Below are 57,671 nucleotides of genomic sequence, written 5' to 3' on the forward strand. Positions count from 1 at the left end.
CGATTGTTAAGCTCAATTTGTTTGCTAGCATATTGCTTGCTTGTTAAAAATGTTTGTTGTCTTGAATTGAATCAAGACGCCCTACACATTTGGTTTGTCTTACTTTGTTCAGTTTTCAAAGGTCTACGTGATAATTGAAACACAACTGTCTCAATTCATCATTTGTGATTGCCGTAGCAACTTTTATATCTTAGCAAACTCTCGGATGATTGTCAACTATTTTTTAAAAGTTTTTTGAACTCGTTTTTCACGAGGCTGTCTCAGCAACTCACTTATCATAACTCATCGTTTGTTATTTGTCAATAGTTAATTTTGTTTTTTTCTTTGCGAAATCAACGTTTATCTATTGTCGTTCACAAGCGACTTGGTTATCTTATCATGTGTTGTCCCACACGTCAAGAACTTTTTTATGATCATTCAGAAGTTATGAAACTTAACTTTTGAACAAATAATAATATACCAACTAAAATCTTATTGGTCAACGAATTTTTTTGTGTTTTTTCAAGTTTTTTACTTATACGATTAATATACTAAAAAACGATATAAACGTTCGCATTTTGCACGGCATAAAGATGTTGAAAACCTTTATCTATTACAAATCATTCGCCATTGCAATTATGGTGAAACTTCTATAAAGTAGACCCATTTCTAATGGTTCCGTTTTCTTTTTTTATATCTATCTTCCCCCTTGCTATAACTTTCTCTGAAAAGGTTCATTGATACGCATTTACTTAGAAATTAGTTTCAATAAAATCTTAAATATAGAACCAGATTCCAAGCAAAGTTATCTCATTTTTTCTCTAAAAAATAAATCGACAACAGCTAGAAATAAAAATCATTTCTGGCTATTGTCGGTTTGGTTCCCTGAACAGGTTGTTTCTAGTTATGTTTCAGATTTAACGCATGGTTGGGAATAGTAATACGTCACGGATTGATTGAGCATCGGTCAATAGCATGACTAGACGGTCGATTCCGATACCTAGTCCGCCAGTTGGTGGCATACCATATTCTAGTGCTTCTAAGAAGTCTTCGTCTAAGCCATGTGCTTCATCGTTTCCAAGCTCGCGTTCTTTTTCTTGCGCTTCAAAACGTTCTCTTTGATCGATTGGATCATTCAGCTCAGTAAAGGCATTAGCAAATTCTTTTCCTGTGATGAACAATTCGAAACGGTCAGTAAAACGGGGGTCTTCAGGATTTTTCTTCGCCAATGGAGAAACTTCTACTGGATGTCCATAGACAAACGTAGGTTGCACTAAGGTTTCTTCCACAAACGCTTCAAAGAATTCATTGATGACGTGACCAACCCCCATTGCTTCTGTCACTTCAACTTGGTGTTCTTTTGCAATCGCTAATGCTTCTTCTAAGGTCATTTCTTTCCAGAAATCAACACCTGTATGCTCTTTGATTGCATCGACCATATGCACACGTTTGAAATCACTCTCTAAGTCAACTGCTTGACCTGCATAAGTGATTTTAGCTGTTCCTAATACTTTTTCAGCTGCATTCCGGATGATACCTTCTGTCAAGTTCATCACATCTTGAAAATCAGTATATGCAGTGTATGCTTCAAGCATCGTGAACTCTGGGTTGTGGGTCGTATCGATTCCTTCATTGCGGAATACACGGCCGATCTCATAAACTTTTTCCATACCGCCAACAATCAGACGTTTCAAATGAAGTTCTAACGCAATACGTAGATATAAATCCATATCTAACGCATTGTGATGTGTGATAAACGGACGTGCTGCTGCTCCGCCGGCTTCATTATGCAAGACTGGTGTTTCCACTTCGATATAGCCGTTCCCATCTAAATAACGACGGATCTCACTAATGATTTGACTGCGTTTCATGAAGCGGTCAAAACTATCTCTATTACTTACTAAATCAAGGTAACGCTGTCTGTATCGTTGTTCGATGTTCGTTAATCCATGATATTTATCTGGTAATGGACGAAGTGCTTTTGATAAGATGACGATTTCAGAGGCTTTGATCGATACCTCACCTGTATCAGTTTTCATGATTTCTCCAGTTACGCCAAAGAAATCTCCTAAGTCAGCATGTTTGAATACTTCATAAGCTTCTTCACCTACTCGGTCTTTGCGTACGTAGATTTGGATTTGGCCTTCTCTGTCTTGCAGATGGGCAAATCCAGCTTTACCTTTTCCACGGCGTGTCATCATACGGCCAGCAACACTCGCTGTCAATGCCATCTCCGCCAATTCTTCTTTTGTACGTGGATCAAATAATTCGTGCAATTCTTGGGAATTATGTGTACGCTCAAATCGCTTACCAAATGGATCAATCCCATTTTCTCTCAATTGCTCCATTTTTTCACGACGAACAATCATTTGATCGTTTAAATCTTCTAATTGATTTTGTTGTTCCTCAGTCACAAAAGTTCCTCCATTCTCATCTTATTCTCTTCCTTATAATGCCAATGAAACGCAAAAAAAGCAAGCCGAACTTAGTGTTTCGGCTTGAATTTCGCAAAAAACTTACAATAACTTTCTAAGATTGAAGTGATAATTTTTCACTTTTTTCAATCAATTGGTCAAGAAGTTCATTGATTTCATACTGTTTCTCAGTCTTATTGATCGCTAATTTGATCTTGGCTGCACGTGAGATACCTTTTAGATAGTAGGAAGCGTGTGTCCGAAACTCACGACAGGCGATGGTTTCTCCTTTTAAATCAACTAAACGTTCTAGATGTAATTTTGCAGTAGTGATTTTTTCGCGTGCGGTTGGTTCCGGAATCAGCTCTCCAGTTTCTAAATAATGTTGTGTCCGATGGATCATCCAAGGATTTCCTAGAGCAGCACGGCCGATCATAACGCCATCGGCACCCACGTATTCCAACATGCGTTTTGCATCCTCTGGTGTTTTGACGTCTCCGTTACCCATAAAAGGGATCGTTAGATGTTTTTTGACTTCCTTTAACACTTCCCAATTGGCTTTCCCTTCATACATTTGCACACGTGTTCGTCCGTGCATGGCTACGGCACCGGCACCGGCTGCTTGAGCGGCTAATGCGTTTTCGACAGCAAAAACGTGTTCTTCGTCCCAACCAATACGCATTTTCACAGTAACTGGCACATCAACTGCCGATGCAACTGCATGAACCATTTCATAGACTTTATCAGGATCTAATAACCATTTTGCACCTGCTTCAGCTTTGATGATTTTATTGACTGGGCATCCCATATTGATATCAATGATATCTGCTGTAGTATGTTTCTCAACAAACTGTGCTGCTTCTACTAGTGTGTCTTTGTTCCCACCAAATATTTGCAAGCTTAACGGATGTTCAGTTTCGTCGATATGCAGCATTTCCAATGTTTTTTTGTTGCGGAAATGGATACCTTGGTCACTGATCATCTCGCAAACGACCATTCCTGCACCAAATTCTTTAACGGTTACACGAAATGCGGCATTCGTGATCCCTGCCATTGGTGCTACAACAACGCGATTCGGTATTTCAACGTTCCCGATTTTCCATGTGTGATCCACTTATAATCCTCCCAAGGCTTCTGTCTTCAATGCTGCTAGGTCACCTTCTGTGTAGGTATACTTACTATTACAAAATGAGCAAACTGCCTCTGCGCCATGGTCTTCATCGATCATTGCTTGGATTTCTGCTGCGCCTAAAGCAATGATTGCTGCGCCAAACTTTTCTTTCGAACAATCACATTTAAATTGCACAGGCATTTTTTCTAGTACTTGCAATTCGTCTGTTCCTAACAATCCTTGCAAGATTTCTTCAGGTGTCAACCCTTCATCTAAGAGTGTAGAAATACGTGGTGTTGTTTTCAGTTGCTCTTCGATTTTCGCAATCGTTTCTTCGTCTGCCCCTGGCATGACCTGGATCATAAAACCGCCCGCTGTTTTGATGGTATCATCCGTATTGACTAAGACGCTTAGCCCTACAGCTGAAGGGATTTGTTCTGAAATCGCTAAATAGTACGTGAAATCTTCAGCTAGTTCACCAGATACAATCGGTGTTTGTCCTGAAAAAGGTTCTTTTAAACCTAGATCTTTTGTCACACTGAACATCCCTTGTGTCCCTACTGCTCCACGTACATCGATTTTTCCTTCTGCGTTCAGCGGTAAACTCAGGTGTGGATTTTTGATATACCCTTTGACATCACCTTTACCATTCGCATCAACAACGATCCCACCTGCAGGGCCATCTCCTTGGATGCGTACTGTTAATTTATCTTCTCCTTTAACTGTCGCACCTAGAAGCAGACTGCCAACTAATGCACGGCCTAATGCTGCTGATGATGTATGCCAAGTATCATGGCGTTGCTGCGCTTCTGCGACAGTATTGGTTGCACGAACAGCATATGCTCGAACAAACCCGTCATTGGCTAATGCCTTCACTAAATAATCTTCCATTTGTATGTACCTCATTTCCCGATTTTAAAACTCATAGTGAATCATACTAGTAACTTCCAAATTTTTCAACTTTTGAATTTGTAAATTCTACGTTTCTATTTTAATTGTCAGACACAAAAAAAGAGCTGCGACTTTCGTCACAGCTTCTTTCTTTATCTATTTTGATCATCTGAATGATTTTGTTCATCCGTTGAAGTCGATTGATTGTCATCATTCAACTCTTTTTTCGCTTCATCAAACTCATGTTTTTCTTCTGCTTGTTTTTCCGCATCTTTTTCTTCTAGTGCACGTTTTGCTTCTTCAAACGTTTGTGCTTCTTTTTCACTAGGGAAGTCTGCCGATTCTGCTCCTTCAGGCATTACACCTTTTTCAAAGAGAGATTTGATTGCTTTGGCATCCAATGTTTCAAATTCAAGCAGTTTTTCTGCGATCAGTTTGTGTTGCGCACGGTGTGCTTCGATGATTTCATGTGCTTTTTGATGTGCTTCCATCAAGATCTTGCGTACTTCTTGGTCGATTTCAAAAGCAACTTGTTCTGAGTATGCTTTCGTTTGACCATAGTCACGGCCTACGAATACTTGGTGGTTTCCTTCATATTGGACAGGACCTAAGCGATCACTCATCCCATACTCTGTAACCATACTTCTTGCTAGTGCTGTTGCTTGTTCAAAGTCATTTGATGCACCAGTAGATTGAACGTTGAAGATGATTTCTTCTGCGGTACGTCCACCTAGTAGTCCAACGATTTGTTCAAACATATCTTCTTTTGTCATTAAGAATTGATCTTCTTTTGGCAAAGCGATCATATATCCACCAGCACGTCCACGCGGGATGATCGTTACTTTGTGAACGACACGGGCACGACTCAAGACAAGCCCAACGATCGTATGACCTGCTTCATGGTATGCGACCATTTCGCGTTCGCGTTTGCTGATGACACGGTCTTTCTTCGCTGGTCCAGCAATCACGCGGTCTTCTGCTTCATCGATATCAGAAGCATCGATTTTTTTCTTATTTCGACGAGCAGCTACTAATGCTGCTTCATTTAAGACGTTTTCTAAATCAGCACCAGCAAAACCTGGTGTTTGTTGTGCTACGACTTTTAAATCAACATCGTCAGCAATTGGTTTGTTTCTTGCGTGAACTCGTAAAATCGCTTCACGGCCTTTGACATCTGGACGACCAACTAAAATTTGACGGTCAAAACGTCCTGGACGAAGTAAGGCTGGATCTAATACGTCTGAACGGTTTGTCGCTGCAATCACGATCACGCCTTCATTTCCATCGAATCCATCCATTTCAACAAGCAATTGGTTCAGTGTTTGTTCACGTTCATCGTGTCCGCCACCCATACCAGCGCCACGTTGACGACCGACAGCATCGATTTCATCAATAAAGATGATTGCTGGAGCATTCTTTTTCGCAGTTTCAAATAAGTCACGAACTCGGCTTGCACCGACCCCAACAAACATTTCAACAAAGTCTGAACCCGAAATAGAGTAGAATGGTACGCCAGCTTCACCAGCAACTGCTTTAGCAAGCAACGTTTTACCTGTTCCTGGAGGTCCTTCTAAGAGAACTCCGGCTGGGATACGTGCGCCTAATTCAATGAAGCGTCTTGGATCTTTTAGAAACTCAACGACTTCGACAAGTTCTTGTTTTTCTTCTTCCGCACCCGCTACATCAGAGAAACGAACGCGATTTGCTTTTTTGTCGGCTTCTTTTGCTTTGGATTTCCCAAAGTTCATCACACGGCCTCCGCCGCCTCCGCCGCCTCCTTGTTGTCCCATCATCATATAGAAGAAGAAGACGATGATCACGATTGGCAAGAAGCTTAATAGGAGTGATACCCACACGCCACTACTTGATTCTTCTCTGATCGTAGTTGCTACGTTGTTGTCTTTTGCCAAATCTGTGACTTGGCTCAATGTTGTATCGTTTGGCAAAATAATCGTAGTGAAGTGCGTAGTTGATGTCTCAGTAGTACCTAGAATCGATAGACCGCCACTATTTGCAACTGTCTGTTGTTCTTTGTATTCACCTGAGATCTTATACACACCATTAGCAGGTTGCACCTCAAAGCTTTTGATTTTGCCTTCTTGTAATTGTTCAGTGAATTTTGAGTACTCGATATCTGACGATCGTTGGCCATTGTTACCAAAAATAAAGTAGACGACCATTACCATCGCTAAGATTACGAGGACATAATACAAGGCATTTTTCATCATGCCATTGTTTTTTTTGTTCATAGTTGTCCTCCCTATGCGTTATTTTTACTTGATAAATCTTTTATCAATCCTGACCATACTATTGTAACATAATTTATGAAAGATAGATGATTAATTTGATTGATAAACGCTCGGTTTTAGTACACCGATGTATGGAAGATTTCGATAGGCTTCTGCATAATCTAATCCGTAACCTACCACAAACTCGTTTGGCACATTGAAACCAATGTAATCCGCTTCGATATCTACGACTCTGCCTTCGGGCTTATCAAGGAGTGTCACGATTTTGACTGAGTTTGCTTTACGGTATTTAAATAGATCGACTAAATAAGCAAGTGTTCTTCCGCTATCAATGATGTCTTCGACGATCAATAAATCACGGCCTTCCACATTCGTATCCAAGTCTTTTACGATTTTTACTTCACCTGATGAAACAGTTGCGTTACCGTAACTTGAAACATCCATAAAATCCAATTCTAGGTAAGCATCGATTGAACGGATAATGTCTGCCATGAATGGCACAGCACCTTTCAATACACCAACAACCAAGGGATTTTTATCTTGATAATTTTCAGTTAACTCTTTTCCTAGTTCTTTACAACGAACTTGTATCTCTTCTTGCGTGATCAATACTCTCTCGATATCTTTTTCTAACATCAGGTTCTCCTTCCAATTGCTTCTTTTTGATATTTGTAAAGAAGTATGTAGTGTATTTTATCAGTTTCTACACCAATACTCAAATAAGAATGGACAAAAGGGACTAAACTCCATAGATTTCTCCCCTCATCTATAATAACCCATGAATTTGTTCGTTGTGCAACAGATATTTTTTTATCGATAAAATATCTTGACACTTTTTTGTTCAATGTCTCCGTCAATTGGATGCGATCTCCCGGTTTTCGCCGATCGACCCAAAGCGATTGTTCGGCTGATAACCATAGATCATGAGTGAAGATTTCACCTGTTTCATCCAATTTCCAATCTGGCAGTTGGTCGGGTGTGTAGATCCCTAACCATTCCGACTCTCCTAACTGAATGGATTGATTCGGTATGATTTTTAACGGAGTATTTTGGTGATTAGTTGATCGTTCCTTTTTTCTTTCATAAAGATAAAGTACTTCATAGGAACGTTCGATCACCCAGCGTTTACCCAGATCAATCTGCCATTGTCCTGCGGCTTGTTCACATTGTTGTAACAACGTATCAATTTGTTTTTCTTTGATCGTCACTTTCGTAACTGGAAAAACGTAATCAAAGAACGTGTAAAAGAAGAAGTAACGTTCAAATGATTCCAAACTTTCGATCACCTTCCACGGAATAGATAAGCGCTCTTCTCCATACGTAAGATATTCCGTGATCATCTGATGAGTATTTTTTCGGATAAATTGTTCTGCCCATTGGATTTGTTGCGAGAATTTTTGGAAATGAGCCATCGCCTGGTTATTTTCTTTTTTCAATTGTGGTACGACTAAATGACGAAGTCGATTACGTTGGACAGTTAGTTCCTGATTGGTATGGTCTTCAAAAAAAGGTAAATCTTCTGCTTCCGCATACGCATACAATTGTTCCTTACTAAATGACAACAACGGTCGAATAAGTCGTCCACCAGCAAAAGGTTGCGTTTCCTTGATTCCCGCATACGTACCTAGCTGCCCACCCCGAATGATTTTCATCAAAATTGTTTCCATTTGATCATCCCCATGGTGCGCTGTCATCAATGTATCATAATGATAATGTCGTACGATCTCATCAAATTTCTCATACCGAAAAGCTCGAGCAGCCGTTTCAATTCCTTGTTCCACTGGATCCTCCCATACTTCTAAGTGGAAAGTAAGATTGTTTTTATCGCAAAAGTCAGCAAGATGGGCTGCTTCATCCGCAGAAACGCTCCGTAAGCGATGATCGATATGGACAACCCCTAACCGAAAGCCAATTTGTTTTCGGGCGGTCATTAAGCAATCGAGTAAAACCATCGAGTCTACACCACCGGAAACAGCAACTAGTATTTTCGCATGTTCAGACAGATAGCCTCGGCGTAAGCCTCTTTTTATAAATGCTTGTTTAAACTGACTTGCTCTTCTATCCATTGGTGTCACATCCTTTTACAAAATAAAAAGAGCGGACAAAAGTCTGTGACAATTGCCTGCCCTTCAATTTCGCTTAGCTTAGCTACGGCGACCGCCACGGCCTCCGCGTTTTCCTTCTGTGTTGCGTTTTAAGGAAGTCAATCGATCATCGCTATCTTTTAAAAATGAGCTCATCAATGAATCGAAGTCTTCTTTTGTATTGGAAGGTTGGCTGCGAGAAAAAGATTTTTTCTGCGGTGCGCGTCCTCGATTATCTCGAGTTTCTTTTTGTGGATATCTCTTTTGACGATTTTCATCATTGGTTTCTACTGGTTGCTCTTGTGCTTTGCGGATAGATAAACCGATTTTACCATCATCATTGACTGTAATGACTTTGACTGTTACCTCATCACCAACGCTCAATACATCATGAATATCCTTGATATAACCGTTTGATACTTCACTGATATGAACTAACCCTGTTTTGCCAGCTCCTAAATCAATAAATGCGCCAAAATTTGTGATTCCTGAAACTTTTCCTTGCAGTTTTGCTCCTACCTCGATTGACATAAAAAAAATGTTCCTCCTAATTATTTCCCTTTTTTTATATTACTGCTTATTGGGCAGTTGTTGAACTCGTTGTTTGTTCATCGGTGTCTGCTGAATTATCTGTCGTAGATTCAAGTATCGGGTAGACTTGCTCCCCTTCTTTTGAATAGAAAAATTTGCTTCTAGCAAGTTTTGCTACATAATCTTCATCTTTAAGCAATTTCACGTCTTCTGTGAGTTGGTCTACATCTTTATTGATTAGTTGTAACTCTGTATCTGCTTCGACTTTTAATTCATTTAAATGATTCATTCGTTGCATATCATTAAAAATTTGGAAACCTATTACAGCGAAAATGACCAAAGCACCTAAAAAGATGGCTGCTAACCTGCGTCTACGAAAAATCAATTGGCGTTGTTGTTGTTGAAATTCGACATATTTTTTCTTTGCATACTCTGTGTCTAGTGCAGCGATTTTATTGCTTTTGTTTGCCACCTGTATTCGCTCCAATCTTTTTTGATTGTCATTCTTTATTATACCAACATCCTGAATGCTTGTCTAATCTATTTCGCTTGTGTTTTGTACTCGTGTTTCTGACAAGACTTCATACATTTTTTGTGCATCTTCTTTTTTTGTTGACTCATGTAACTCTGCTACCTTGATTTCCATCGTCTTGTTGCCAAATTGGATGTCCAATTGGTCTCCAACTTTGACATCACTGGAAGATTTCGCTAGTTTGCCATTGATTTTGATTCGTCCTTTATCCGCCACTTCCTTAGCGACAGATCGGCGCTTGATGATTCGCGAGATTTTTAAAAATTTATCTAGTCGCATCTCATGTCCTCACTTTTCTTTTTTTATTTTCTTCAAACGTAAGATTTTCTTACCAAATGGCAGTAACAGCCATTCACGGATCGTAAATAATTTTGTCCAGATCACTGCATATACAAATGTGACTACACCTATAATGACACCACCTAGGCTGGCAAAAAGAGCAGTCGAGCGATGGTTCACTGGACCAAACAATAAGTTTAAGAAGCCATAATACACAAATAATGCTAAGACCATACAACCTAAACATTGGATCAATTTCTTACCAAATTTTCGTTCGTGCCAAAAACTATTGATTGCTGGAGTTTCAGTACGGACAAAATACCATAAAGTCACTGATAGTCCAAGTAATGTCGATAAACTAGCACCGACTGTTCCTAAATAACTCGTGAGAAGGGGGGTAGCTAAAGCTTTAGCAAGCAAGCCCCAACCAGCACCCTTTAGTGAGGGGCGGAAAGAGTTTTTACTTTGAGCAATGCTTTGGTACGCTTGAATAATTGCAGTTAGTCCAATGGAAAAAACAAATAGAACTAGTGTCATATTCCCAGCATAATCTTTAAACAATGCGTAATTGATATAAGGCAACAATACAGCTAATCCTACTGAAGCTGCCAACGCCAATGCAGTCGTCAGACGCAAGTAAATTTTTGCTGTGGAATAAAATTGTCCTTTGACTGCACTCGTTAGGTAGCGGGTCAACGCGGGTAAGAACGTAGCACTTAAAGCTGTAGCAATAACTAATCCTAATTGAACTAACGGTTGCCCACGATCATATACTCCTTTAGCTATTTTAGATGCTTGCTCGGATAAACCATAGATTTGTAACGCATTCTTAACAAAAAAAGAATCAATCAATTGGAAGAAGATCAATAGACCACTATAAATGGATACTAATCCCCCTTCAACCAAGAAACGGCGCACGAGTGATTTCGCTGGCCTTCTTAAAATTGGAAAGTGGCGGAAGCTCAATGCACCACCATGGATTTTTTGTTCATAATAATACAGTACACCATATGCACATACGCCACCAAATACTGCGCCACTCATTGCCGCTGTGCCTGTTTGATAGACTGTCCAGCCTAATTGCTTAAAGGCAATCGCGCTAAAAACAATGATTGCTACACGAACAATTTGTTCCACGACTTGTGAAACTGCTGTGGGCTCCATTAAAAATCGACCTTGAAAATTCCCACGATAATAAGATAGTCCTGGCATCAACAAAAACGTGAAGGAGACGATCCGAATCAACGGCATCAATTGTTGATCCCCCATCATGAGAGCGATCCAGTGACTAAATGAAAATACGAAGAGCCAGAGTAAAAAGCCTGACCAAAAAACAAGAGGATAAAGATTTTTCAATGCTTGTCTTTGTTCGAAAGGGTCTTTTTTTTCTGCTACATATTTAGAGATAAACTGGGGTAGCCCCGACAAAGCGAGTGTCATCGCAATACCATAAATAGGATAAACTTGTTGATAAACATAAAAACCTTCATCGCCCACTAAGTTTTGCAATGGAATCCGATATAGTGCGCTGAGTACTTTTGCTATAAAAGAGGCAAGCGTCAACACAAAGGCACCATGCATCACTTGACGCATTTCTTTATGATCCAAAGGTTCAGCCCCTTCCTATGCAGTCGCATATTTCTGTTCGCGCAATGCTTTGACAAATTGTTGGATTTCTTGCAGCCAAACAGCAGTCGTTGTTTGAGGTGGCAAGGTCAAACGAATCATCATTTGTTCTTTTTCCACACCAAGTCCTGCTTTTAATTTTGTGGCAGTCAGCGCTTCAAATAATTGTTCAACCGTGTAGCGTTTTGTTCCCACTTTGCTCAACTTGAACACGATGGTTTGTTGTTGCTTACGAATCATCTCTAGCAATGCACGATCGCCATCCATTTTGATTTGTCCAATCGTCAACAAATGCGCGACTTCTTCAGGATATTCACCAAAACGATCCAGTAGATCTGCTTCTAATTCTTCCAACATCTCTTGTGAATCCAATTCGCGAATCCGTTTATAGATTTCGATTTTTTGGCGTTGATCTGACACATAACTTTCTGGTAGATAGGCATCGACGCCTAGATCGAGCTCCACAGAAGTTTTTTCTGTTTGCTGATTTTTACCTTGTTTACGAGCGACTGCCTCACTCAACATTTGAGAGTACATATCAAAACCAACAGCATCGATAAATCCATGTTGTTGCGCCCCTAGCAAGTTACCAGCACCACGGATCGATAAATCTCGCATCGCGATTTTAAATCCTGAACCCAATTCCGTAAAGTCTTTGATTGCTTGAAGACGCTTTTCACTGACTTCATTAAGGATTTTTTGCTGTTCGTACATAAAATAAGCATAAGCGACACGATTGCTTCGTCCGACACGTCCTCGTAATTGGTAAAGCGTAGATAGTCCCATATAATCGGCATTTTCTACGAAGAGTGTGTTTGCATTCGGGATATCCACTCCAGTTTCGATGATCGTCGTCGTCACTAAGACATCATACTGTCCTTCGATAAAGTCGAATAGTGTGTTTTCCAGTTGGACTTCCGTCATCTGTCCATGGGCATAAGCGATTCTCGCTTCTGGAACTAATGCTTGAATTTCTTCTACTTTACGCTCAATCGTTTCTACACGATTATATAAGTAGAAAACTTGTCCTCCACGTCCCATCTCTCGCTGAATCGCTTCTCGGATCGCACCTGGATTTTTTTCCATCACATATGTTTGGATCGGATACCGATTCGCCGGTGGCGTTTCAATCACTGATAGATCCCGTACGCCTAGCATCGACATATGCAGCGTTCGTGGAATAGGTGTCGCTGTCAAAGTCAGCACATCCACTTGCGCACGCAATTGTTTCAAACGTTCTTTGTGTTTTACACCGAAACGTTGTTCTTCATCAACGATCAATAGACCTAAATCACTAAATTCAATATCTTTTGACAATACACGATGAGTACCCACAACAATATCTAGTTGTCCTGTGCGTAATTCTTCGATTGTTTCTTTTTGTTGTTTCTTTGTTCGGAAACGACTCAGCAAACCAACATTCACTGGGAATCCCTCAAAACGTTCCAACATCGTTTCGTAATGTTGTTGCGCCAAGATTGTTGTCGGCACAAGGAAGGCCACTTGTTTGCTTTCCTTGACTGCTTTAAAAGCAGCTCTTAACGCCACTTCGGTTTTCCCGTAACCAACATCCCCCACTAATAAGCGGTCCATTGGTTTTTCTTTTTCCATATCTCGTTTGATTTCCGCTGCACTTCGGAGTTGGTCATCTGTTTCCGAATATGGAAAAGCATTCTCAAATTCTTTTTGATACGAGTCATCCGGACCAAATGCGTATCCTTTTTCTGCTTCTCTGACTGCATACAATTGGATCAAGTCATCCGCAATATCTTCAATTTTTGAGGAGATCTTGCGTTTCGTTTTCGTCCATTCACTACCACCAAGTTTGTTGATTCGTGGTGTTTTGGATTCCGAAGCTACATATTTTTGGATCAAATTCAACTGCGTGACAGGAATAAATAGCTTATCATCATTTTGATAAATGATCGTCATATAATCTTGGTGGACACCGTCGACTTCTAAGGTTTCCATACCGATATATTTCCCGATCCCATGATTCGCATGGACAACGTAATCTCCAGCTTTTAATTCGTTGTAGCTTTTTAGTCGTTCTGCATTCGTTACCGTTTGACGACGTGTCTGTTTTTTTGTTGTCTTTTGAAAAATCTCTTTTTCCGTGATCGTTACGATTTTTTCTTGTGGCAACTCAAAACCTGTCATCAATGCGCCTTCGACTAATTGGACTTGTCCTTTGATCAGTTGGTCTGCTTCTGTTTCTACCACTAATATGTCTTCGTCACGCAACATTTGTTCCGCCTTACGGATACGTTCTTTCGTTGGAATAAAGATGACGACTGTCTGCTCTTGTTTGCGCCAACGATCCATTTCCGTTTTCAGCAATGGCATTTGTCCAAAGAACTGTTGCATCGTGCGATACTGGAACTGGTAAAGTGCTTGGAACCTGAGATTTCCCATTCCTTTTTGGAATAAAGAGAAAAAAGTGGTCGCAAATTTCTCTTTTTGGATGATCCCATGTACATCTGCCACAAATTGTTGTTCAGAGAATACGCGTAACTCACTGATTTTTTGTGTATGCCATTCCGCTGCTTCTCTCTCCATTTCGCGATTCGTTTCCATGATTCTTTGGTAATCGTCCACGATCAGCAAGCTATCTTGGGGAAAATAATCCAAAATCGATAAATGTTCAGGATACAAAAGATCCGCATAGAACTTCGCTTCGTCTGTCGGGACATTTCGTTTCCACTCCGAGATCAACTGACCGAAATAGTCATGCAAAAATTGTCGTTCAGTAGGTTCTGCGGTCGTTGCTAATTTCTTTTCTAAGAGGTTTTCTATTTTGTTGATACCGTCAAGCAGATTCTCTTGAGAATAAATTTGTTCACTTGTTGGTGGCAACCACACTTCTTCGATCTTTTCAATCGATCGTTGCGTATCAGCTTCGAAGTATCTCATGGAATCAATTTCGACATCAAATAATTCCACACGAACAGGGTATTCAAATGTCAAAGGATAGATATCAACAATACTCCCTCGCATACTAAATTCCCCAGGTTTTGCGACCATCTCTGTCCGCTCGTAGCCCATCAAGACGAGTTGTTGCGGTAATGAGTCCACGGCGATCTCGTCGCCAATCTGCCAATGTAATTGGGCATTGCTCCATGTTTCTTTATCAGGAAGACGTTTGTGCAATGCTGCCACTGGAAGAAGATAGATTCCTGGTTCATCTCGTTGCAAACGATTCAACGTCGCTACACGTTCAGCCCGAGCTTCAGGAGAAGAAAAAGCCATTTCTGCGGAAAGCACTTCATCTACTGGAAATAAGTGGATACTTTCAGCCGGCAGAACGTGTTGCAGATCCTCTGCCAATTGGTTGACGTAATATAAATTCGGCATCAGGATAATCAGATTTTTATCCAGTTTTTTAAACGCATGTGCAAACAACAACGTCTTAGCAGATCCAGCTAAACCTGTAATCAACTGTCTAGACATCCGTCGTTCAAGATTCATGGACCATTCAGCCACTTGAGCATCTTTGCCAATCAATTGGATCATATCCATCGTTTCATTCTCCTTTCTTAATTAAATTGATTCATTGTATCTATAAATGAATGGTTATCCAATAGAAATTCAACAGCAGCGACAGATTGATCGATACTTTGTTCGATCAAGGGTTGCGTCTCTTTACTAAAGGGACTGAGAACATGTTGGACGACTGTTCTTTTACCTTCTGGTCGACCAATACCAACTTTAATTCGATCAAAGATCGTACTATCCAAATGAGAGATGATACTCTTGATCCCATTATGTCCGCCTGCACTTCCTTTTTGTCGTAAACGGATTTTCCCGATTGCTAAATCTAGGTCATCATAAACAACCACCAACTCTTCTGGATAGATCCCAAAGTAAGTCATCAAGGGCCCAACCGCTCGACCAGATTCATTCATAAATGTTTGGGGTTTGACTAATAAAATTTTCTCACCTTTATGGAAAAATTCAGCTACTTCTGCTTCAAATGTGTTTTTCTTGAAGGTCGCTTGGTGTTTTTCAGCCAAACGATCCACCACCATAAATCCAACGTTATGCTTTGTATGTTCATATTTCGTTCCTGGGTTTCCAAGCCCTACGATCATTTTCATTTCTGCGCTCATCCAATCTTATAAACAGCACAAAAGGCTGGACTGCTCATAGGCGGTCCAGTCTTTGACTCGATTTTTTTATTATTTTAGCTTCTATTAGTATAACACACAATCCTTTGTTACAGCTAAAAAGTGAAACTTAATAAATGAAAAAATGATTAAAATTATAATTCAAAACTAATGAAATCATTGGTTTTGCTAAATAGTGAAATAACGCACATGTAAGCTTTTACATATGGTACAACCTTGTTATCTGTTATATTTTGTAACCAAATAGCGTGACAGCAAGCTTTTTCCATGTTAGCATAGGCATGGGAAAAACAAATCAATGGAAGGATTGATACAAATGACTGCAAACGCAGAAAAAAAAGATCATCAAAAAGTAATACTTGTTGGAGACGGTGCTGTAGGTTCTAGCTATGCCTTCGCTTTAGTTACACAAAATATCGCTCAAGAAGTTGGTATCATCGATATCAATACAGCAAAAACTGAAGGAGATGCGATCGACTTATCACACGCTCTAGCATTTACTTCACCTAAAAAAATCTACTCAGCATCTTATGCTGATGCACATGATGCAGACTTAGTCGTTATCACAGCTGGTGCACCACAAAAACCAGGTGAAACACGTTTAGATCTAGTAAATAAAAACTTAAAAATCAACCGCGAAGTTGTTACACAAATCGTTGACTCAGGTTTCAATGGTATTTTCTTAGTTGCTGCTAACCCAGTTGATATTTTAACTTACTCCACTTGGAAATTCTCAGGTTTCCCTAAAGAGCGCGTAATCGGTTCAGGAACTTCACTTGACTCTGCTCGTTTCCGTCAAGCACTTGCTGAATTAGTTGACGTTGATGCACGTAACGTCCATGCGTATATTTTAGGTGAACATGGAGATTCTGAGTTCCCAGTTTGGTCACATGCCAATGTTGCTGGTTTACAAATCTATGAATGGGTGAAAAATAATCCAGACGTTGATGAAGAAGCAATGGTCAACTTATTCTTCGGTGTACGTGACGCTGCTTATACGATTATCGAGAAAAAAGGCGCAACATTCTACGGTATCGCTGTAGCTTTAGCACGTATCACTCGCGCGATCTTAGACGATGAAAATGCAGTTCTTCCATTATCTGTTTATATGAATGGTGAATATGGACTAAACGATATCTATATCGGCGCACCTGCTGTCATCAACCGTCAAGGTATCCAAAAAGTCATTGAAATTCCATTAAGCGACAGCGAACAAGATCGTATGGCCGCTTCAGCAAAACAATTAAAAGATATCTTAGATGAAGCTTTTGCTAAATTGGATGCTGAATAATTAATTACTTGAGACGCTATCGTTCTCACTAAAAAAGAATACACGTTGTTCCAGAAGTAATGTCTTCGAAAACAACCTCATCTTCACAGGAAATCCTGAAAATCGACCTTCCATTTTCTAGGATTTCCTGTTTTTTATACATTTCGGATATAAAATCCTTACCTGACTATCGTTATTTTTCTAAGCAGTATGTTAATTTTTATATAAAGAGGGACATCATTTCGTCTTTTACCGTAAATTATGCTATGATAGAGTCGTTACACCCTATAACTATTATTATTAAGGAGTTGCAGATATGACAAGATCTTCTCATCGAAAAAAATCAATGCGTATTGGTTTGCTTTCTGTTCTCGGTGTGATTCTAGTATTAATCGGCTTTTACACCTACCGTAGTACATATTACACGAATCGTTTTCTTCCTAAAACGGAAGTCAATTCGATCAATGTAAGTAACCTGACTATCGACCAAGCAAATGACAAGCTAAAAGAAGCTTATTCCAATAAGACGATTTCAATCAAAGAAAACGGAACGGTTTGGAAAGAGATTGCAAAGTCCGATCTTGGTTATAAAAAGGATTTTTCAACTGATCTAGCTTCCATCTTGAAAAACCAAAATGCTTGGACTTGGGGAATGAACTATGTAGCTGCGGCCGAAAAACAAGAAATCGATCCATTAAGTGCGGAACGGGAACAACTGGATCAAACAATCGAGACATTGTCTACGGAATTGACTGAATTGAATAAAGACCGTACGCCTACTGCCGATGCAACGATTGAAAAGTCTGGTGACTCATTTAAAATCAAGCCTGAAGTAAAAGGGAACACGGTCGATGTCGAAGCCGTTACGAAGGAATTGACAACTGTTGTCAATGATGGAAAAGATACAATTGATCTGACTGAGTTCCAAAAAGAACCAACGGTCACATCTACAGATAAAAAGTTGACTGAGCAGTTAACGACAATGAATAATATCGCTAAAGTAAAAGGAACTTACAGTATCAATGGTGAAACAGTTACGATCCCTTCTTCACTCATCGTTGAATGGCTCACCTATGAAGATGGAAAACCTGTGCTTGATTCAGAAAAAGTTCGTCAATATGTTAGTGAACTTGGCGAAAAATACAATACAAGTACGAATGATACTAAATTCAAAAGTACCAAACGTGGAGAAGTAACTGTTCCTGCTGGCACATTCAGTTGGACGATCCAAACAGATAGCGAAGTAACAGCTTTAACAGAAGCGATTTTAGCAGGACAAGATTTCACACGTTCACCAATTGTTCAAGGTAGTACAACTGCCGATCACCCATTGATTGAGGATACGTATATTGAGGTCGATTTAGAGAATCAACATATGTGGTTCTACAAAGACGGGAAAGTAGCACTTGAAACAGATATCGTTTCAGGAAAACCTTCTACCCCTACTCCTCCTGGTGTCTTTTATGTCTGGAATAAAGAAGAAAATGCTGTATTAAGAGGAACGAACGATGATGGTACACCATATGAAAGTCCAGTGAACTATTGGATGCCAGTCGATTGGACAGGTATCGGTATCCACGATTCGGATTGGCAACCAGAATATGGCGGCGACTTATGGCGAACTCGAGGTTCTCATGGTTGTGTCAATACGCCACCAGGTGTCATGAAAGAATTATTTGGAATGGTTGAAAAAGGTACGCCTGTTTTGATTTTTTAATCGTAACTACTAGAGCACAGTTGCAGACACGCAACTGTGCTCTCTTTTTTACTTTCTCTTCTTTATAAAAGTAAATAAAATACATATAACTACTGCAGTCAATGCTCCCATCGAATCAAGCATGACATCTTGGAACATTGGTGTACGATCGCCTGTCAACATTTGATGGAACTCATCTAAACCGGCGTATCCTGTCGCAGATAACCAAGCAAGAACCCCCGTTAACCACCAGATTTTCATTTTCGGGAATACGCCTAGATACAGACTACCTCCTAATAGAAAATAGGTACCAAAATGGGCGCCCTTTCTTAAAAAGAATTCAATGAATTTGCTGTATCCAGAATGGTCGATACTGATAATACTTTCTCCATAAGTAAATTGGATACCTGACAATGCCTCTTTAAAGGGTTGGTTTGGAAACCACGCATCAATTCTTGAAAGTTGCGATTGTTGTCCATAGGTTTGCGAGGAGCTATAAAATAAAATAGCCATAATCATTAATGCAAACACTAAATAAAAATTCCCATTTTTTCTTTGTTTTTTTAAAAACTCCATAAGTCACCTCTTCTTTCTATGATAGCTTTTTTTTCATAAAACAACAATGATTTCTCCAAGACTTATTCCTTCTTTAAATGCTATACTAGAGATAGTACCATAAATATGAGAGGGGTTTTTTGATGACTTATTCGCTTAACTGGGATTTAGATTCTATCTTTCCTGGAGGAAGTGCTTCAACTGAATTAAATGAACGTTTGGCTCAATTAGAACGACAAATAGAAACATATTACGAACAAATCAATCAATGGTCATTTTCATCCGAAGATATCGATTCTCTTGTGACGATTTTGGCACTTCAAGAAAAAGTAACCAATGGCTTCAGCCAATGTAATAGTTATATTACTGCTTTATTATCTGCTAATGTAAAAGATTCCGATGCAAAGATTTTGTCTGGTAAACTCTACGCTTCATTACCACGTTGGCAAGCAGCAGATACGATCTTATCGAAAAAATTTGCAGAAATATCTGACAATGAATGGACACACTTGATTACCCAAGATCAATTAGCTCCGATTGCTTTTCGTATGAACGAAATTCGTCGCGATGGCGCACGCTTGTTATCTGAAAACGAGGAGCACATTATCAATACATTATCTTTGGATGGTTTGAATGCCTGGAGTAGTCATTATGATACGATTGTCGCTAGTCTGACTGTACCATTTGAACAAGAGGGAGAAATCATTGAATTATCTGCTGGTCAAGCATTCAATAAAATGATGGGTGATCCTGATCCAGAAGTCCGCAAACAATTATTTACAGCTTGGGAAAATGCTTGGCAAGAAAAAGCACCTTTATTTACAGACACCTTGAATCATTTAGATGGGTTCCGTCTATCCACCTATAAACTACACGGTACAACAGATTTCTTACAAAAGCCTTTAGAATATAATCGCTTGAAAAAAGAAACATTAGATGTAATGTGGGAGACGATCCAAAAAAATAAACAACCCCTTGTCGATTACTTAACAAGAAAAGCCAATCTTTTCGGTAAAGAAAAAATGGAATGGCAAGACCAAGATGCACCGATCATTCTAGGAGATTTGAAAGAAAAAAACTTTACCTTTGATGAAGCGGCAGCATTTATCATTGAGAATTTCAATAAATTCAGTCCTAAAATGGCTGAATTTGCTCAAGACGCTTTTAACAAAAGTTGGATTGAAGCAGAGGATCGTCCTGGCAAACGACCTGGTGGTTACTGCACCGAATTGCCTGAAACACAAGAATCTAGAATCTTCATGACTTATAGCAATTCAGTTAACGAAGTCACTACTTTAGCCCATGAGTTAGGTCATGCTTTCCATAGTAGTACGATGTGGGATCTTCCAGCGTTGAATCGTGAATACGCAATGAATGTTGCTGAAACAGCAAGTACCTTTGCAGAATTGATCGTAGCTGATGCAACACTTAAAGTGGCATCAACAAAAGAAGAAAAAATCAATTTATTGGATACGAAACTACAAAATGCTCTGGCTATGTTCATGAATATCCATTCTCGTTTTATCTTTGAAAATCAATTCTATACTGCTCGACAAAAAGGACTAGTGGCAGAACAAGAGATCACTGATATGATGATCGAAGCGCAAAAAGAAGGCTATGCAAATGCATTATCAACTTATCATCCTTATTTCTGGGCAGCAAAACTACATTTCTTTATTGATGATGTACCGTTTTATAATTTCCCTTATACCTTTGGTTACCTGTTCAGTCTAGGTATTTACGCCTATGCTAACGAGCAAGGTTCAAGTTTTGAACAAGAGTATATCGACTTACTACGCGATACTGCTTCAATGACAACGGAAGAATTGGCTCAAAAACACTTAGGTGTAGACTTAACGAAACCAGATTTTTGGCAAGCAGGCATCAACATGGTCTTAGCAGATATCCAAAACTTCATGGAATTGACGGAAGAATTTATTTGATCATGCTTTCTAAGCAAGAAAATTTTAAAGGATCGAACAGACAGTTACCAAAACTGTTTGTTCGATCCTTTTTAGTTTCGTAAAAAAAGAACTAACTCACTTTAGAGTTAGTTCTTCATAAATTACATACTTACAGCAAAGTCAGGTGCATACCATTGAACTGAGCCAATTTTAACACTTTCGCCCGGTTGTGGTGCATGGATGTATTGTCCGCCACCTAAAGAAATTGCTACGTGGTAAGTGCCACCAGCTGCTCCCCAGAATAATAAGTCTCCAGCTTTTGCTTGAGAAACTGAGATTCTAGCTCCTGCTGATTCTTGAGGTACAGTCCAACCACCGATGTCACGACCAGTTACTTGTAGGTACACATAGCGTGTAAATCCAGAACAGTCAAATCCACTTGGATCTTTTCCACCCCATACATAAGGAGTCCCAATGTATTTCATCGCTTCAGCTACAATCGCTGCTCCATTAGTAGATGGAGCCGTTGGTGCTGGAATTGATGGTGCCGGCGTTGATGGCTCCGGTGTTGATGGAGCTGGTGTTGCAGGTGTTGATGGCTCCGGTGTTGATGGAGCTGGTGTTGCAGGTGTTGATGACTCCGGCGTTGATGGTGTTGTTGTTTCTGGAACAGATGGTGTAGTAGTAGATTCTTCTGTTGAAGATTCTGGTACACTACTTTCAGTTGTTGAATCTTCTGTTGATGTAGATGATTCAGGAACTGAAGATTGTTCTGTTGAAGATTCAGCACTTGATGATGATTCTGAAGTAGCTGATTCAGAAACTTCTGTTGATTCTTGTACTGATGAAGAAGAAGCTTGCTCTTGTGCTGCTGCAGCGGCAACTGCTGCTGCTTGTTCACGTGCTTCTCTTTCAGCTTGTTCTTGTGCTGCTTGTTGACGCGCTTGCTCTGCTAAACGAGCTTGTTCACGAATACGTGCTTGCTCTGCTTCAGCTTCTGCTTTTTGGCGGTTCAAGTCTTCTTTTTTATCTTCTGCTGTTGCTTGTTCAGCCGCTAAAGTAGTTTTTAGGACATTTAAATCAGCTTGTTTTGATAGTAAGTCGCCTTTTTGTGATTCTAAAGCCGCTTGGTTTTCTGCTAACTCTTGTAGCTTCGCTTCATTTTCAGCTTTTTTATCTTCAACTGCCTGTTTGTCTTCTTTTTGTTGTTTCACTAAGTCTTGGTTCGCACGTACAATTGATGACATTGCTTGAACGCGTCCGATAGCATCTGAGAATGACTCAGCATTCAATACTGCATCGATGTAGTTAGAGCTTGTACCTTTAACTTGTGTTTCACGTGCTTGCTCTTGGATCGTTGCTTCACGTTTTTCGATACGTTCTTGTAGATCAGCAATTTCTTGTGTCAATTGAGAAGACTCTTGACGTAATGTTGCTTGATTAGCTAATAAAGTTTCAGCTTTTGTATTGATGTCAGCGACTTGACCTTCTAATGCCTCGATTTGAGATTGGGCACTTGCTTGTTGGTTTTGTAATTCCGCAATTTTTTGATCTTGTTGTTGTATTTGAGAATCAAAATCTTCCGCCGCGGCTGCGATCGGTGATGCTACGGCAGTCAAGGCCATTGAACTTACCATTACTGCTGATACTAAACTCTTTTTCACTCTTCATTCCTCCGACTGGCTTAATTTAATAAATATCTAAAAATATTTAAGTCTTTCTTAACGATAACAAAATTGTACCATAGCAGTATGTCAATGAGATAATAGTTATGTTACAAAAACATTTCAAAACAACTGATTATAATGACAGAAATGTAAGATGACATGGTTATTTTCATAATACATTTTTCAACAATTAAATAATGTCCGTTTTAAATTAAATAAAAAAAGCTGAGCTATTGGGCCTCTCGCACCACCTAAAAGAGATTAAATGGCGGGAACAGAAGTAACTTCTTCGGAAATAAGGCGCCATCCACAAAAATTTGAAAAACAATTTTCGTGGATGGCGCCTTATTTTTCGAGACTAAACAGTTACGTCCCGACCTTCTTTGAATAGCTTCTTTAACGGGAATACAAGTAGAGCGAACAATACCATATTCAATAATAATGTTGGGCCTAAGTATTTAGTGATAAAGTACGTACTATCTACACTCGCAAGTTTGAATACCATTTGTACGATCAATGTAAACAACTCATAGCCTGTGATGAAAATGATGAGGCTAAAAAACTCAGTAAAAATATTTACATGGATGACCGATTTCATCCCATACATAATAAATACTAATAAAGGTAAAGCAACTGCGTAAATACCAATCACACCAATATAGTAAGAATCAAAGATAATACCTAAAACTAATGTCGTAATCAGTAAGTAGCGTTTGGAAAAACTCAAACTGCAAAATAGTAAAACCAATATCAAAAGATGCGCACTTGCCATGTAGTCACCGCTCGACCACCTGATCATCATTCGGGTAAAGTGCCCATCGATCAACATGAGTAAGAACAGGAGGAACGGCAAATAAATGGTCATTTTCTCTTTTTTCAGCATGGACTATTCCTCCACAAGACGTTTGATGATCGTTACTACTGGGAGATCATACATATCCGCATAAGGTTTGACATAAACTTCGCGATCTAGCCCATAACTATCTGGTTTTGTTTTGATGACTGTACCTATTTGTAGATCTGCTGGCGAGTTGCCTCCAAGACCTGATGTTTGTACTACGTCACCCTCTTTGATTTCACTGTCACCTGTTAGTTGTGTCACAACTAGCGCTTGTAACTTTTCGTCATAATTCTTGAGTAAACCGAAAGATTCTCCGTTTCCAGAAGATACGCGGACAGGGAAATGGTTGGAACTTACGTTTGATGAAGTCAGCAATTCTACTTTAGAAGAAGTGGCATTGACTTCAATGACACGTCCGACTAAACCTTTTTGCGCCATGACTGCCATATTGACTTCGATTCCATCATTTGATCCTTTATCGACGACTAATAGATCTTGCCATGAGTCAGGTGAACGAGTGATCACATTTGCTGTGACTCTTTCATAACTCGTCAACGTTTGGCTTAAATCGAGTTCGCTTTTTAGCGCATCGATTTCTTTTTGCATGTTCTTGTTTTTTTGAGCTATCTCATCATAGCTGTCGATTTTTTCTTTTAACCGTTCATTTTCTGAATAGGTGGTGAAAAGATGATGTACTGAATCCACGCCATTTTGGACCCATTTGACCGGAGCAGAAATCGTCCGATCGACAAAAGAGACACTGTCGTTCACAATAGATTGGAAGAAATTGGGCTTTCCTTCATTCGCTCGCTGGGCAGCTGTCACACTTAGGACCGTTACTACAATAATAACGATAACTAAGGTAATAATGATATTTTTATTAGGATTGAACTTCTTCACAAAGACACCTCGAATTAAATTAGACTCTTACCTGTAATTTTATCATTAAATAAGGGGAAACAAAAGGCTCGACCCTTCTTTTAAGCTTTTTTTAGCAAATAATTTAAACTGTCATTTTTCCGCTTCATTTCTTTTGCTACTTTGTCCTGAACCGATCCATCAATCTTTACTTTGGATGACTGAAATGATTCCTTCAGAGAAGCTGAAGGATGCTTTGTCAGTGACAAATTCATTGCTTGCATAAGAAGTTGGACGAGATACTTCCTCGTTTGATAGTTGATATTTGCTGTCAGATAGTGTCAATTGACTAACAGGTGTCAAACAACAGTATGCCAAATACTTCATTTCAGGAATTTTTTTTATCTCGTAAGCTCCTGGTAGATAGTAAGTGATTACGTTTTGTTTGTCTTGTATTTGGATCTGTCGTATAAAGGGCTGAAACCGTGGTTCTAGTGCTAACCATAGATTAGCTAATAAATGATCCAATCTTCCACCAGTTGCACCGATCAGTGTCACGCTTGCTTCTGGAAAGTGTTCAAATGTCTTTACTAAACCTAGCTGAGTGTCCGTATCGTCTTTCTCTGCTGGCGCTTGTTGTACTTCGACAGCTTTAGCGGATACTCGTTGATATTCCGATGAAGACAATGAATCAAAATCACCGATTGCTAGATCTAATGAATAGCCTTTTTCAAGCAAATAGAGTGCCCCACGGTCGATGCCTACGTATCGATCAAATGATTGCTGTGATAAGTCTGGCCAATTTTCTGGTGAGCCGCCTGCAACAAGTAATACTTCCATTAGCCTAATGCCTTTTTCAATTGATCGATTTGAGCTGCTGGATCTTCTGCACTATAGACATAGGAGCCTGCAACAAATACGTCTGCACCTGCTTCACGACAAATTTTTGCAGTTTCTGGAACGATTCCACCATCCACTTCGATTTGATAGGTCCAATCATTCACCTTGCGTAATTCCGCTAACTCCGCGATTTTATCCACTGTTTCTGTAATAAAGCTTTGTCCGCCAAATCCTGGATTGACTGTCATCACTAACACTTGATCAACTAAAGGCAAAACATGCTTGATCATTTCGATCGGTGTACCAGGATTAATAACGACCCCTGCTTTGACATCTAAATCTTTGATCATCTGGATCGCACGATGGATATGTGGTGTCGATTCCACATGAACCGTAATGATATCTGAACCTGCTTTTGCAAAATCAGCAATATAATTTTCAGGATTGATGATCATCAAATGAACGTCTAACGGTAGTTTTGTGACCGGACGGATTGCTTGCACTACATTCGATCCGAATGTAATGTTGGGAACGAATTGGCCGTCCATTACGTCCACATGGATATAGTCTGCTCCACCTTTTTCTACTCGTTCAATGTCTGCTTGGAGATTGGCGAAATCTGCGCTTAAAATCGATGGTGCTATTTTCATAAAAATACCCTCCTACTTTCTTCTAGTTTCTTTTTTGTTGTACATCGGTTTACGGTTTTCAACTTCTTGCAAAAATTGCAAGTAATTGTCATAGCGAGTCTGTGCAATTTCTTTTGCCGCTACTCTTCGTTTGACTTCACAATCTGGCTCTTTTACGTGCATACACTCTCTAAAGCGACAGTCTACAGAAGCATCGAGAAATTCAGGGAATTGTTTGGATAACTCGACAGGTTCGATGACTAAGAAATCAATAGAACTGAAACCTGGTGTATCGGCAACCAATCCATCATAGAGTGGTAATAACTCGACATGTCTTGTCGTGTGACGTCCACGTCCTAAAGAATCAGAAATTTCACCTGTTTCTAACTCAAGTTCTGGTGAGATTTGGTTGAGTAACGTCGATTTACCTGCACCTGACTGTCCCATGAAAACGGTCAGTCTTTCTGGAAAATAGCGAACTAATTCATCAGTATCACCTTGTGTGCGTGGCACGATCACTGGATAGCCGATTTTTTCGTAAGTCTCTTTAATTTCTTTTATTTGTGTAGAATCGACAGCTAAATCCGTTTTCGTCAAATAGATCACTGGCTCGATCGATTCATATTCCAACATGACTAAAAAACGGTCGAGTAGATTATAAGAGAATGTTGGTTCGATCAAACTCGTCACAACAACTCCTAAATCAACATTTGCTACTGGTGGTCGTACTAATTGATTTTTACGTGGTAAAACTTCTAGTAGATAGCCATCGGTCTTGTTTTCACTTTCAAATACGACTTGATCGCCAACAAGGGGCGTGATCTTTCGATTACGAAAATTCCCTCGACCTCGTGTCTGATAGGTCTCTCCATCTTTATATACGTAATAAAATCCACTTATTGCTTTTCTGATTTGCCCTTTAATGAAACCCACCTCCATTTTTAGTATATTTTACCATAGGACAACAAAAGTTAGGAGAAATCACCAAAAAATAGACCTAAGAATTTCCTCAAATGCCGCCGACATTTTGAATTCTCAGATCTATTTTTTATCATTGTCGTTTTAGTTCGTTTGATTCTGTCTACTAGTCACTATCCGTCGAGGACGGAGTAGTGGTACTACTGCTAGTTGTTTCGGAACTTGAACTACTGCTTGAACTACTAGAAGAACTGCTGGAAGAATCTTTTTCAGAACTTGATGATGCTTTCGCTGGGTCTGGTCCTTTTGAGTAAATCACATTGACGATCGTTCCTGATGTGATCGATGCACCTACTCCTGGATCTGTACGGATCACTTTGTCTTTTTCTACTGTATCTGAAAACTCATAAGTTTCATGACCAATGTAGTCGGCACCGATACCAGATAAGTAACTTTGCGCATCACTTTTCGTATAACCAGAAATGTCATTCAGTGTCTTCGCATCTGGTCCTCGACTCACCACGAAACTAATAAATGTCGCATCCGTCAATGGTTCCCCAAAACTTGGTGACTGACTGATGATAGCACCGGCTGGGACTGTATCACTATAATCGTCCGTTGCACTGATATTCGTATAGCCATTCGTTCTCAAAATACTAAGAACTGTTTCATAGTTTTGTCCAGTGTAATCGCTCATCGTCGGCTGACTTCCTTTACTAACAGTAAAAGTAATCGTATCTGATGTGGGATCGACTTCTGTTCCTTCATCTTCTGATTGTGAGATGATATTTCCACTAGTGACCTCATCACTAAATTCTTCTTCTTTTTTGATTCTACTTGAAGAGAAGCCTAAATCCAGTAGCTGCTTGCGCGCTTCATCGTAAGACATACCCGTAAAATCATCGAGTTGGATTTTCTTCTTACCTGTACTGATATAAAGCGTGACTTCACGATTTTGTTTCACTGTTGTTCCTGAGGCTGGATCTGTTTTGACCACATTTCCTTTCTCAATCGTATCGTCAGCGATTTCTTCAGTGTTCGTTGCTACCTTTAATTTTGCTTGTGTCAAAGCTTCTCTTGCTGAGGCTTCGGATTGACCCGATACATCGGGAATCGTTACTTCTCCTCGTCCACCTGAAGCAAATAAAATCGCTGTCCCAATCCCTAACAAAGCAAGCAAGACCAGCAAAATGACCCACCATTTTTTTCTTTTTTTAGTCTTTACATCTGGCATTGTTTCTTCGGGATCTGGTAATTCTTCCGCTGGTTTCTCTTCGGGAAGAGGCATTGACTTAAAGGTATCTGGCATCGGTGTTTCTGCCGTCAATGGTGTCAATACTCTCGTTTCGTTGTCCATCGCCTGGGGTTGCCATCTTTCTTCGTTTGCTCGTTCTAACGACAACACAGTTGCTAGGTCATCTGCCATTTCTTCTGCCGTTTTATACCGGTCGACAGGTTCTTTGGCTGTTGCTTTCAAGACAACATTCTCCAACGACTGAGGTGCCCCTGGATCTAACTCTTTGATTGAAGGCAAGTCATCTTGAAAATGTTTCAGTGCAATGGTGACAGCTGATTCCCCATCAAAAGGAACGCTTCCTGTCAGCATTTCATATAAAATGATCCCTAACGCATAGATATCTGATTGTTTTGTCGCCATACTACCTCTTGCTTGTTCTGGTGAAAGGTAGTGAACCGAACCAAGCATCGTATTCGTTTGGGTGATCGATGTTTCAGATAAAGCAATCGCAATACCAAAATCGGTGATTTTCACAACACCTTCATTATCGATCAAGACATTTTGTGGTTTTAGATCACGGTGGATGATTTGATGGCTATGTGCTAAAGAAATCGCAGACAAGATTTGTTGCATGATGTTTACTGCTGTTTCATAAGGAATCGGATAGTGCGTTTGGATATAACGTTTTAAATCCATTCCCTTTACATATTCCATAACTAAGTACTGCATGTTATCTTCTTCACCGACATCATACACACTAACGATATTTGGATGAACTAATTCGGTTGCCGCTAATGCTTCTCGTTGAAAACGACGGATCGCCGTTTGGTCATTTTGGAAATCAAAGCGTAGGACTTTGATTGCAACATCTCGATCTAAAATCAAGTCATGGGCTAAAAAGACATTTGCCATACCGCCACTACCGATGTTACCGGTAATTTGGTAACGACCATTTAATTTTCTTCCTGGCTCAATCATGCAACATCCTCCTTGTATTCAATAAGAAGAACGCTGATATTATCTGCTCCGCCAGCTTCATTTGCTTGGTCCACTAATTGCGTTACTTTTTCTGATAATGATCCTTCTTGATTGATGATCGTACCGATCGTTTCTTCTGACAGCATATTCGTCAAACCATCCGAACATAGAAGCAAACAATCTTGGAGTTGCCAAAGATACGTTGCAACATCGACTTCTAATGATCCTGGCATACCGACAGATCGAGTCAAGATATTCTTACGTGGATGATTGACGGCCATTTCTTCGCTGATTTCACCAGATTTGACTAATTCATTTACTAAAGAATGGTCTTCCGTCAAGCGAATGATCCGATTATCGCGAAGCAAATACGCACGACTATCGCCAACATTGGCAATCGTAAAACATTCCTCTGATAGGGCAGCTGCTACGATTGTTGTTCCCATTCCGTTATATTCAAGCTGTTCTTGTCCTAATTGATGAATCGCGCGGTTTTCTTCTTGGATCGCTTGGATAAACCACTGCGCGATTTTTTCGTCATCAAGTAACGCTTGCTCTTCCCAGGCTTTCCCTAAATTTGTGACGGCCATTTGACTAGCAATATCGCCTGCGCGATGCCCACCCATGCCATCTGCTAAAACCGCCAGCGTGAGACCGACTTGGTTTTCAAATACACTGACATAATCTTGATTCGTATTACGTCTTCTTCCTACATCTGATTGATATTCAATCTGCATACTTTCACCTCATTACTTTTTGCGCAAACAACAAATGAAAAAGCCATCTGTATAAGATTGATGTGGATACAACGTCAACATCTTATCCTTGATTGATGATTGTAGCACAGGATCAACTAAAACATCAATCTTCTCAAAATCAGGATGTCGTTGTAAAAACGCTGAAACAACTTCTTGATTCTCTTCTTTCAAAATCGTACAAGTACTGTAGGTCAATATTCCTGAAGGTTTAAGAGCTGTAGCCACACTTTCCAAAATAGCTAGTTGAATAGCCGGTAAATTGGCTAATTCTTTTTCATTATTTTTATAACGAATATCTGGTTTTCGGCGTAACAAGCCAAAACCGGAACATGGAGCATCTACTAAAATACGGTCAAATTGTTCTGCTTCAAACTGTTCTTTGACTTCACGTGCATCCATTTTTTGTGCGAACACTGCGTTGGCAACTCCTAAACGACGAGCGTTCTCTTCCACTAGTTTTACTTTATGGTCATGGACATCTAGAGCCACGACTTCTCCTCCACAAGTTGGATCAAGGAACGTAGCGATGTGGGTCGTTTTGCCACCAGGGGCAGCGCAGGCATCTAGTACATGATGTTCTGGCTCAATCTGCATCGCTGGTGCAACAAGCATCGAGCTTTCATCTTGGATCGTCATCAATCCATCGTGAAAAAGTGTCGTAGAGGCGAGTCTGCCCTTTTCAGCAATTACACCATATGGGCTTATTGGACTTGCTTTTACATCTAGTCCTTCTTCTTTCAATTGATCCAGTGCTTGTTCACGCGAAAGTTTACGGGTATCAATACGGCCACTCACATGACTTGGTTGATACAATGAAAGACCTAGCTTTTCTGTTTCCTCGTAGCCGATTTGGTCAATCAAGCGCTGTGTCAGCCAATTCGGCAAACTTAATTTAATGGCTAAACGTTCGACTTCATCTGTGATAGTTTCCAGATCAGGTTTTCCTTGACGTAAATAATTTCTTAATACGCCATTCACAAATTTCCCTGTGCCGGGGTTGCCTTTGATTTTTGCAATTTCTACTGCTTCATTCAAAATTGCATGATCAGGTACTTTATCTAAAAATTCGAGTTGATAGACAGACAAATACAGCAAAGTTTTGACCCAGTCATCCACTTTTTTTGCATTTGTAATCAATGGTGCAACATAAAATGCAATCAAACGATGGCGACTGATCGTTCCATACACTAGTTCTGTAAACAGACCGATATCTTTTTGGTTAAGGTCGCCTTGATTGATCATCTCATTCAACAATAGATTGGAGTATGCTCCACCTTTGTTGACACGCTCTAATGTCATCAACGCCATAAAGCGAACCGAACGTTTCATTTTTTTTGGTATTTTCGCCATTATTTCACCTGCTGTCCTACAGCGACTTGTTGTCCACTGCCATTTAGAAATTCTTGTATTAGTTGTTTTGCTTTACCGGCAGGTTGCAATTCTTTGATCGATAATACCGTCTGTTCCCCACAAGCTACCCATAATTGTTTTTTATCTTTATGGATGATAGTTCCTGGTGTTTCAGATGTCGTCTCATCTGCCAACACATCTACTGCCCAGAGCTTCCAGCGTGTTCCTTCATAGGTTGTAAAAGCAATGGGCCATGGACGCATGCCACGAACTTGGCAGTCGATTTCTTCTGCTGTTTTTTCCCAATTGATTGCTTCTTGTTCACGTGTGATATTCGGTGAAAACGTTGCTTGATCCTCATTTTGTGGCGTAGGCGTCAATTCGCCAGAAATGATCTTTGGTAGTGTTTCTAGCAATAACTCTTTGCCTAATAGACTAAGTTTTTCAAACATCGTACCGACATCATCTTGTTTAGTGATTGGTAGGCTTGCTTGCGAGAAAATACCACCCGCATCCATTTTTTTGATCATCTCCATGATCGTTACACCTGTCTCTTTTTCCCCGTTGATAATGGAGTAATGGACTGGTGCACCACCACGATATTTTGGCAACAAAGAGGCATGAACATTGATCGCTCCATGTATTGGAACTTGCAATAGTTTCTCCGGTAAGAATTGACCAAACGCTGCTGTTACCAGCACATCTGGTTGCAAATCAATGATTGTTTGCATTTCTGGAGAACCCGTGATTTTTTCTGGCTGTAGCACAAGAAGATCGTGCTTCAACGCCGCCACTTTCACAGGTGTTGGGGTAATGATTTTTTTTCTTCCCACTGGTCGATCAGGTTGTGTCACGACAGCGACAATCTCATACCCTTGGTCAATCAGCCCTTCTAGTACAGGAACTGAAAATGCTGGGGTTCCCATAAATACGATTTTAGTCATCTAAATGTTCCTCCATGTATTCTTCGAGTTTTTCTTCGGGGATTTGTTCGATCATTTTATCGATAAATAAAATCCCATCTAAGTGATCGATCTCATGTTGAAAGGCACGTGCAAGATAGCCAAACGCGGTAACTTCGATTTCCTCTCCGTCACGATCATAATATCGAACTGTTACTTCATCTGCACGTTTGACTGTACCGTAGACATGCGGAATACTTAAGCAACCTTCCACATCGATACTTTCGTCTTTTGCCTCGATGATCTCAGGATTGATGAGTTCAAACTTATCTCCTTCATCGACTTCAACAATAGCGATCCGTTGATTTTTGCCGACTTGCGGCGCGGCGATGCCGACTCCGTCATTTGCCACCATTGTTTCATACAAGTTATCTAACAAGACGATGGTCTCATCAGTGATCATATCGATGGGTTGGGCTTTTCGATTCAATTTTTTATTTGGGTGGATCATTATTGGATAACGCATAGTGTTTCCTTTCTTAAATAAAATGTAGCGGTTCGTTGTCGATCGCAACAAATAGATTTTGTCGCTGTTCTTTTTGACTTTGATCCAAAATTTCTTTCAAAACGTTAGGCAGTTCTGGTTCATGTTTATATTTGATGATCAGCTGATAGTAATAGCGATTTTTCACACGTAAAACGGTGCTAGGTACCGGACCTAACAGAAGGCTGTTCGTTCCTAATACTTGCTTTAATTGACTGGCGATCTGAAAGATTTTTTTGGCTGCGACTTGTTCTTCTGGATGACTCGTCGTGATTTTCACAGTGAAATAATAAGGCGGATAGCCTCCACGATGGCGTACATTCATTTCTTGTTGATAAAAGCGTTCATAATTTTGTTCCTTTGCTAAAGTTATCGCATAGTGATTCGGATTAAATGTTTGGATCACGACTTCCCCAGCTTTTTCGGCTCTTCCTGCCCTTCCGGAGACTTGTGTCAATAATTGGAAGGTATGTTCACTAGAACGAAAATCTGGCAGGTTCAACGAAGTATCTGCATTTAGAACGCCGACTAAGGTCACATCAGGAAAATCTAACCCTTTTGCGATCATCTGCGTTCCTAGTAGAATATCCGCTTGTTTGTCCCCAAATTTTTGTAAGATTCGTTCATGCGCGCCTTTTTTTCTTGTGGTATCCACATCCATCCGCAAGATTCTTGCTTGAGGGTAAAGTGCTTTTAACTCTTCTTCCACTTTTTGTGTTCCCGTTCCATAATACCGGATCTTGTTTTCCCCACAATTTGGACAACGATGTGGGATCGCTTCTTCATGTCCACAATAATGGCAACGCATCGAGCGAGAATCCATATGGAGAGTCAATGAGATATCGCAATTTGGGCAAGGCAAGACAAAGCCACAATCTCGGCACATCACAAAGGAAGAATACCCTCGTCGATTCAATAGAAGAACTGTCTGTTCTTTTTTTTCTAATCGATCTTGGATTTTTTCTTGTAATAATTGAGAGAACGTCGATGTCTGATTCTTTTCGAATTCTTCACGCATATCGACGACTTCGATCTCAGGTAATTGCGCACTCATTTTCGCACGCTGACTCAAATGTAACATGCGATAGATCCCTTTTTGTGCACGGGCTCTTGATTCGAGGGAAGGTGTCGCGCTCCCCAAAACGATCGGGCAATGATGGTAATTCCCACGCCACATAGCTAAATCTCTGGCATGGTAACGCGGGGTTTCATCTTGCTTATAGCTCGATTCATGCTCTTCATCAATGATGATCAAACCAATATTCTCTAGTGGGGCAAAGATCGCTGAACGTGCACCAACGACGACCTGCGCTTCATTGCGTTCGATTTTACGCCATTCATCATATTTCTCACCTTGAGACAAGCCACTATGTAAAACTGCGACGGATTCTCCAAAGCGCCCTTTAAAACGTTCGACCATCTGAGGGGTCAATGCGATTTCAGGAACCAACATGATCGCTGTCTTCTTCTCTGCCAAGACATCAGCAATGGCTTGAAGGTAGACTTCCGTTTTCCCACTACCAGTAATTCCTTCAAGTAAAAAGGTTTCATTCTTTTCCTGATGACAGGCTTCGATGATCTGCTGAACCGCCGATTGTTGTTCTTCATTCAATTGTAAGGCAGTCGTTCGTTCAAATACCCGATCTTTATAAGGGTCACGATAACTTTCAACTTCTTCGATACGCAACCAACCTTTATCTCTACCTTGATTCAATACGGCAGAACTGACTCCTTTTTCTTTGAAATAAGCAATAGACATTGGTTTTTCTATTTCTGACAAATAAAGAAGTAATTCTTTTTGTTTTTTCGCATTTTGTCTCAAGGTGCCCCAAGCTTCATCGAGTTGTGCTTTTGACAAAAGAGAGTGAACGACACGGATCGTTTTCACTTTGTTTTTTGTATGGACTTCGTAACGGATATCAACTAGCTTGTTTTTACGCCAACGGATCAATTGTGGTAAGATCCCAGTTTCTTCCGCTTCCTTCCAAGAAATCTCTTGTCTACCTGCGAAAAATGCAACGACTTCTGGTTCATCGGTCACTGGGTAAATGAGCTTATCGTATTCTGCTTTCATGACACTTGGTAGCATCGTTTGTAAACAGGTGATTTTAAAAGCATACGTAATGGTTTTCATATAGTCTGCTAACCTCATCAACTCCTGATTGACAACAGGTGCCAGGTCAAGTAATTGAAGGATCGGCTTTAATTCTTGTTTTAGAGGTTGCTCGTTGGCTGTCAACGCCATCACAAAGCCTTGGACTTGGCGATTGCCGTTTCCAAATGGTATCGCTACACGCATACCGACTTGGATAGCCGCTTCCATTTCAGAAGGAACCAAGTAGGTGAATGCTTGATCGGTTTGCATAGTTGGTACATCGACAATCACATCCGCAATAACAGTCATGGACTCCTTCTCCTTTCTTCATCTTGGATTTAAACACAAAATGGCTCTTGCCTATTTTACTAGAGATTCCTTGTTTTGTCTTACTTTCTGCCAAATCCTAACAAAAAATTAACGCAGGAAAAAAAAGAGCCTAGGAACATTTCCCAAGCTCAAATCTTTTGCTATCCATAAGCGGAATAGTGAGTTGATTTTATAGTTTTTGCTCGTCACGGATACGAGACTCTAATTCTTGTTGTGCACGGTCTTTTTGCGCACGACGTTCTTCGTCTTCCATACGTAGACGTTCACGTTTTAATTCAGGATGTGGATCACTGATCACATTCCCTGCTTCGATTTCTTCTAAAGCTTGTCCAACACTTTTGACAGAATCAAATGAATCCATTGTTGGTTGTGCTTTTGCATCTAATTCATGTGCACGTTTACTTGCTAAGATCACTAGAGAATATTTTGAATTCACACGATCTAATAATGAGTCGATTGAAGGTTTTAACATCATAAGACTACATCTCCTTTAACATTTTGATATATTTTCCGATGACACGATCGACACGGAAATGTTCACTTGCAATAATATCTTTGATTCGGTTGACCGCTAATGGAACTTCATCATTGACAACAGCATAGTCATACAGTGCCATCATCTCGATTTCTTCCTTAGCGACTTTCATTCGTTCCTCGATTACTTCATCTGCATCTGTCCCACGCCCAACGATTCGTGATTTCAATTCTGCTAAATCTGGGGGCGTCAGGAAAATAAATACGCCGTCAGGTACTTTTTCTTTTACTTGTTGTGCACCTTGGACTTCAATTTCAAGAAAAACGTCTTTTCCTTCGTCTAAGGTTTTGTTGACATATGATAGTGGTGTACCATAATAATTCCCGACATATTCTGCATATTCCAACATTTCGCCTTCAGCGATCATTTGTTCAAATTCTTCACGGCTTCGGAAATAGTAGTCGACTCCTTCAACTTCTCCTTCACGCATCTTGCGTGTCGTCATCGAAATCGAATATTGGAAATCATTATCCTCACTCTCAAAAATTGCTTTTCGCACTGTGCCTTTTCCCACACCCGATGGACCAGACAACACGATTAATAATCCACGCTCTGACATGACGACGTCCTTTCAACTAGTCTTTTTTATACTATTGCTTATTTTGCACTTTTTTCTTGCAACTTTCAAGGCTATTTTTTTATTATAGCTAGAAAAACTAGAAAAAGCTAGTCTACTTCCCACTAAAGAGTCCAAGACAAAAGTAAAATTTACTTCTGTTGTATACCTAAAAAACGAATAAACGGCGGAAACAGGAGTAACCTCTTCGGAAATAAGCCTGCCTAACGGACAGGTCATCAATTAGACAGGCTGGACACTTATTCAATATTTTGGATTTGCTCACGGATTTTTTCTAAAATCGTTTTAGACTGAACGACATGGTTTTTGATTTCGATCGCGCTTGATTTTGAGCCGATCGTATTGATTTCGCGATTCATCTCTTGTAAAAGAAAATCTAGTTCTCTACCGATGGGATAATCTGCTTCAAGTAGCTCTTCCAATTTCTGCGCATGGATGATTAAACGGTCGATTTCTTCGTGGATATCGCCACGCTCTAAAAGAATCGCTATTTCGGTCAATAAACGATCTCGCTCAACTTCTGCACCAAGAAAAGCTTCTAATTTTTCTTGGTATCTCGTCTGAAATTCCTGCTCATAAATCTCGACAAAGTTAGTTAATCCAACAATATTTTGTTTTAATTCTGCGGTTTGTTGAAGTAACACGTTCGCCAAGGCTTGGCCTTCTATACTCCGACTTTCTTCGATTGAACGAAGTGCTGTTTGCATCGTTTCTTTCGCTAATTGTGCAAGTAATTCTTGATCCTCTTCCGTTGCTTCAGCAATTGTCACAAACTCTTCGTTTAGTGCAAAACGTTCGATCAGTTTACCGATCGACAATGCGTTCGCTTCGCCATACCTTTCTTTAATACCGGTAGTCATCTGTGTATAGAGCGTATCGATCAGTTGCCAATTGATCGTCACTTTTTTATCTTGTTCACCTAAGTATGTTAAATTAATAAAGACATCGACACGACCTCGACTTAACTTCGTTTTGATCAATTGTCTCAGTTCATTTTCAACAAAACCTAATACTTTAGGGCTACGTATCTGGATATCTAAAAACCGTTGATTGACGCTTTTGATCTCGATTTCAAGTTGATAGTTCTTTTTTTCGCGGATGGCATTGCCAAAGCCAGTCATGCTCTTCATGCGACAGAGTCCTTTCTTTTACATATTTTTAATTGCTTTTTGTAACTCTTCAAACTCTTCGTTCGTTAATGTTAGTCCCTTACCCATTTTTTCATGGTCCGGTGCCCAATCCCGCAAGTCAAATTTGGGTGGTCTGCCATTCCAACTCACTAAGTTCAATTCTTTGCGCCATCCCTTATTGTTTTCAGATAAAACTGCAATTTCTTCTACGATCTCATATGAGAATTCTTGTGCCATTTTTGTTCCTCCTTTAGATGATAAAGATAGAGATACATCAAAGTTTCTACTGTATCTGCATTGAGTTGTCGTTGTAAGCGATCACGCTTTTTTTCTTTCACGTATTGGTAGATCGCGTGTTCCTTCATTACGTGTATTTTAGCATTTCGTTCCAGTTTTCGAAACTTCAACCATTCGCTGGCATTTAATTGACCAACCTTTTTTAAAAATGCTTCATCGATTTTACTTTCTTGGCAAATGAGCGGTAATATTTCTTCGACAGTATACACTTTATTCGGTAAGATCAATTTTTGTTTCGCTAGTAGCTCAAGCATCGCCAATCCGCATGTTTCACTTGTGACCCTGTCTTTATATACATTACGCAAGTCCCGCCAGAATTTTTCTTTGTAAAAAAAGGATACGTCTAAATCAAGTGTTTCGACTAAGAAACGTAAGAAACGTCGCCAATAACGTTCAGCTGGCTTTGCTGTTTCAAACGTATACCAGTTTCCTTGATAGATCCCTAAACACTTTTTAGCCTCTAAATAACCTAATTGGATATTCAATTGGTTTCTTTGTCGCTCAAAAACTAAGAAACCACCTAAAGACCAGTTTGAACAACATTTCCAGGTCACCAAAGCATCAGGTTCCTTGTATTTTTTTGTCACCCCCGGTCCTTGGACATCGACAATCAAGACTTCGGTTGCACCTTGTTGGATCGCAACATCTACTGGCACGTTATTTCGATAGCCACCATCAACATATTTTGATCCGTCGATCTGACGATAAGCCATGGCAGGATAAAAAGAAGCAGAGGCGAGAACCCAATCGGCGATTTCTGTTGGTTCTAATGCTTGGATCCTTGTAACTGTTTCTTGAAATTCTGGGATTTTAGTTGCGATTGTATAGAGTTGCGGTTTTTCTGTATATTTGATTTTTTCTGGATCTAGGTACTGCTCTAGTAATGCTTCCAACGGTGCAATCGAGGTTCCTCCTTCGACTACTGCACGACGTGTCATCAAGCTGGCTTCTTGGATATAACGTTGCCTCAACTCTTCTGATAAGGCAACCTCTGGCAAAGCCAATACTTGATTGGTTGATAGTTCCTGCCATAAGTCAATGGCTTGTGTTAGTTGATCCTGAACGACCAATGCCCCATTTAGCGCACCTACAGAAGTGCCAGTAACGAGTGAAATCTCTAGATTTTCCTCTTTCAATGCTTTCCAAACACCTATTTGATAAGCACCATGCGCCCCTCCCCCGCCTAAGACAAGGCCGGTATGATAGGATATTTTCTTCTCAAACGATTGCGTTCCCAAATAACCACTTCGGTGGAAAAGGTCGATCATGTTCGGTGAGATTGAATGATCAAACCGGACGAGTCCGTATTTTTTGAAAAAATAACGAATCGTACTTTCTAACAATAGGAAAATATCGGACCACTGCCAATATTCTTCTTCAATCAACACGTTGGTATAGATCAATTTTTCATTCGTTATTTCTACAGTAAAGTAAATGTTCAGCCTTTTCGATACGATCTTCCATGCCTGTTGTTTTTTTGCCTGTTGCCAAAAATGTTGCCGGCTTTCTTGATGTGTAGTAAAAAAACTAAACAGTTGTTTTGCTTGCTGCACTCGATTCTGCTGATAACGTTCCGACCAATAGACTTTTTGAACTTTCATAGACACCTCGGATTCTCTTTTTCTTTTATTATATCAGTAATCAGAAAAAAGGGTGAGGGTGAATAGTCATCTGATAGCAGTGTTATATATATTTTTTTTACTCTATATTCATCGTTTATCCATAAAAAAAGTTGCTTTGTAATCGAATTTTAAAATAAAAGAAACAAGCTTTTTTTTTGTAAATGTTGTAAAATGAAAGGGATGAGATACAGGGGAGGAGGAGCATGATGAGTGATTCAGTATATGTACATATCGATACAACTAGTAACGCCGTTTTGACCAAAGGGCTGACTATCAATGATTTTTCAAATAACATCGTGCATTTTCCTCAAAATCTACTTTTGTTGGACCCTTCCGCATCTGCTGGAGAATATGAATCACACACAGGCTTGAAGGTTATTCGGGGAACTGAGAATATCCAAAGATTTTTCCAAACCGTTCGTAGCCGTAACAACAGTACGGATCTTAAATGGATCGATTTTACGGATTTGACGATGTTAAAAGAATTAAGTCCTTTAGAAATCTCAGAGTTGCTTTATTTTGGTCATATGAAAACACATCTCCATTCACCTTTTTTCTATAAATTACAAAATAACTTTGTTTATTTTGATTTGAGCGATCATCTAGGTAGAACCTATTATCGTTATTTAGATGAATTTTATCGGATTTTTGCCAACAAGTTAAGCACGATCTTGGCGGGAAAAATCAACGAAAAAAAATCATTCTTTCGAAAAGAGATCCCTGTTGAAAAAATCAGTGTAGAGATACTGAAAAAGATGCGTAATTTAATGCAAGAAGGAATCATTTTTTCGTTTGATCAAGCAGGTTTGGTCGATGACAAGTATGAGATCCCGATTTATGTCATTGAAGATTACGTTTGGAAATTAAAAGGAACACGTTACTTGGAAGAAAAACCGGTAGCTGTTCTCGTCTATCATGCCGCTCAACAACGTTGGCAACTAGACGGCAACGTTTCTGATTTTGTTTACAACACATTTGTATAATGACAGTCAACTCCACTAAAAAAGCGTAAAGGTCAGCTGCCTTTACGCCTTTTTTTAATTTTTGCTTTTTCGTACTTGCAATCCTTCGCTTACAAATAAAGAAGGAACGGTCTGTTCGATACCTAGTAGGACAATAGTTGTTACAATCCCAGTAGCTAACCCACTAGCACCATTCATGACTAAAGAGAACAACCATGGATTCATTCCCCATAGTGCGAAACTCCCCCAAAAAGCAACCCCAGCGACAAAATGCCAGAAATATCTGGCAGTCACACCAACGAATGTCGCTAAAATGATCGTTGAGGCCATTTTCTTACGATTGCCTTGCAGATAACTTTGTTGCATTCTTTGCGAAAAAATCCCTGCAACGCCAGCAAACGTAAACGCGATCGGATACTCGATCAACACTTGGATGACACTCAAGTAATAGACAGTCCCCATGGGAAAATGAAGGATTCCCCACAGAAAAGCCGATCCCATACCAGCTTTCCAACCCCTTCTCAAAGCAAATAAAGTTAAAGGGATTTGTCCGAGCGAGATTGCAAAACTACTACCTATTTGTAGAGGAATCATCGACAACACTAAAGATAATGCTGCGACGATTGTTCCCTCGATCCAGACACGATGATTCTTATTCATAAAAAAGCTTCCTCCTTTATAATTGGACATCACAAAGGAGGAAGCAAGTTTGTTTTTTTTACAAACAGCTTCGTGCTTTCACACTAGCTATTCATTCACAATTCCTACGCTCGCATAACCGAAACAGGTACGAAGGGTTTAGAATATATTCAGTCTCAGCCCAAAATGGACTCCCCTTTGTGATTGTAATTATTTAGTTTTTGTTTTCCTTTATCTTTTTGTTTCAAATAAAGGACTAACTGGTTTGTTTTCATGGATACGTTTGATTGCGTCACCCATCAAGCCACCAACGCTTACTTCGTCAATCTTATCAATTTTGCGATCTTCTGGCAAATAGATTGAATCCGTTACAACTAAGCGCTCGATTGCAGAGTCTTCGATTCTTTGTAAAGCAGGTCCTGACAACACAGGATGTGTACATGACGCATAAACGCTCACTGCTCCAGCTTCTTTCAACGCATTGGCAGCCAATGTGATCGTTCCAGCTGTATCGATCATGTCATCGATCAAGACACACGTTTTGCCTTCTACTTGACCAATGATATTCATCACTTCTGCCACATTTGCTTTTGGACGGCGTTTATCAATGATTGCAATTGGTGCTTTTAAAAATTCAGCCAATTTACGTGCACGAGTAACACCACCATGGTCAGGTGAAACAACGACAACATCATCGCCTTGAATCCCTTTTTCTAAGAAGTAATTCGCAATCAGTGGTGCGCCCATCAAATGGTCGACCGGAATATCAAAGAAACCTTGGATTTGGACTGCGTGCAAGTCAAGTGTCAACATTCTTGTTGCTCCAGCTTTTTGGATCATATTTGCCACTAATTTTGCAGTGATTGGTTCACGCGCGCGCGCTTTACGGTCTTGACGTGCGTAACCGTAATACGGCATTACAACGTTGATCGTTTTGGCACTTGCACGCTTCAATGCATCAATCATGATCAACAGTTCCATCAGGTTATCATTTACCGGACTACTTGTTGATTGAATAACATATACGTGTGAACCACGGATACTTTCTTCGATATTGACCTGGATCTCACCATCACTAAATTGAGTGACGGATGATTTTCCTAATTCAACCCCAACAGCTGTAGCAATTTTTTCTGCCAATGGACGATTTGAGTTTAATGCAAATATTTTTAATCTTGGATCAAAGTAATGTTTGGACATGAGGACCTCCGCTTTCTTTTTCACAACTCTACTACCTAATAAATACTAGTCATATTTGCCGAATAAATCAAGTGATTTTGCAAAAAGTATCAATTTGAATATGGGAGTTTCTTCGCGTATCCTTCTTTATTGACTTGTCTAGCGCGTGCGATAGCCATTGCATGTTCAGGAACATCGTTAGTGATCGTCGAACCAGCAGCGATACATGTATTTTCTGCCACTTCCACTGGCGCCACAAGATTCGCATTTGACCCAATAAAACTATGGTCACCGACTGTTGTATGATGTTTTACTTTTCCGTCATAATTGACAAAGACGACACCACACCCCACATTGATTTCTTCACCAAGTGTTGCATCCCCGACATACGTCAAGTGACCAACTTTTGTGTTTTTGCCTATTTTCGCATTTTTCACTTCTACAAAGTTGCCGATATGGACGCCTTCTGCAATTTCTGCTTTTGGACGTAAATGGGCATACGGTCCTACATCTGCTTTACTTTTGACCAAACTGTGTTCGATCACTGAGTTTTCGATGACTACTTGGTCACCGATCTTGCTGTCAACAATACGTGAATGTGCACCAATAAAACAATCTTCGCCAATTTCTGTTTCCCCTTGGATCTGAACGCCCGCTTCGATCACTGTATCTGAACCAATCACAACATCTGCATCAATATACGTAGTTGCAGGATCAACAAAGCTAACGCCATTGACCATATGTTTTTTGTTGATTCTTTGGCGCATCAACTCGTTTGCTTTTGCTAGTGCTATACGATCATTGACACCCATACACTCATCGAAATCTTCCGTCTGATACGCAGCAACTGGATTTCCAGCATCTTTCAGAATCTCAACGATGTCTGTTAAATAATACTCGCCTTGTGCATTGTCTGTTCCTACTTTATTCAATGCTTCAAATAACGCTTTGTTATCGAAACAGTAAGTTCCTGTATTGATTTCTTGAACTAACGCTTCTTCTGGCGAAGCGTCTTTTTGCTCAACGATTTTTTCGACGATTCCTACATGATCACGAATGATTCTGCCATAACCTGTCGGATCTTCTGCTTGTGCAGTCAAAATCGTGGCACTTGCATTTTTCCCTTGATGGTATTCAAACAAGTTGTTCAACGTCTCAGTTGTCAATAAAGGGGTGTCACCACTGATAACTAACGTCGTGCCTTCCTTACCTGCTAAAAATGAGGCTGCTTGTAGTACCGCATGACCCGTCCCAAGTTGTTCCGCTTGTAACGCATACTCGCTACGTTCGCCTAGCTGAGCTTTGACTTTCTCTGCACCGTGTCCAACGATCGTCACGATTTGATCAGGGTTTGTCTCACTTACACGGTTGATGATATGTTCGACCATCGGTTTCCCAGAAACAGGGTGTAGGACCTTGTATAGTTTTGATTTCATGCGAGTACCTTTACCCGCGGCTAATATGATTGCATAACGTGCATCCAAATGTGTCACTCCTAAATTACGATTTATTATTTTTAGTTTAGCCCAGTCGCTCTTTTTTTTCAACTAAACGTTCATTTTAGAAACCACGACGCAAAAAAAGAAGAGACATCATCCATCGCCTCTTCTTTTTCCATAGTACCCTGTTTTCGTTGTTTTATTCTTCGAAATAGTTGCCTGGTACTACAGTGATATTTTTCGTTTTTGTATCCACATCTTTGACGTAAAGTAGTGACGTGTAGTCATTGATTGCGCGATGTCCGTTGAATTTTGACTCCGCAAACACAGTGATACCGACAAGCTCAGATTCAAATTCTTCAATCAAGCTCTTCATTCCGTTCACTGTTCCGCCGCCTTTCATAAAGTCATCGACGACAAGCACGCGAGAACCACGTTTCAAACTTCTTTTTGATAGTTCCATTTTTTCGATCCGTTCAGATGAACCTGAAACATAGTTCACACTCACTGTAGAACCTTCTGTAATCTTAGAGTCACGACGAACGATGACAAACGGTGCGTTCAAGTAATAGGAAACGGCTTGAGCGATTGGCACCCCTTTTGTGGCTACAGTCATTACAGCATCGATTTTTTCTCCTAAATATTTTGAGGCAATGATTTTCCCTACTTGACGTAATAGCTCAGGTTCTCCTAATAGATCAGATAAGTAAACATAGCCTCCAGGGAGTAAGCGGTCTTGTTCAGACAAGCGCTCAGCTAGCGATTCAACATATTTCTTTGCTTCTTCATAGGAAATCTCGGGAATGAATAGAACACCTCCGGCTGCACCAGGGATTGTTTCAAGCGTTCCGTAACCTCTTTCTTTAAATGTTTTTTTGATGATCCCCAAATCTTCACTGATCGAAGATTTAGCAGATTCATAACGTTCGGCAAAGCTTGTTAATGAAATCAATTCATGCGGATGATCTAATAAATACTGTGTCATATCGACAAGACGCTCACTGCGACGTACTTTCAAAAATTCCAGCTCCTTTTTCCAACAAATTTTATCGTGTTTCATTATATAAGTTTTTTCGGGAAAATTCGAGCATTTTATCCAAAATTAAGAAAATAGTTCGGTATTTATAAAAAAATAGGTAGCTATTTAAGACATTTGTTTGTCTCAAATAACTACCTGTTTTAAAAATAGTGAGCTATTTTTTCCTTCTAATCCCTAATAAAATACGTTTACTCAAGTTGACTAATAAGAATAAAAAGATAAATACTAACGTGATAGTTGCCCCTGGAGGTGTATCCAAGTAGAATGAACTAGTCAACCCAGAAAGCATACCAATAAAACCAACGATGATACTGATCAATATGACAATATTGAAGCTTTTCCCTAAACGCATCCCGATTGCTGCTGGCAAAACCATAATAGCAGAAATCAACAACGCACCTGCTATCGGGATCATCACAGCGATTGCTACCCCAGTAATGATATTGAACATCATTGACATCCAACGAACCGGCAGTCCATCGACATGAGCGGTGTCTTCATCAAAGGTCAACACGTACATCGGACGTTTGCATAAGAAAAATAAAAGACCGATCACTGCAAACAAAATACCTAGGAATAGAACTTGCGACCAAGTGATCGTCACAATCGATCCAAATAAATAAGATTGGATGCTCGTGGCAGAATTACCCCCACTCAAATTCATCAAAACTAATGCAAGCGCAAGCCCGCCTGCCATTAAGATCGCAATGGAAATCTCTGAATACGTACGATACATCGAACGTAGGTATTCTAGAATGATTGCAGCGATAACGACTACCACCATTGTGGTCATCGTTGGATTGAGATTGAGGAAAAATCCTAAGGCTACCCCTGCTAAAGAAACATGAGACAGTGTATCTGCCATCAACGATTGCCGACGTATCACTAAGAATACTCCTAACATCGGTGCAATTCCTGCAATAAAGATCGCGGCAAGAAATGCCCGCCTCATGAATTCATATGAAAGCAACGCCATTGAGAATCCTCCTTTCTCACTAAACGGATTTGTCGATCCGCATATTGTTTGATATCTTCGTGATCATGAGTGATCATCAATACAGCTTTACCGTGGTCGTGTGCGCTATGGCGCAACAAACGATAAAATTCATTTCGTGATTCTTCATCCATTCCAGTCGTTGGTTCATCAAGTACAAATAAATCTGGATCAGTCGCAAAAATACGTGCTAAACTGATTCGCTGCTTTTGACCACCAGATAGCTCACCGATCCGACGATGACGCATATCCCACATACCAACAGATTCTAAGGCACGCTTGACATGCTCATGGTCTTTTTCGCTTAACCGTTTGAACCAACGACCTCTCGGATATCTGCCAGAACGTACTAATTCTAAGACTGTACTAGGAAAACCCGCATTAAAGGAAGAAACTTGTTGTGGGATGTACCCGATACTTAATTTGTCTCCATCTTGATTTTTTCCTGCAATTTTGATGGTCCCTTTAGAGGGCTTCAATAACCCCAAAGAAGCTTTGATCAATGTAGATTTTGCCGCCCCGTTTTCACCAGTCAAAATCACAAATTCACCGGCATCTACATGATAAGAAACACCTTCTAACACAGGTTCTTCATCATAATAGAAAGTAAGATCAGCTATTTCGATATAACGCACATAGAGGACTCCCTTCCTTTACTTTATGCTTTCTTTTAATGCCTCTAGGTTTTTCTCCATGGTAGAAATGTAGGTTTCACCCGCTTTGATTTGTTCATTCGTCAAACTCTCAAGGGGATTAAGTACTTCAAGTTTTACACCTGTTTCCTTTGATAATGTCTCTGCTACTTTAGATGACGCATTTTCTTCAAAATAGATAACTTCGATTTTATTTTGATCGACAAAATCTTTCAATTCAGCCAATCGACTAGGCGTAGGCTCTTGATCCGGTGAAACTCCTGAGATGGCTACTTGTTTTAGGTCGTAGCGATTTGCTAAATAAGCAAAGGCAGCATGTTGCGTCACAAACGTTCGATTGGTTGCACCTTTTAACGCCTCTGTATAGTTCTGATCTAATGCTTCTAATTTTTTGATATAAGCTGCGGCATTTTGGTCAAATGTGTCTTTTTTATCTGGATATTTCTTGCCGAGCTCTGTAGCAATCGTCTGTACTTCTTGGATCGCTAATGTTGGATCTAACCAAACATGAGGGTCATAGGCATGGTCATGCTGATGTCCTTCTGACTCTTCGTGCTTTTCTTCATGCTCTTCTTGTGACTCTAGACGTTCAATTCCCTTAGCAGCTTCGATCATCAACGTTTGATCGGTATCGACCGTGTCTTTCAATGAGTCAACAAAAAATTCCATATCTGAACTGTTATAAACAAAAACATCTGCATCCGCAATGGTGGCACTTTGTTTTGCACTTGGCTCAAAATCGTGGGGTTCCGTTCCTGCGGGGATCAATAATTCGACCTTCCCACTATCACCAACGACTTCTTTCGTAAATTCATACATCGGGTAAAACGTTGCGACAACGTTCAACTCATCTTGTGCCGATTCTTGGGCTGTCTGTCCACACGCTGTAAATAGGAAAGCTCCTATTACTAAAGATGCGGCTAATAAATATTTCTTCATATATGCTCCTTTCAAAACAAATCGTAATATTACGATTTACCAACGAGGATTAATGTACCAAATTAAAAAAAAACAGTCAATAGTTTAACCTGATTTTCTGATTTAAATGCAAACTTATCCTGTAAATCGGAAAACAAATGAATTACCCGTCATATCAACAACGAACGTAATCGTTTTCTTTCAACTTTGGTCAAAAAGTGACTGTTCAACACTATTATTTTTTTCCGATAATAATGAACGATTGGTTGAGATTGATAACAAAAAAAGAAGGTAACGATCCTTCATCCTCTAAAACGAAATAAGCGGGAATGATGTCAGGGATATTAGTCCTCTCACATCTCCTAAAACTGAATAAACGGCAGAAACAGAAGTAGCCTCTCCGGAAATAAGGCGTCATCCACAAAAATTTGAAAAACAAATTTCGTGGATGACGCCTTATTTCTCGAGGCTAAACACTTCTGTTCCGACCTCTTTTACCGCACATTTTTCGAAGCTGACTATTTCCGTCATGACATCGTGTCTCTTTTCATGCGTTTATAGCGTTCTGACAAGATAAACTTCCTCACAAAAACCTTTTAATCCGTTGTAGACGCGTTGGGCTCTGGAATAGTGTTGACAAAGGGCAAAAACAGTTGGTCCACTACCACTCATCAGGGCCGCGTCTGCACCATATTTAATCATTCGCTCTTTGATTTGATAAATGACCGGATGGCGTTTTCCTGTCACATCTTCAAGACTATTCCCCATTTTCGTCAACATTTTTTGATAATCTTGTTGTCGAAGCGCATCAGTCAACCCAGTAATATCTTGATGTTGGATTTTTTGCGTATCGATTTCTCGAAAAACAGTTCGTGTCGAAACACTCATTTTAGGTTTTACTAAGATGATCCAGCAAGAGGGCATCGCTGGCAACAATTGGACGATTTCTCCCTTTCCACCTACGTAAGCAGTTTGGCCATAAACACAGTAAGGAACATCTGTCCCCACTTCCAAGCCGATCTCTGCTAGTTCTTCTAAGCTACAGCCTAACTCCCATAACCGATTGATCCCTCGCAACGCTGCAGCACAATCTGTACTTCCACCACCTAGGCCAGCAGCAACAGGAATATTCTTTTTCACAACGATTTTTACGCCTTTTTTGATTTGATATTTCTTTTTCAACAACAAAGCTGCTTGATACACATTGTTACGCTGATCTACCGGTAAAAATGCTTTATTCGTTTCAACAATGATCCGATCTTCCGATAGCTCTTCAAAGAACAAGTGATCAGCTAAATCTACACTTGACATCACCATTTCCAACTCATGATACCCATCTGGTCTTTTATATAACACATCCAACCCTAAGTTTATCTTCGCTGGTGCTTTTTCAATCAATTCCATCCTCTCACCCATTCGAAAAGTCTAAGTCGAAAGTATTCTATCATAGGGGAAAATAAAAGTATAGCTTCCACCAACATGCGTAAACACTTTCCTTACAGCTTTACAATCATTTTTACAATTCTGTCAGAACTTCTTCTGCTAGACTTGTTCCTTTTTCTTTCCCTTTACCAATCAATAAGAAAAGCTGCAATGTGGCTAAAGTAAAGCTACTTCCTTTCATATAAGCAAAATAACGGCCCTCCCAATGAGTAACATACCGTTGTTTTTCTTCGTAAGCTAATTGGAATGAGTAAAAAAAATTCCCGTAATTAAAGATGATCCTCATCACTTTTTCTTGTAAGAATGAGAAATCAGTTTCTCCGACATTTGCAAGTGGCGCCAGTCCCAAATTCGCTTCTGCATACCCATTTTTGCGATAGACATCCAGTAGATTTGCAAGTAAGTAATCACCTAGACTATTCGGCTGGTTCGGTAGATACCGCAATAAATCATACCCCGCTTGGCGGTCATTGATTGGTTGAGATGTAATAAACCCAACGATTTTCTGCTCTTTCCGAACAATACCAATACCACTCATCAAAAGATAATCTTTCTTAAAATAACCAACAGAGAAATGCTTCTCACGAGAGCCATTCAACCATTTTTGAGAAACTTCCTCAATCGGTTCAAGCAACTCTTCAGGTAATTGGTCATACCAGGTAAAATGGTACCCCTCATTCGTCAAACGTTGTAATTCGATCTGCCTTGTGCGCCAGTGTAGCGCACCTGAAGAAAGATCAGTAATTGCTGCTTCTCCAACTTTTGTAAAGTGAAAACCCGCTTCGTGAAGCATGACGACATAACTTTCGGATACTTTATAAAAAGCTAATTCATAGCCAAAACAATCGGCTTTTTTCAAAAACTCATGTGTAGCTGTACGTATCTTCGTTGGATCACCAATCGGATCACCAAGAACAAAACATTTATTCCCTTTGATTTGGTAACCAAACACTACTTTATCTTGACCATTTTCCTGATAATAAAAATAAGTATATCCAGGTAAGTGCAGATAATGACTAGCTGCGGTTCCACCATAGGCCGTCAAAAGGCGATTTAAACGCATTTGATCCAGAGGTTCACCAAACCCTGTCTCTGAAGCTAAATATTGGTACAATGCAACTAACGCAAGTAATGAGATCCCTAAACCAATCAGTCCTGAAAACCAAACATCCTCAGATGGAAAGAGTATAAAGCGATTCGCAGTTATATCACCTACCCAAAAACTTCCACGGTGATAGCCTGCGATTGCATAAACAATAAATAAAAAGCCAAACAAACACGCATCAAATATGATTGCTCCCCAAGAATAGACAAACTTTTCACGATAAAACTCTTTTCGGGATAACCAAACCGCTAGCAAAATCAAAAGGTAAACAACGATCAGTTCCCAAGACAATGTTCGCAGTACAGTGTTGATGATGCCAAAAGCGAGCAAAGCAATCGTAGGGATAAAGGCTTTTTTGACTTTCATCGCCAAAGCTCTGGCTAAGCCTAGTAATAAGAAGCCGACCAGCAGATTCAATGACTGATCCAAAAAATCAAACGAAAAGGGTAAGAGTATTTGAAACAATCGACTGACAGTCGAAAGATTCGTGATCGTTGAAAGTAAGACCATCATGATTCCCGCAAAATAAACGGCACACACTAACACCAAATGAGCAATTTTTTGAAAAAATAATCGGGGAATATTATCTAAAAATCGATTGATTTTGACACCTGTGTGTGTCAAAAATAAAACGATTCCTGAAAGAAATGGTAGAACATAATAGAACAAACGATAATAAAGCAACCAAACAAGTGCAACATCTTGCCGCACGCCAAGTTGACTCATTCCTAAGATCATCAGCACATCAAATGTTCCTACACCACCTGGTACCATCGTCAACATTCCGATCAACGTGGCAATGATAAACATAGGGTACAAAGACCATAAAGAAATATCTACGCCCATCAAGTGTCCAATCAACAAGAAAACTACTAAGGCACCAGTCCATTGTCCAAAGGAAGCTAGGAATAAGCCAAGCAAGCCTTTGGGATAAAATTCTGCAAATAGTGTTTTACGTTTCAAATAGGCAAACAAAAAGATAAGCGGTGCTAGAAAGCTACCACCAAATAACCAAATCCAATAACTGCGAAATACACTATCTGTTTGAAGAAAGAAGACATTGATGAATGTCACTAATGACCAAATAGAAAGACCAGTCAATAGAAACAAAGCAACCTTAGAGACTGTTGCCAACACCATTTTCCGATTCGTGTGCTTGCCATAAAAACTGGCGCGCAAGCTTGCTCCGACAATCCCTCCGAATCCTGCCAAGTTATTGATCGTATTCGTGATCCATGCAGATAACAAAAAGTCTTTACGACTCATTTTGGGCTTGCCTTGTTTTTCCAATACTCGAATCGTTACCCAATCATAAAGTAACATCGGCATCACACCAATCAAACCTGCTAATATCATCCATGCTAACTTGACATGACTTTGTTGTTCCATCGTGTGCCAGACATCTTGCCAACTCATCCCATGGGCAATGTTTGCGACTTGATTCGCCACAAAAACAAGGATCGATCCAAAGAAAATCAGCTTCAAAATCAACTGATGTGCTTTCACCCACTGGATCATGATCTGTAATTTATTTTTCACCGGCACCCTTCCTCACCTGTAGACTTTCTAAACATATACACTCATGTTATCTTATTTACATTGATTTTTCCACTTTGGGCATTAGGTTGTGAAAAAGCCGTTAAGCTCCAAGTAGTAAGGCATAACGTGGGAAAATAGCTCCTCATATTTTTCACGTTTTGACTTACTATTGAAGGAGCTGGCTTTTGAACACTGTTTATCAGAGGTTGCTCCTTGAACACCGTTTATCAAGGTCGTGAAAGAAGCGCTTTGACCTGAGCAGTAAACTGAAAAATCGATTCGTCTCTCGACTTGCAGATTATGAGAAAGAAAGCTATGCTAAAAACCAAAGGAGAGGATTACATGAAAATCGGATTTATCGGTACAGGAAATATGGCACAAGCAATTATTCATGGTATCTTAGCAAATAATCTGGTGGCTAAAGAAGATATTTTTGTTTCAAGCGGTCATTATGAAAATGCCCAACGTTTTGCTGGTAAAGTCGGGGTCAATGCCTGTCAAACCAATCAAGAGATTGCTGAAAAAGCAGAAATCGTTGTTTTGGCAGTGAAACCAAAAATCATCGAACAGGTGTTACATGAATTACGCGACCATCGTAAACAACAGTTGTTTATCTCAATTGCTTCAGGAAAATCGCTTGCAACACTAGAACAAGCACTGGATCCAGAAGCTGCTATCATTCGCGTGATGCCCAATGTCAACGTGAGTGTTGGCGCGGGTGTTTCTGCAATCTGTAAAAACCAAGCAGCAACAAATGAACAGTTGACACAAGCGACACAAATCTTTGAAGCGATTGGTAGTGTCTACCCTTTAGCAGAAGATGATTTCAGTACATTTATCGGATTGGCTGGAAGCTCCCCTGCTTTTATTTATATGTTGATCGATGCAATGGGACGTGCAGGTGTTTTACATGGACTACCTAAAAAAACAGCAACAGAAATTGCCGCTAAAGCGATTTTAGGTTCCTGCCAAAAGTTCCTAGCAAGCGATGAAAATCCTTGGGAATTAGTTGATCAAGTATCTTCTCCAGGCGGAACGACAGTTGTCGGTGTCGTCGCATTAGAAGAAGCTGGGTTTATCCCTGCAATCATCACAGGGATCACGAAAACAATCGAAAAAGATAAAGAAATGTTGTAAACGAAGAAGCGATGCAAGGATAGACTAAAAAAAAATAAAATTTAATATTGTTAAAACAAAACAAGCCGAAGAATCCTAAAACGCTTGGGCCTACTTCTGGATTCTTCGGCTTGTTTATATTGAACAATTGCTATTATTTCTTGTTTCGCTGTGAAAACAAAATTACCCCATATAAAATTAGTATTCCTACAAGTATTAATATAGCGTACAAAAAACGTGTAATCTCAAATTTTTCAACCCCAAATGAGCTTACTATTTTAGGTGGTAAGTAAAAACACAAGAATAGAAGAACCACATATTGGATTTTTCTTATTCTAGTTTCATTCTTAAACGGTTTAATGGATAAAAATGGAACTCCAAAAACATAGCCTAAACCGCTAGTTGGTATTAGTATGGATTTATTTCCTTTCAATAAAAACTCTACCAAGCCGATAAAGGCTAATACAAGTAAAAATATAACTAGTAATTGAATGATGTATTTCTTCATAAGATTAGTCATCTCGTTCTGTACTGCATTCCATGATGTACCCCTCCATGAGTTAGTCATTTTATACTTCTCGAACATATAATCCAGTCATGTTACTAGTAGCTAAAGAGGATGCACTTGCTTCTCCACTAGATAACATACTCATTGTGGTAGATAAGGTAAAAATTTCAGATTTCATCATTTATACTCCTCCTTTAACATCTAATGAGAGTGCTCGTAAACATTAAACCACTCATTTAGAGTACTGTGTTCAACAATTTGTGTTTTTTTATTATTACTATTCGACATACGATAACCTATTGTTAATACGTCCTTTATCCGTTGATTTTCAAATTAAATAATAACAATAATACATAAAAATCCTTGTAAATTCACTTTTTTCTGTCACCTTAGAACTGAATAAGCGCCGAGAACATCCGTAACCTCTTCGAAAATAAGACTGCATATTTTTATGCTTACTGTCTTAGTGATCGAAGAGGTTGTTCTTCCTATTTTAGTTTTAGCTAATACTTACAGTAGTAAAATTATACTTTATCTTTGTGCTAACTTTTTCTGGCTAGTGTCCTTTACTGTTCGTTTTACGGACTAACTTGTTTTCCCTTCACGATAGACTGCTGGTAAGTGATTGTCGCGTTGGTCTCTTTATTAATCTTTTTTCCAGGGCTTATGGTCCTTGCAAAATCCCCTACTTCATCCCTTGTTTGAGTAGAACCTGTCGGCATCATTTCAGACAATTCTTGCGTTTTTTCTAAATCTTTGGTTTGTTCTAAAACAAAGAAATTACCTGTTTGGATCATTGCTTACACAGTGAATAGCTTGCCATCTCCCAATTCCTCTTCCTTTGTTTCTCTTTTGACACGCGGTTGGTTATAGGACCCATTTTGATTGGCAAAATCTCTTATAATCGTTGCAAGCAATTGAGCATCCGTCAATTTGAAGTTAGTAAATAATAAAGGGTCTGTTTGAAATGCTTTGTTGACAGTTTTTTTAGATAACCGAGGTCATTTTGTTTTTTTTGCTACCGCTGTAACAAATTGATCAAAATTAGGAGGTTCAAAATACTCTACGTATCGTTCAAGAAAATCATCTGTCATATTTTGTCCACTCAGCAAAAATCCAGTAGACGTTAGCCCATATCTAACAATATCATATGTTCTTGAAACAATATGTGTGGTTTCATGTGTGATCGTTCTCTCTGGAGGTACTGCCATTTGGATTCCTTGTAAAATTTCTGGTCTTTTATGGAAAGCATCCGCTACAATAACGATGCGACACTCAGCAAGTTCGATAATTCTTTGTGGCTCTGGGACAAAATTATCCAATGGTTTAAGCGGAACTAATTCATCTTCTAACCTTGAAATCCCATGTAGCGGCGAATACTCGATTGCATTCAGCATGCTATACCAACCCCACCATCGATTGGGGGATTCTGGAAGGGTATTATACGGCGGATACAATGAATTCTCACGCCTCTGCATAACTGCTCCTCCAGGAGCTGAACCTGCACTCTCTTTGTTTGACATGCCTATTCACGATCTGTGATTCCTAGAATCAAAAAAATGACCCAACAGACTAATCTAATCTGTTGGGTCATCCTATATTTGAACTATTTTTTATTTCGCATAATCGGTTGCACGAGTCTCTCGGATCACGATTACTTTGATGTGTCCTGGGTAATCCAGATCATCTTCGATGCGTTTACGGATATCGCGTACTAAGCGTACCGCATCTAAATCAGAGATTTCTTCTGGTTTGACCATGACGCGTACTTCACGTCCGGCTTGGACAGCAAAACTTGATTCAACACCGGCAAAGCTGTTTGAGATCGTTTCTAGGCTTCTCAAACGACGGATATAGTTTTCCAATGATTCGCTTCTTGCACCTGGGCGAGCTGCTGATAATGCGTCTGCAGCGGCAACTAGGACGGAAATAACAGAAGTCGCTTCGACATCGCCATGGTGAGAGGCGATCGCGTTGATCACAACTGGATTCTCTTTGTATTTCGCTGCTAGTTCGGCACCGATCTCAACATGTGAGCCTTCAATTTCATGGTCTAATGCTTTCCCAATATCATGCAGCAATCCCGCACGTTTCGCCAATTGGATATCTTCGCCTAACTCCGCTGCTAAGATTCCTGATAATTTCGCTACTTCGACCGAGTGTTTCAACACGTTTTGGCCATAACTTGTTCGGAAATGGAGACGACCCATGATCTTGATCAAATCTGGATGAAGCGTATGTGCGCCGACTTCAAAGGCTGCTTCTTCTCCATATTCACGGATCCGCTCGTCCATTTCTTTGCGTGATTTTTCAACCATTTCTTCAATACGTGCTGGATGGATCCGTCCATCTTGAATCAGTTTTTCTAATGTCATTCGTGCGATTTCTCGACGAATTGGATCAAATCCTGAAAGAACGACTGCTTCTGGTGTATCATCAATGATCAAATCGATCCCTGTAAGAGTCTCAAGGGTCCGAATATTTCGTCCTTCCCGTCCGATGATACGACCTTTCATTTCGTCATTTGGCAATGTCACGACAGACACTGTCGTTTCAGAAACTTGATCTGCTGCACAACGTTGGATAGCCAATGAGAGCAAGTTCTTCGCTTTGCGATCTGCTTCTTCTTTTGCACGTTGTTCTGATTCTTTTACCATCAAGGTCAGTTCATGATTCAACTCTTCTTCGGTTGATTTCATGATTACTTCTCTTGCATCTTCTTTCGATAAACCAGCAATTTTTTCTAATTCTTTTTGTTGATCTTCAATCAATCTTTCAACGTCTTTTTCTCGCTCTTCAATTAATTGCTGTTTTGAACTAAGTGCCTCTTCTTTACTTTCAAGTGAGTTTTCTCGTTTTTCTAACGAGTCATCTTTACGATCTAACGTTTGTTCGCGTTGGATCAATCGATTTTCTTGAGATTTTAGCTCTAATTTACTTTCTCTCAGCTCACTTTCAACTTCAGAACGATATTTCTGATTTTCTTCCTTAGCTTCCAACAATGCTTCTTTTTTTAGAGTTTCTGCTTCTTTTTTTGCACCTTCAAGAATACTTGCAGCTGATGTTTTTGCACCAGCAATTTCTTTCTCATGACGTGACTTCGCAACCATAAACCCTAAACCAAGACCGACAATTAAACCGATGATAGCGAGGAGAATGTTGAGTCCCATTAAATCCACCTCCATACTATCTTTTCCATTTTTATCATCTACCAATTTCTATGATAAATTATTCTAAACTATAAATATGCTGTTGCATATGTGCATAAAAACCTGCACAAGTTTATTCTAATGTTTGTTTCCAGTAGTGTCAACTTTAAATACGAAAAGAAACGGCTTCCTTGCTTTTCAAAAAAGGGGGGTTTTGAGCGAGTGACGGCTTATTTTTTGGTTCTTATTCTAGAGAAAATAAAAAACATCCGGTAGTTATTAAACTACCGGATACCCGCTTATTTCTTTATTCATCTAGTGGTAATTCTTCTTGTGCTTCTTCTGGTACATCAACTGGCTCACCGATGCCATAAGCTGCACGCACTAATGTAGATACTTCAGCCATCATCTCTGGATGATTTGACATATAGATTTTCGCGTTTTCACGACCTTGACCAATGCGATCTTCTTTGTAAGAATACCATGCACCACTCTTATCAACGATATCTTTTTCAACTGCCATATCCAATAGCTCGCCTTCTTGAGAGATACCTAAGCCATACATGACATCGACTTCAGCGATTTTGAATGGTGGCGCTACTTTATTTTTTACGACTTTGATCTTTGTACGGTTACCGACAATGTCCGTTCCTTGTTTCAATTGTTCAGCACGACGTACTTCCAAGCGGATCGTTGCATAGAACTTCAGCGCACGTCCTCCTGGTGTGATTTCTGGATTACCGAACATCACGCCAACTTTTTCACGAATTTGGTTGATGAAAATCGCGATCGTTTTTGTTTTGTTGATCGATCCTGACAGTTTACGTAAGGCTTGAGACATCAAACGAGCTTGTAACCCTACGTGTGAGTCACCCATCTCCCCGTCGATCTCTGCACGTGGTACTAAAGCTGCCACTGAGTCGATAACGACAATATCTACTGCACCACTTGATACTAAAGCATCAGCGATTTCTAATCCTTGTTCTCCTGTATCCGGTTGAGAAAGGAGTAATTCATCGATATTTACCCCTAATTTTTGGGCATATTGTGGATCTAAGGCATGTTCCGCATCAATAAAGGCGGCAGTCCCACCATTTTTTTGGACTTCTGCGATTGCATGAAGTGCAACTGTTGTTTTACCTGAACTTTCTGGTCCGTAGACTTCAATGATCCGTCCACGAGGATAGCCACCTATCCCTAAAGCAACATCTAGTGCAAGAGAACCACTTGGAATTGTCGAGATTTGTTGGTCGATTTTTTCGCCCAGTTTCATGATTGAACCTTTCCCATAGTTCTTTTCAATTTTTTTCAATGCAGCATCTAAGGCTGCTTTACGATCATCTGCCAATACGATAATCCTCCTTATTTTTACGACTCAAAGTAACATTTCATTACGTTTATAATATCTTTTTTATTTATAAAAAGCAAGCAAAAACCGAACAAATATTCGCATTTATTTTTTTCTTAATAGTTGCTTTCTTAGCAGATCAAATCCTTGCATAATCGCGCTATTTCTGATTGCCGAACGGTCTCTCGTGAAGTGACATTCTTTTGTTTCTACGCCTTCTTTTGATGCAACGGCAAGCCAAACTGTACCTGCAGGATGTCCTTCTAATGTGTCGGGTCCCGCTA

50 protein-coding genes and 1 riboswitch (1 of these 51 running past the window's edge) are annotated in these 57,671 nt (G+C 39.8%); of the genes, 5 read left to right on the forward strand and 45 right to left on the reverse strand.

Going from position 1 to position 57,671, the window contains the following annotated elements; all coding sequences use genetic code 11:
* Nucleotides 1-896: 896 nt before the first annotated feature.
* The 12 genes from lysS to pth all read right to left on the reverse strand — a co-directional run bounded on the left by lysS (nucleotide 897) and on the right by pth (nucleotide 15,793).
* Nucleotides 897-2,393 carry a lysine--tRNA ligase gene (gene lysS, locus P3R27_RS09435; protein ID WP_010734126.1) on the reverse strand — a complete coding sequence of 499 codons (1,497 nt, stop codon included), beginning with the start codon at nucleotides 2,391-2,393 and terminating at the stop codon, nucleotides 897-899.
* Between the two features lie 115 nt (nucleotides 2,394-2,508).
* Nucleotides 2,509-3,507: a tRNA dihydrouridine synthase DusB gene (dusB, locus tag P3R27_RS09440; RefSeq protein WP_034688554.1), complete on the reverse strand. Its 999-nt coding sequence runs from the start codon at nucleotides 3,505-3,507 to the stop codon at nucleotides 2,509-2,511.
* Nucleotides 3,508-4,395 carry an Hsp33 family molecular chaperone HslO gene (gene hslO, locus P3R27_RS09445; protein WP_034688555.1) on the reverse strand — a complete coding sequence of 296 codons (888 nt, stop codon included), beginning with the start codon at nucleotides 4,393-4,395 and terminating at the stop codon, nucleotides 3,508-3,510. It abuts the gene before it with no gap.
* A 152-nt stretch (nucleotides 4,396-4,547) separates the two neighbouring features.
* On the reverse strand, nucleotides 4,548-6,644 hold the full coding sequence (ftsH, locus tag P3R27_RS09450; RefSeq protein ID WP_034688556.1) for an ATP-dependent zinc metalloprotease FtsH: 2,097 nt from the start codon (nucleotides 6,642-6,644) through the stop codon (nucleotides 4,548-4,550).
* A 90-nt stretch (nucleotides 6,645-6,734) separates the two neighbouring features.
* Nucleotides 6,735-7,280 carry a hypoxanthine phosphoribosyltransferase gene (hpt, locus tag P3R27_RS09455; RefSeq protein ID WP_010734122.1) on the reverse strand — a complete coding sequence of 182 codons (546 nt, stop codon included), beginning with the start codon at nucleotides 7,278-7,280 and terminating at the stop codon, nucleotides 6,735-6,737.
* Complete coding sequence (gene tilS / locus P3R27_RS09460; RefSeq protein ID WP_126134374.1) at nucleotides 7,280-8,710, reverse strand: tRNA lysidine(34) synthetase TilS; 1,431 nt, start codon at nucleotides 8,708-8,710, stop codon at nucleotides 7,280-7,282. Before tilS ends, hpt begins: the two co-directional genes overlap by 1 nt.
* A gap of 78 nt (nucleotides 8,711-8,788) precedes the next feature.
* Nucleotides 8,789-9,259, reverse strand: a complete 471-nt coding sequence (locus tag P3R27_RS09465; RefSeq protein ID WP_010734120.1) for a S1 domain-containing RNA-binding protein — start codon at nucleotides 9,257-9,259, stop codon at nucleotides 8,789-8,791.
* A 46-nt stretch (nucleotides 9,260-9,305) separates the two neighbouring features.
* The gene (locus P3R27_RS09470; protein ID WP_034688558.1) at nucleotides 9,306-9,731 is read right to left on the reverse strand and encodes an FtsB family cell division protein; all 426 of its coding nucleotides are present in this window, start codon (nucleotides 9,729-9,731) and stop codon (nucleotides 9,306-9,308) included.
* Nucleotides 9,732-9,794: 63 nt separating this feature from the next.
* Nucleotides 9,795-10,070: an RNA-binding S4 domain-containing protein gene (locus P3R27_RS09475; RefSeq protein ID WP_019722335.1), complete on the reverse strand. Its 276-nt coding sequence runs from the start codon at nucleotides 10,068-10,070 to the stop codon at nucleotides 9,795-9,797.
* Nucleotides 10,071-10,079: 9 nt separating this feature from the next.
* Nucleotides 10,080-11,678 (reverse strand): putative polysaccharide biosynthesis protein, encoded by a 1,599-nt coding sequence (locus P3R27_RS09480; protein WP_034688559.1) that lies wholly within the window; start codon nucleotides 11,676-11,678, stop codon nucleotides 10,080-10,082.
* Between the two features lie 15 nt (nucleotides 11,679-11,693).
* Nucleotides 11,694-15,215 (reverse strand): transcription-repair coupling factor, encoded by a 3,522-nt coding sequence (gene mfd, locus P3R27_RS09485; protein ID WP_126134375.1) that lies wholly within the window; start codon nucleotides 15,213-15,215, stop codon nucleotides 11,694-11,696.
* 17 nt (nucleotides 15,216-15,232) lie between these two features.
* Nucleotides 15,233-15,793, reverse strand: coding sequence for an aminoacyl-tRNA hydrolase (gene pth / locus P3R27_RS09490; protein WP_034688561.1), 561 nt, complete (start codon nucleotides 15,791-15,793; stop codon nucleotides 15,233-15,235).
* Nucleotides 15,794-16,139: 346 nt separating this feature from the next.
* Here pth and P3R27_RS09495 point away from each other — a divergent pair, with 346 nt between their 5' ends.
* Together P3R27_RS09495 and P3R27_RS09500 are read left to right on the forward strand one after the other, a co-directional pair.
* Entirely contained in the window at nucleotides 16,140-17,114 is a 975-nt protein-coding gene (locus tag P3R27_RS09495) for an L-lactate dehydrogenase (RefSeq protein ID WP_019722338.1), read from the forward strand.
* Nucleotides 17,115-17,409: 295 nt separating this feature from the next.
* Nucleotides 17,410-18,810: a L,D-transpeptidase family protein gene (locus tag P3R27_RS09500; protein WP_034688562.1), complete on the forward strand. Its 1,401-nt coding sequence runs from the start codon at nucleotides 17,410-17,412 to the stop codon at nucleotides 18,808-18,810.
* Between the two features lie 48 nt (nucleotides 18,811-18,858).
* Here the strand turns inward: P3R27_RS09500 and P3R27_RS09505 are convergent, their stop codons facing one another.
* Entirely contained in the window at nucleotides 18,859-19,365 is a 507-nt protein-coding gene (locus tag P3R27_RS09505; protein WP_126134376.1) for a VanZ family protein, read from the reverse strand.
* A 122-nt stretch (nucleotides 19,366-19,487) separates the two neighbouring features.
* On the opposite strand from P3R27_RS09505, the gene P3R27_RS09510 reads away from it, so the two are divergent.
* Nucleotides 19,488-21,287, forward strand: coding sequence for a M3 family oligoendopeptidase (locus tag P3R27_RS09510; protein ID WP_301356665.1), 1,800 nt, complete (start codon nucleotides 19,488-19,490; stop codon nucleotides 21,285-21,287).
* 122 nt (nucleotides 21,288-21,409) lie between these two features.
* On the opposite strand, the gene P3R27_RS09515 is transcribed toward P3R27_RS09510, so the two are convergent.
* The 17 genes from P3R27_RS09515 to P3R27_RS09595 form a co-directional block, all read right to left on the reverse strand.
* Nucleotides 21,410-22,912, reverse strand: a complete 1,503-nt coding sequence (locus P3R27_RS09515; protein WP_126134377.1) for a C40 family peptidase — start codon at nucleotides 22,910-22,912, stop codon at nucleotides 21,410-21,412.
* A gap of 361 nt (nucleotides 22,913-23,273) precedes the next feature.
* Nucleotides 23,274-23,798, reverse strand: coding sequence for a rod shape-determining protein MreD (gene mreD / locus P3R27_RS09520; protein ID WP_034688569.1), 525 nt, complete (start codon nucleotides 23,796-23,798; stop codon nucleotides 23,274-23,276).
* A 3-nt stretch (nucleotides 23,799-23,801) separates the two neighbouring features.
* Nucleotides 23,802-24,656: a rod shape-determining protein MreC gene (gene mreC / locus P3R27_RS09525; protein WP_010734107.1), complete on the reverse strand. Its 855-nt coding sequence runs from the start codon at nucleotides 24,654-24,656 to the stop codon at nucleotides 23,802-23,804.
* 159 nt (nucleotides 24,657-24,815) lie between these two features.
* The gene (locus P3R27_RS09530) at nucleotides 24,816-25,454 is read right to left on the reverse strand and encodes a thiamine diphosphokinase (RefSeq protein WP_034688570.1); all 639 of its coding nucleotides are present in this window, start codon (nucleotides 25,452-25,454) and stop codon (nucleotides 24,816-24,818) included.
* Complete coding sequence (gene rpe, locus P3R27_RS09535; RefSeq protein ID WP_010734105.1) at nucleotides 25,454-26,104, reverse strand: ribulose-phosphate 3-epimerase; 651 nt, start codon at nucleotides 26,102-26,104, stop codon at nucleotides 25,454-25,456. Before rpe ends, P3R27_RS09530 begins: the two co-directional genes overlap by 1 nt.
* Before the next feature lie 12 nt (nucleotides 26,105-26,116).
* Nucleotides 26,117-27,016 carry a ribosome small subunit-dependent GTPase A gene (gene rsgA, locus P3R27_RS09540; RefSeq protein ID WP_200868963.1) on the reverse strand — a complete coding sequence of 300 codons (900 nt, stop codon included), beginning with the start codon at nucleotides 27,014-27,016 and terminating at the stop codon, nucleotides 26,117-26,119.
* A 151-nt stretch (nucleotides 27,017-27,167) separates the two neighbouring features.
* Nucleotides 27,168-29,216 (reverse strand): Stk1 family PASTA domain-containing Ser/Thr kinase, encoded by a 2,049-nt coding sequence (gene pknB / locus P3R27_RS09545; RefSeq protein ID WP_126134378.1) that lies wholly within the window; start codon nucleotides 29,214-29,216, stop codon nucleotides 27,168-27,170.
* Nucleotides 29,213-29,953, reverse strand: coding sequence for a Stp1/IreP family PP2C-type Ser/Thr phosphatase (locus P3R27_RS09550; protein ID WP_301356664.1), 741 nt, complete (start codon nucleotides 29,951-29,953; stop codon nucleotides 29,213-29,215). The genes pknB and P3R27_RS09550 overlap by 4 nt, the downstream gene beginning before the upstream one ends.
* 12 nt (nucleotides 29,954-29,965) lie before the next feature.
* Complete coding sequence (gene rsmB, locus P3R27_RS09555; protein WP_034688575.1) at nucleotides 29,966-31,324, reverse strand: 16S rRNA (cytosine(967)-C(5))-methyltransferase RsmB; 1,359 nt, start codon at nucleotides 31,322-31,324, stop codon at nucleotides 29,966-29,968.
* Entirely contained in the window at nucleotides 31,324-32,268 is a 945-nt protein-coding gene (gene fmt, locus P3R27_RS09560; protein WP_034688576.1) for a methionyl-tRNA formyltransferase, read from the reverse strand. Before fmt ends, rsmB begins: the two co-directional genes overlap by 1 nt.
* Nucleotides 32,261-32,752, reverse strand: a complete 492-nt coding sequence (gene def, locus P3R27_RS09565; protein WP_034688577.1) for a peptide deformylase — start codon at nucleotides 32,750-32,752, stop codon at nucleotides 32,261-32,263. The genes fmt and def overlap by 8 nt, the downstream gene beginning before the upstream one ends.
* 13 nt (nucleotides 32,753-32,765) lie before the next feature.
* Nucleotides 32,766-35,174 (reverse strand): primosomal protein N', encoded by a 2,409-nt coding sequence (priA, locus tag P3R27_RS09570; RefSeq protein WP_034688578.1) that lies wholly within the window; start codon nucleotides 35,172-35,174, stop codon nucleotides 32,766-32,768.
* Between the two features lie 190 nt (nucleotides 35,175-35,364).
* Nucleotides 35,365-35,670: a DNA-directed RNA polymerase subunit omega gene (rpoZ, locus tag P3R27_RS09575; RefSeq protein WP_010734097.1), complete on the reverse strand. Its 306-nt coding sequence runs from the start codon at nucleotides 35,668-35,670 to the stop codon at nucleotides 35,365-35,367.
* Between the two features lie 4 nt (nucleotides 35,671-35,674).
* Nucleotides 35,675-36,289, reverse strand: coding sequence for a guanylate kinase (gmk, locus tag P3R27_RS09580; protein ID WP_034688579.1), 615 nt, complete (start codon nucleotides 36,287-36,289; stop codon nucleotides 35,675-35,677).
* Between the two features lie 257 nt (nucleotides 36,290-36,546).
* Nucleotides 36,547-37,437 (reverse strand): YicC/YloC family endoribonuclease, encoded by an 891-nt coding sequence (locus tag P3R27_RS09585; RefSeq protein ID WP_034688581.1) that lies wholly within the window; start codon nucleotides 37,435-37,437, stop codon nucleotides 36,547-36,549.
* Nucleotides 37,438-37,455: 18 nt separating this feature from the next.
* Nucleotides 37,456-37,674: a YdbC family protein gene (locus P3R27_RS09590; RefSeq protein WP_019722353.1), complete on the reverse strand. Its 219-nt coding sequence runs from the start codon at nucleotides 37,672-37,674 to the stop codon at nucleotides 37,456-37,458.
* A complete protein-coding gene (locus tag P3R27_RS09595; protein ID WP_034688676.1) occupies nucleotides 37,644-39,335 on the reverse strand; it encodes a patatin-like phospholipase family protein in 1,692 nt (563 codons plus the stop codon). Before P3R27_RS09595 ends, P3R27_RS09590 begins: the two co-directional genes overlap by 31 nt.
* Nucleotides 39,336-39,562: 227 nt before the next feature.
* On the opposite strand from P3R27_RS09595, the gene P3R27_RS09600 reads away from it, so the two are divergent.
* A complete protein-coding gene (locus tag P3R27_RS09600; RefSeq protein WP_034688583.1) occupies nucleotides 39,563-40,339 on the forward strand; it encodes a hypothetical protein in 777 nt (258 codons plus the stop codon).
* A 54-nt stretch (nucleotides 40,340-40,393) separates the two neighbouring features.
* On the opposite strand, the gene thiT is transcribed toward P3R27_RS09600, so the two are convergent.
* From thiT to mprF, 9 genes are all read right to left on the reverse strand, one after another.
* Nucleotides 40,394-40,978 carry an energy-coupled thiamine transporter ThiT gene (gene thiT, locus P3R27_RS09605; RefSeq protein WP_034688585.1) on the reverse strand — a complete coding sequence of 195 codons (585 nt, stop codon included), beginning with the start codon at nucleotides 40,976-40,978 and terminating at the stop codon, nucleotides 40,394-40,396.
* Between the two features lie 84 nt (nucleotides 40,979-41,062).
* Nucleotides 41,063-41,165, reverse strand: a riboswitch (TPP riboswitch).
* Nucleotides 41,166-41,188: 23 nt separating this feature from the next.
* Nucleotides 41,189-42,157: a ribose-phosphate diphosphokinase gene (locus P3R27_RS09610; protein ID WP_034688588.1), complete on the reverse strand. Its 969-nt coding sequence runs from the start codon at nucleotides 42,155-42,157 to the stop codon at nucleotides 41,189-41,191.
* 89 nt (nucleotides 42,158-42,246) lie between these two features.
* Nucleotides 42,247-43,620, reverse strand: a complete 1,374-nt coding sequence (gene glmU / locus P3R27_RS09615; protein WP_034688590.1) for a bifunctional UDP-N-acetylglucosamine diphosphorylase/glucosamine-1-phosphate N-acetyltransferase GlmU — start codon at nucleotides 43,618-43,620, stop codon at nucleotides 42,247-42,249.
* A gap of 154 nt (nucleotides 43,621-43,774) precedes the next feature.
* Nucleotides 43,775-44,593, reverse strand: a complete 819-nt coding sequence (gene purR / locus P3R27_RS09620; RefSeq protein WP_010734088.1) for a pur operon repressor — start codon at nucleotides 44,591-44,593, stop codon at nucleotides 43,775-43,777.
* A 175-nt stretch (nucleotides 44,594-44,768) separates the two neighbouring features.
* Complete coding sequence (locus tag P3R27_RS09625; RefSeq protein ID WP_034688593.1) at nucleotides 44,769-45,590, reverse strand: metal ABC transporter permease; 822 nt, start codon at nucleotides 45,588-45,590, stop codon at nucleotides 44,769-44,771.
* Nucleotides 45,563-46,243 carry a metal ABC transporter ATP-binding protein gene (locus P3R27_RS09630; protein WP_010734086.1) on the reverse strand — a complete coding sequence of 227 codons (681 nt, stop codon included), beginning with the start codon at nucleotides 46,241-46,243 and terminating at the stop codon, nucleotides 45,563-45,565. The genes P3R27_RS09625 and P3R27_RS09630 overlap by 28 nt, the downstream gene beginning before the upstream one ends.
* Nucleotides 46,244-46,261: 18 nt before the next feature.
* On the reverse strand, nucleotides 46,262-47,200 hold the full coding sequence (locus tag P3R27_RS09635; RefSeq protein WP_034688595.1) for a metal ABC transporter substrate-binding protein: 939 nt from the start codon (nucleotides 47,198-47,200) through the stop codon (nucleotides 46,262-46,264).
* Between the two features lie 534 nt (nucleotides 47,201-47,734).
* Nucleotides 47,735-48,583: a 4-(cytidine 5'-diphospho)-2-C-methyl-D-erythritol kinase gene (gene ispE / locus P3R27_RS09640; protein ID WP_034688596.1), complete on the reverse strand. Its 849-nt coding sequence runs from the start codon at nucleotides 48,581-48,583 to the stop codon at nucleotides 47,735-47,737.
* Nucleotides 48,584-48,695: 112 nt separating this feature from the next.
* Nucleotides 48,696-51,266, reverse strand: a complete 2,571-nt coding sequence (gene mprF, locus P3R27_RS09645; protein ID WP_034688598.1) for a bifunctional lysylphosphatidylglycerol flippase/synthetase MprF — start codon at nucleotides 51,264-51,266, stop codon at nucleotides 48,696-48,698.
* A 342-nt stretch (nucleotides 51,267-51,608) separates the two neighbouring features.
* Here mprF and proC point away from each other — a divergent pair, with 342 nt between their 5' ends.
* The gene (gene proC, locus P3R27_RS09650) at nucleotides 51,609-52,403 is read left to right on the forward strand and encodes a pyrroline-5-carboxylate reductase (RefSeq protein ID WP_034688601.1); all 795 of its coding nucleotides are present in this window, start codon (nucleotides 51,609-51,611) and stop codon (nucleotides 52,401-52,403) included.
* Nucleotides 52,404-52,536: 133 nt separating this feature from the next.
* Here the strand turns inward: proC and P3R27_RS09655 are convergent, their stop codons facing one another.
* The 6 genes from P3R27_RS09655 to P3R27_RS09680 all read right to left on the reverse strand — a co-directional run.
* A complete protein-coding gene (locus P3R27_RS09655; protein WP_126134379.1) occupies nucleotides 52,537-52,890 on the reverse strand; it encodes a hypothetical protein in 354 nt (117 codons plus the stop codon).
* A gap of 578 nt (nucleotides 52,891-53,468) precedes the next feature.
* Nucleotides 53,469-53,687, reverse strand: a complete 219-nt coding sequence (locus P3R27_RS09660) for a hypothetical protein (RefSeq protein ID WP_034688605.1) — start codon at nucleotides 53,685-53,687, stop codon at nucleotides 53,469-53,471.
* A gap of 204 nt (nucleotides 53,688-53,891) precedes the next feature.
* Nucleotides 53,892-54,413, reverse strand: a complete 522-nt coding sequence (locus P3R27_RS09665; protein ID WP_284592416.1) for a hypothetical protein — start codon at nucleotides 54,411-54,413, stop codon at nucleotides 53,892-53,894.
* 90 nt (nucleotides 54,414-54,503) lie between these two features.
* Nucleotides 54,504-56,060: a ribonuclease Y gene (gene rny / locus P3R27_RS09670; protein ID WP_010734077.1), complete on the reverse strand. Its 1,557-nt coding sequence runs from the start codon at nucleotides 56,058-56,060 to the stop codon at nucleotides 54,504-54,506.
* Nucleotides 56,061-56,346: 286 nt separating this feature from the next.
* Nucleotides 56,347-57,387 (reverse strand): recombinase RecA, encoded by a 1,041-nt coding sequence (recA, locus tag P3R27_RS09675; protein WP_010734076.1) that lies wholly within the window; start codon nucleotides 57,385-57,387, stop codon nucleotides 56,347-56,349.
* 105 nt (nucleotides 57,388-57,492) lie between these two features.
* Nucleotides 57,493-57,671, reverse strand: partial view of a competence/damage-inducible protein A gene (locus P3R27_RS09680; RefSeq protein ID WP_034688611.1) — the 3' end only. Its footprint extends 1,066 nt past the window's final position; only the last 179 of its 1,245 coding nucleotides appear in the window; its start codon lies beyond the right edge, outside the window; it ends in the stop codon at nucleotides 57,493-57,495.

Source organism: Enterococcus spodopteracolus (assembly GCF_030441955.1).
GTDB lineage: Bacteria > Bacillota > Bacilli > Lactobacillales > Enterococcaceae > Enterococcus_B > Enterococcus_B spodopteracolus.

Excerpts from the sequence above, each read along its gene's own strand:
- hslO (WP_034688555.1), bottom strand. The coding sequence starts at position 4,395 with ATGGAAGATTATTTAGTGAAGGCATTAGCCAATGACGGGTTTGTTCGA.
- ftsH (WP_034688556.1), bottom strand. The coding sequence starts at position 6,644 with ATGAACAAAAAAAACAATGGCATGATGAAAAATGCCTTGTATTATGTC.
- hpt (WP_010734122.1), bottom strand. The coding sequence starts at position 7,280 with ATGTTAGAAAAAGATATCGAGAGAGTATTGATCACGCAAGAAGAGATA.
- tilS (WP_126134374.1), bottom strand. The coding sequence starts at position 8,710 with ATGGATAGAAGAGCAAGTCAGTTTAAACAAGCATTTATAAAAAGAGGC.
- P3R27_RS09465 (WP_010734120.1), bottom strand. The coding sequence starts at position 9,259 with ATGTCAATCGAGGTAGGAGCAAAACTGCAAGGAAAAGTTTCAGGAATC.
- P3R27_RS09475 (WP_019722335.1), bottom strand. The coding sequence starts at position 10,070 with ATGCGACTAGATAAATTTTTAAAAATCTCGCGAATCATCAAGCGCCGA.
- mfd (WP_126134375.1), bottom strand. The coding sequence starts at position 15,215 with ATGGATATGATCCAATTGATTGGCAAAGATGCTCAAGTGGCTGAATGG.
- pth (WP_034688561.1), bottom strand. The coding sequence starts at position 15,793 with ATGAAAATGATCGTAGGGCTTGGAAACCCAGGAACGAAATATGAACAT.
- P3R27_RS09495 (WP_019722338.1), top strand. The coding sequence starts at position 16,140 with ATGACTGCAAACGCAGAAAAAAAAGATCATCAAAAAGTAATACTTGTT.
- P3R27_RS09500 (WP_034688562.1), top strand. The coding sequence starts at position 17,410 with ATGACAAGATCTTCTCATCGAAAAAAATCAATGCGTATTGGTTTGCTT.
- P3R27_RS09505 (WP_126134376.1), bottom strand. The coding sequence starts at position 19,365 with ATGGAGTTTTTAAAAAAACAAAGAAAAAATGGGAATTTTTATTTAGTG.
- P3R27_RS09510 (WP_301356665.1), top strand. The coding sequence starts at position 19,488 with ATGACTTATTCGCTTAACTGGGATTTAGATTCTATCTTTCCTGGAGGA.
- mreD (WP_034688569.1), bottom strand. The coding sequence starts at position 23,798 with ATGCTGAAAAAAGAGAAAATGACCATTTATTTGCCGTTCCTCCTGTTC.
- P3R27_RS09530 (WP_034688570.1), bottom strand. The coding sequence starts at position 25,454 with ATGGAAGTATTACTTGTTGCAGGCGGCTCACCAGAAAATTGGCCAGAC.
- rpe (WP_010734105.1), bottom strand. The coding sequence starts at position 26,104 with ATGAAAATAGCACCATCGATTTTAAGCGCAGATTTCGCCAATCTCCAA.
- pknB (WP_126134378.1), bottom strand. The coding sequence starts at position 29,216 with ATGATTGAGCCAGGAAGAAAATTAAATGGTCGTTACCAAATTACCGGT.
- P3R27_RS09550 (WP_301356664.1), bottom strand. The coding sequence starts at position 29,953 with ATGCAGATTGAATATCAATCAGATGTAGGAAGAAGACGTAATACGAAT.
- rsmB (WP_034688575.1), bottom strand. The coding sequence starts at position 31,324 with ATGGCGAAAATACCAAAAAAAATGAAACGTTCGGTTCGCTTTATGGCG.
- fmt (WP_034688576.1), bottom strand. The coding sequence starts at position 32,268 with ATGACTAAAATCGTATTTATGGGAACCCCAGCATTTTCAGTTCCTGTA.
- def (WP_034688577.1), bottom strand. The coding sequence starts at position 32,752 with ATGCGTTATCCAATAATGATCCACCCAAATAAAAAATTGAATCGAAAA.
- priA (WP_034688578.1), bottom strand. The coding sequence starts at position 35,174 with ATGACTGTTATTGCGGATGTGATTGTCGATGTACCAACTATGCAAACC.
- rpoZ (WP_010734097.1), bottom strand. The coding sequence starts at position 35,670 with ATGATGTTAAAACCTTCAATCGACTCATTATTAGATCGTGTGAATTCA.
- gmk (WP_034688579.1), bottom strand. The coding sequence starts at position 36,289 with ATGTCAGAGCGTGGATTATTAATCGTGTTGTCTGGTCCATCGGGTGTG.
- P3R27_RS09585 (WP_034688581.1), bottom strand. The coding sequence starts at position 37,437 with ATGAAGAGCATGACTGGCTTTGGCAATGCCATCCGCGAAAAAAAGAAC.
- P3R27_RS09590 (WP_019722353.1), bottom strand. The coding sequence starts at position 37,674 with ATGGCACAAGAATTCTCATATGAGATCGTAGAAGAAATTGCAGTTTTA.
- P3R27_RS09595 (WP_034688676.1), bottom strand. The coding sequence starts at position 39,335 with ATGAAAGTTCAAAAAGTCTATTGGTCGGAACGTTATCAGCAGAATCGA.
- P3R27_RS09600 (WP_034688583.1), top strand. The coding sequence starts at position 39,563 with ATGAGTGATTCAGTATATGTACATATCGATACAACTAGTAACGCCGTT.
- thiT (WP_034688585.1), bottom strand. The coding sequence starts at position 40,978 with ATGAATAAGAATCATCGTGTCTGGATCGAGGGAACAATCGTCGCAGCA.
- P3R27_RS09610 (WP_034688588.1), bottom strand. The coding sequence starts at position 42,157 with ATGTCCAAACATTACTTTGATCCAAGATTAAAAATATTTGCATTAAAC.
- P3R27_RS09625 (WP_034688593.1), bottom strand. The coding sequence starts at position 45,590 with ATGGCGTTGCTTTCATATGAATTCATGAGGCGGGCATTTCTTGCCGCG.
- P3R27_RS09635 (WP_034688595.1), bottom strand. The coding sequence starts at position 47,200 with ATGAAGAAATATTTATTAGCCGCATCTTTAGTAATAGGAGCTTTCCTA.
- ispE (WP_034688596.1), bottom strand. The coding sequence starts at position 48,583 with ATGGAATTGATTGAAAAAGCACCAGCGAAGATAAACTTAGGGTTGGAT.
- proC (WP_034688601.1), top strand. The coding sequence starts at position 51,609 with ATGAAAATCGGATTTATCGGTACAGGAAATATGGCACAAGCAATTATT.
- P3R27_RS09655 (WP_126134379.1), bottom strand. The coding sequence starts at position 52,890 with ATGAAGAAATACATCATTCAATTACTAGTTATATTTTTACTTGTATTA.
- P3R27_RS09660 (WP_034688605.1), bottom strand. The coding sequence starts at position 53,687 with ATGATCCAAACAGGTAATTTCTTTGTTTTAGAACAAACCAAAGATTTA.
- P3R27_RS09665 (WP_284592416.1), bottom strand. The coding sequence starts at position 54,413 with ATGTCAAACAAAGAGAGTGCAGGTTCAGCTCCTGGAGGAGCAGTTATG.
- rny (WP_010734077.1), bottom strand. The coding sequence starts at position 56,060 with ATGGGACTCAACATTCTCCTCGCTATCATCGGTTTAATTGTCGGTCTT.